The following is a 56,003-nucleotide window of genomic DNA, read 5'->3' as shown; positions in this document are numbered from 1 at the left end:
AATCCACAGAATGTGGACGAGGTCGGGGTATCAACATATCTGGCGTTGACTTTTGGCACGCTGTTGAGTTCTCAAGGAACGGACGCTTCCTTTGGCCCCGTCTCCGGGCCCTCCGGGCTTTTCCCTTCGGTCTTGCTGTCTAGCGTTTCCGACTCTATCAGAACCTTTCGGTGTCTGATTCCCAGTCAGCGGGACCGCTTTCAGTTATCCGCTTTCGCGTTTCCCTTTCGGCGAATCCGAACTTTATCAGAGATTCTGAGTCGGAATTCCCACCCGGTCCGGCACGCCGCTCCAGACACATGAGCGCCCGGGCGTTCCCATCCTGGTGGAGCCGTAAACCTACTGGAGCGGGGCCCCCGAGGCAAATCGGGGGCCCCGCTCCAGTGTTGAGGTCGGAGCCGAGGTCAGACCTCGACGACCACAGGCAGGATCATCGGGCGCCGGCGGTACGTGTCGGAGACCCACTTGCCCACCGATCGCCGCACCAGTTGCTGGAGTTGGTGAGGCTCGGCCACGCCGTCCGATGCCGACTTGCCGATCACCTCCTCGATCTTCGGGATGACGGCGGCGAACGCGGAGTCCTCGATGCCGGAGCCTCGCGCCTGGATGTGGGGGCCTCCCACGACCTTCCCGGTCGTCGAATCCACCACCAGGAATACTGAGATGATGCCCTCGTCGCCCAGGATGCGGCGGTCCTTGAGCGATGTCTCGGTCACATCGCCGACCGAGAGCCCGTCGACGTACACGTAACCCGCCTGGACCTTGCCGACGATTCTGGCCTTGCCGTCGACCAGGTCGACGACCACTCCGTCCTCGGCGATGACGATGTGGTCCTTGGGGACCCCCGTCAGTGCGCCGAGTTCGGCGTTGGCGCGCAGGTGGCGCCATTCGCCGTGAACCGGCATGAGGTTCTTCGGCTTGCAGATGTTGTAGAAGTACAGGAGCTCGCCGGCGGAGGCGTGGCCCGAGACGTGGACCTTGGCGTTGCCCTTGTGGACGACGTTCGCGCCCCAGCGGGTCAGACCGTTGATCACACGGTAGACGGCGTTCTCGTTGCCCGGAATGAGGGACGACGCCAGGATCACCGTGTCGCCGGGGACGATCCGGATCTGGTGGTCGCGGTTCGCCATGCGCGAGAGCGCCGCCATCGGCTCGCCCTGGGAGCCGGTGCACACGAGGACGACCTCGCTGTCCGGGAGGTCGTCGAGCGTCTTGACGTCGACGACGAGGCCGGCCGGGACCTTCAGGTAGCCGAGGTCTCGGGCGATGCCCATGTTTCTGACCATCGAGCGGCCGACGAACGCGACTCTGCGACCGTACTCATGGGCCGCGTCGAGGATCTGCTGGATGCGGTGGACGTGGCTGGCGAAACTCGCCACGATGATCCGCTTCTGGGCACCGGCGAAGACCTGCCGCAGGACGTTCGAGATGTCCCGCTCGGGCGGGACGAAGCCGGGCACCTCGGCGTTGGTCGAGTCGGAGAGCAGCAGATCGATGCCCTCCTCGCCGAGTTTGGCGAAGGTCGGCAGGTCGGTCAGCCGGCGGTCCAGCGGGAGCTGGTCCATCTTGAAGTCGCCGGTGTGGACCACCATTCCCGCGGGGGTGCGGATAGCGACGGCCAGCGCGTCCGGGATCGAGTGGTTCACCGCGACGAACTCGCAGTCGAACGGGCCGATGCGCTCGCGATGACCCTCGGACACTTCGAGGGTGTACGGGCGGATGCGGTGCTCCTGGAGCTTGGCCTCGATCAGGGCGAGGGTCAGCTTGGAGCCGATCAGCGGGATGTCCGGCTTCAGCCGGAGCAGGAAGGGGACGCCACCGATGTGGTCCTCGTGGCCGTGCGTGAGGACGATTCCCTCGATGTCGTCGAGGCGGTCACTGATGGTGGTGAAGTCCGGCAGGATCAGGTCGATGCCCGGCTGTTCCTCTTCGGGGAAGAGGACGCCGCAGTCGACGATCAGCAGACGGCCGTTGTATTCGAAGACCGTCATGTTGCGGCCGATTTCGCCGAGGCCGCCGAGCGGGGTGACGCGCAGGCCGCCCTTGGGCAGCTTCGGCGGGGCGCCGAGTTCGGGATGCGGATGACTCAAAAGACTCTCCTCACCACGCACGCCACGTACCGCTGAGGCACGTGGCGCGCGTGACATTCGTGCACTTGCTGTTGCACTTGCTTGTTGTCCGAGTGGGCGGAATGCCCAGCACTTTGTGTGTTCGGTTATTCAGTTGTGAAGTTCGATATTTTCGATATTCATGAAACCTGGTTCATGAATCGTGTCCGTGAAGGCAGGGCCTCGCTTACAGCTCTACCCCGCCGGCCGCGAGATCGATCTTGAGCTGCGCCGTCTCGTGCTCTGTCAGCTCGACGAGCGGGAGGCGCAGCGGTCCGGCCGGCAGCTTCTGCAGGGTGAGCGCCGCCTTGGTCGTGATGACTCCCTGTGTACGGAACATGCCCGTGAAGACGGGGAGCAGCTTCTGGTGGATCTCCGTGGCCTTCTGTACGTCACCGCTGACGTGCGCGTCGAGCATGGCGCGCAGTTCCGGTGTGACCACGTGGCCGACGACGGAGACGAAGCCGATGGCGCCGACCGCGAGGAGCGGCAGGTTGAGCATGTCGTCGCCGGAGTACCAGGGGAGGCCGCTCTGGGCGATGACCCAGCTGGCCCGGCCGAGGTCGCCCTTGGCGTCCTTGTTGGCGACGATACGCGGGTGCTGCGCGAGACGGATGAGTGTCTCGGTGTCGATGGGGACGCCGCTTCGGCCCGGAATGTCGTACAGCATCACCGGCAGCCCGGTGGCGTCGGCGATGGCCGTGAAGTGCCGGAAGAGGCCTTCCTGCGGAGGCTTGTTGTAGTAGGGGGTGACGGCGAGGAGGCCGTGTGCGCCGGTGCGTTCGGCGGTGCGGGCGAGTTCGAGGCTGTGGCGGGTGTCGTTCGTGCCGATGCCGGCGACGACGTGGGCCCGGTCGCCGACCGCCTCCAGGACGGCCCGTACGAGCTGATCTTTCTCCGCGTCGCTGGTGGTCGGGGACTCGCCGGTGGTGCCGTTGATGATCAGGCCGTCGTTGCCTGCGTCCACCAGATGCGAGGCGAGTCGCTGGGCGCCTTCGAGGTCGAGTGCGCCGTCCGCCGTGAAGGGCGTGACCATCGCGGTGAGGACCCGCCCGAAGGGGGTCTGCGGAGTGGAGATCGGAGCCATGGGTAACACGCTACTCGTTGCTCGGCTCGGCGTGTCCCCTCGGGGGCACACGGGCAGGTCGTGGACCCGCGGTGCGGATGCGGGCTCTGGGGTGGTGCGGGGCCCGAGAGCGTCCAGGTTCTGCAGAAACGTTCGCCCTGAGGTCCGGTGTACGGAGCCCGGCACTGACTGCTCGGGGGTTCAGGCAGTGCCGGGTCCGTTTGATCAGCCTAGATGAACTTCTCGAAACCCCGCAATCCGGACACCTGGCGCCAAAGTCCGTACACCAGTGCGCCACGGCAGCCCTACGGGGCCCGCCGAGGCCCTACGGCGCCACCCGGCCGTTGCCGTTGAAGGCCGCGTGCGTGAGCGGCATGAGCCGCGCCCACTGCTCCTCCATCTTCTCTCCGACCATCTCGATCTCCCGCTGCGGGAAGGACGGGACCTTGGCAGCCTCGTGCTGGGTGCGCAGCCCGAGGAAGTGCATCAGCGAGCGTGCGTTGCACGTCGCGTACATCGACGAGTAGAGGCCCACCGGCAGCACCGCGCGGGCCACCTCACGGGCGACGCCGGCCGCGAGCATTTCCTGGTACGCCTCGTAGGCCTGGCGGTACGACTCCGTCATCACGCGCTCGGTGAGGTCCTGCTGCTCCTGGGTGCCGTCGACGAAGACGTACTTTCCGGGGCGGCCCTCCTGGACGAGCTTGCGGGAGGCGTCGGGGACGTAGAAGACGGGCTGGAGCTCCCGGTAACGCCCCGATTCCTCGTTGTAGGACCAGCCCACGCGGTGCCGCATGAATTCGCGGAAGACGAAGATCGGGGCGCTGATGAAGAAGGTCATCGAATTGTGCTCGAAAGGGCTGCCGTGGCGGTCACGCATCAGGTAATTGATGAGGCCCTTGGAGCGCTCGGGGTCCTTGGAGAGCTCTTCCAGGGACTGCTCGCCCGCGGTGGAGACGCGCGCGGCCCACAGGACGTCGGAGTCGCCCGCGGTGTGCTTCACCAGCTCGACGGTCACCTCACTGCGGAAGCTGGGCTTGGTCTCGGCGGAGATCTCACTCACCGGCGGGGTCCTTCCTGTCGCGTCTGTCGGGCGGCGCCCACTCTACGACCAGGCACTGACAAGGCCCGGCCCCGCGAGGAACCGTACGGGTGGGCGTCATCGACACGCGTGCGTACTTCGTGCTGTTGTTCGCCGATTTGGCGAAATCGGGCACCAAATGACCGTCCTACGCGTCTGACTCAGTGGCGGACGGAGCCACTTCGCTCACCACCGCCCAGGCTTCCACTCGCAAGACCGTAAGGAGTTCCCGCCCATGTTCCGCCGGCGTGAGGCTGTCCCGTTCGCATTCGTCGCCGAGGCCGACAGCTTCCGCAGTAACGTCACTCCGCCCCCGCGTCAACCGGTCAGCCGGTCCGAGCTGATGAGTCGCGTGCTCGTCGGGCTCGTCGTCGCGGCCGGGCTCGCGGGCTCGCTGCTGTTCGGGCTGCCGTCGCTCGAATCGGGACAGCCGTCCGGGCAGGCCCAGCAGTCCGAGGCGGCCCGGGGCCGCTGACCCGTCCGGCCCCCCTGAGTGGTCCTGCCGGGGTGCTCCTCGATAACCTCAGCCAGCACCGCCCGATCGAGCGTGCTTGTGAGTGAGGATCAGTCGTGCCCCTGCCCTTCCTGACGGCCGACCGTGCGTTTGACGCGACCACCGATGATGTCGCGCTGCCGTTCGACGACCACGACCGCTGGCGTCGCCCCTACCGTCCGGGACCGTGGCGGGTGGGCGCGTCCGCGCTGCTCCTGCTGCTCGCCTCGTTCGTTCTGCTCGCGACGATGATCATCGCGTTCGCCGGGGCGGCGTCCGGCGCCGCCGTGTGCCTCGGCATCGCGCTGGTGATGATCGCCGTGGCGCTGCGGCTGCTGCGCGCGGGCGCGTGGGTCAGCCGGCGCGGCGTACGGCGCGTGGGGCTGCTCACGACGCGAACGGTGCCGTGGGGCGAGGCCGTGGAGGTCCGTACGGTGCAGCAGCCGGTGCGCTGGCTGGGGCTGCCGCGGACCGTACAGGGGCAGGCGCTCCTGCTCGTCCTGCGTGACGGGGAGAAGCGGCTGCTGCTCACCGATCACAACGCGGATTTCCTGTCGCGCTCCGAGGCTTTCGACCGGGCGGCGGACTCCGTCGAGGCGTGGGGCGACGAGTACCGCCGAGGCTGAACCGGCGCCCGCTAGTCCCGAGTTGACGTAATCGCGAGTGACCCCTCGTGGAGCGCGATCGCGTGCCGCATCGCCCCGCGGGCGCGGGGGGTGTCGCCGGCGTCGCGGTAGGCGACCGCGAGACGGAACCAGCAGCGCCAGTCCCCCGGAGTGTCCTCCGTCTCGGCGCGGCGGGCGGCGAAGACGGCGTCCGCCGACGCGCGGTCCACCCGGCCACCCGCAGTGCGCACCAGCTCGTCCACCGGGAGGCCGCCCTCGGCGTCCAGCTCGGCGGCGAGCCGGTTGGCCCGCTGGACGAACCGTGTGTTCTTCCAGAGGAACCAGGCGCCGATGACCGGCATGACCAGCACGGCGATCCCGAAGGTGACCGTCAGCGGCGTACCGATCCCGATGAGCGCCACCCCGCGGCCCCCGGCCAGGACGAAGTAGCCGACGAGGAGGGCCGCCATGACGAAGTACATGACCTTGGCGCGCACGGCGGTCAGTCCGACGGGTTCAGGTCGAGGAAGTGCTCCAGGCCGAAGGTGAGGCCCGGCATGCCGCCCACGCGGCGGATGCCGAGGAGGATCCCCGGCATGAAGCTGCTGTGGTGCAGGGAGTCGTGGCGGATGGTGAGCGTCTCCCCCTCGGCGCCGAGCAGCACCTCCTGGTGGGCGAGCAGTCCTCGGAGCCGTACCGAGTGCACACGCACCCCGTCGACGTCCGCGCCGCGCGCGCCGTCCAGCTCCGTGACCGTGGCGTCGGGCTGCGGCGCGCAGCCGGCCTCGGCGCGGGCGGCTGCGATCAGTTGGGCGGTGCGGGCGGCGGTGCCCGACGGGGCGTCGACCTTGTCCGGGTGGTGCAGCTCGACGACCTCGGCGGACTCGAAGTAGCGGGCCGCCGCCTGGGAGAACTTCATGGTGAGGACGGCCCCGATGGAGAAGTTGGGCGCGATGAGCACGCCCGTCTCCGGGGAGCCGGACAGCGCCGTCGCCAGCTGCGCCAGTCGGTCGTCGGTCCAGCCGGTGGTGCCGACGACCGCGTGGATGCCGTGGCGTACGAGGAAGTCCAGGTTGCCCATCACCGCGGCGGGGGTGGTCAGTTCGACGGCGACCTGGGCCCCCGTGTCGGCGAGGGTTTCCAGTTCGTCGCCCCGGCCGAGGGCCGCGACCAGTTCCATGTCGTCGGCGGCCTCGACGGCTCGTACGGCCTCGGCGCCGATACGGCCCTTGGCGCCGAGAACTGCCACCCGCAGTGTGGTGCTCATCGCTCTGCTTCCTTCTGCTTCTTCAGGAGGCCGGGGAGGGCGGCGGTCAGGCGACCGCTTCGTCGAGCCGGTCGGTCTGCTTGTCGTTGAGGGGTCCGATGACGGACAGCGAGGGGCGCTGCCCCAGTACGTCGCGTGCCACCGCGCGCACGTCGTCGGGGGTGACGGCCGCTATCCGCGCCAGCATGTCGTCCACGGACATCTGGGTGCCCCAGCACAGCTCGCTCTTGCCAATACGGTTCATCAGTGCGCCGGTGTCCTCCAGGCCGAGGACGGTGGAGCCGGAGAGCTGGCCGACGGCGCGGCCGATCTCCTCGTCGCTGAGCCCTTCGGACGCGATCTGGTCGAGCCCGTCGCGGCAGATCTTCAGCACGTCGTGGACCTGGCTGGGGCGGCAGCCCGCGTAGACGCCGAAGAGTCCGCAGTCGGCGAAGCCGGAGGTGTACGCGTACACGCTGTAGGCGAGGCCGCGCTTCTCCCGTACCTCCTGGAAGAGCCGGGAGCTCATGCCGCCGCCGAGGGCGGTGCTGAGGACCCCGAGGGCCCAGCGGCGCTCGTCGGTGCGGGAGAGGCCCGGCATGCCGAGGACGATGTGTGCCTGCTCCGTCTTGCGGTTCAGCAGGTCGACGCGGCCCGCGGTGCGCAGGTCGCGGCGGCCGGCACGCGGGGCGACGGGGACGGCGTCCGTACGGGAGAGGGCACCCGCCTTCTCGAAGGCGCTGTTCACCTGCCGTACGACGGTGTCGTGGTCGACGTTGCCGGCGGCGGCGACGACCAGGTGCGTCGGGTCGTAGTGCTTCTTGTAGAAGCGGGCGATCCGGGCGCGGTCGAGGGCGTTGACGGTGTCGACGGTGCCCAGGACGGGGCGGCCGAGGGGGGTGTCGCCGAACATCGTCCGCGAGAAGAGATCGTGCACGCAGTCGCCCGGATCGTCCTCCGTCATCGCGATCTCTTCGAGGATGACGCCCCGCTCCGCGTCAACGTCCTCGGCCTCGATGAGTGAGTCCGTGAGCATGTCGCACACGATGTCGATGGCGAGGGGGAGGTCGGTGTCGAGCACGCGCGCGTAGTAGCAGGTGTACTCCTTCGCCGTGAAGGCGTTCATCTCCCCGCCGACCGCGTCCATGGCGGAGGAGATGTCGAGGGCGCTGCGCTTCTTGGTGCCCTTGAAGAGGAGGTGTTCGAGGTAGTGCGTGGCGCCGTTGAGCGTGGGCGTCTCGTCGCGCGAGCCGACCTGTACCCAGATACCGAAGGTCGCCGACCGTACGGACGGCAGCGACTCGGTGACGACGCGCAGGCCGCCGGGGAGGGTGGTGCGGCGGACGGTGCCGACGCCGTTCTGCCCCTCCAGGAGGGTTTGGGTACGGGCGACGGCCCGTACCTCCGAGGAGGTGCGGGCCGTCGTCGTGGAACTGCGAAACGTCACTGGGAGGCTTCGTCCTTCTTGTCGTCCTGCTTGTCGTTCTTCTCTTCGTCCTCGCCCTCGATCACGGGGATCAGCGAGAGCTTGCCGCGCTGGTCGATCTCGGCGATCTCGACCTGGACCTTCTGGCCGACGCCGAGGACGTCTTCGACGTTCTCCACGCGCTTGCCGCCGGCGAGCTTGCGGATCTGCGAGATGTGCAGCAGGCCGTCCTTGCCGGGGAGCAGCGAGACGAACGCGCCGAAGGTGGTGGTCTTGACGACCGTACCCAGGTAGCGCTCGCCGACCTCCGGCATGGTCGGGTTGGCGATGCCGTTGATCGTGGCGCGGGCGGCCTCGGCGGCCGGTCCGTCGGCGGCACCGATGTAGATGGTGCCGTCGTCCTCGATCGTGATGTCGGCGCCGGTGTCCTCCTGGATCTGGTTGATCATCTTGCCCTTGGGGCCGATGACCTCACCGATCTTGTCCACCGGGATCTTGACGGTGATGATCCGCGGGGCGTTCGGGGACATCTCGTCCGGGACGTCGATGGCCTCGTTCATCACATCGAGGATGTGGAGGCGGGCGTCGCGGGCCTGCTTCAGCGCGGCGGCCAGGACCGAGGCGGGGATGCCGTCGAGCTTGGTGTCGAGCTGGAGGGCGGTGACGAACGTCTTCGTACCGGCGACCTTGAAGTCCATGTCGCCGAAGGCGTCCTCCGCACCGAGGATGTCGGTGAGGGCGACGTAGTGCGTCTTGCCGTCGATCTCCTGGGAGATCAGACCCATGGCGATACCGGCGACGGGGGCCTTGAGGGGCACACCGGCGTTCAGCAGCGACATGGTGGAGGCGCAGACCGAGCCCATGGACGTCGAGCCGTTGGAGCCCAGCGCCTCGGAGACCTGGCGGATCGCGTACGGGAACTCCTCGCGCGTCGGCAGCACCGGCATGATGGCGCGCTCGGCGAGCGCTCCGTGGCCGATCTCGCGGCGCTTCGGCGAACCGACGCGGCCGGTCTCACCGACGGAGTACGGCGGGAAGTTGTAGTTGTGCATGTAGCGCTTGCGGGTCACCGGCGAGAGGGTGTCCAACTGCTGCTCCATGCGGAGCATGTTGAGGGTGGTGACGCCCAGGATCTGGGTCTCGCCACGCTCGAACAGCGCGGAACCGTGCACGCGCGGGATGGCCTCGACCTCGGCGGCGAGCGTACGGATGTCCGTGACGCCGCGGCCGTCGATACGGACCTTGTCCTTGATGACGCGCTCGCGGACCAGGGACTTCGTCAGGGCGCGGTACGCACCGGAGATCTCCTTCTCGCGGCCTTCGAACTGCGGGAGCAGCTTCTCGGCGGCGAGCTCCTTGACGCGGTCCAGCTCGGCCTCGCGGTCCTGCTTGCCGGCGATGGTGAGCGCCTGCGACAGCTCGCTCCGTACGGCGGCGGTGAGGGCCTCCAGGACGTCGTCCTGGTAGTCGAGGAAGACCGGGAACTCGCCGGTGGGCTTGGCGGCCTTGGCGGCGAGGTCGGCCTGGGCCTTGCAGAGCGCCTTGATGAAGGGCTTCGCGGCTTCCAGACCGGCGGCGACGATCTCCTCGGTGGGAGCGTCCGCGCCGTCGGCGACGAGCTGGATGGTCTTCGTGGTGGCCTCGGCCTCGACCATCATGATCGCGACGTCGCCGTCCTCCAGGACGCGGCCGGCGACCACCATGTCGAAGACGGCGTCCTCAAGCTCGGTGTGCGTCGGGAACGCGACCCACTGGCCCTTGATCAGGGCGACACGGGTGCCGCCGATGGGGCCGGAGAAGGGCAGGCCGGCCAGCTGCGTGGAGCAGGAGGCGGCGTTGATCGCGACCACGTCGTACAGGTGGTCGGGGTTGAGCGCCATGATCGTCTCGACGATCTGGATCTCGTTGCGCAGGCCCTTCTTGAAAGAGGGGCGCAGCGGGCGGTCGATGAGGCGGCAGGTGAGGATCGCGTCCTCGGAGGGCCGGCCCTCGCGGCGGAAGAAGGAGCCGGGGATCTTGCCGGCCGCGTACTGCCGCTCCTCGACGTCCACCGTGAGGGGGAAGAAGTCGAGGTTGTCCTTGGGCTTCTTGGAAGCGGTGGTGGCCGACAGCACCATGGTGTCGTCGTCCAGATACGCGACGGCGGAGCCGGCGGCCTGCTTGGCCAGGCGGCCCGTCTCGAAGCGGATGGTGCGGGTGCCGAACGTGCCGTTGTCGATGACGGCCTCGGCGTAGTGGGTCTCGTTCTCCACCAGTGGTTCTCCGATACGTGTCGTTGTCGTCTTTCGTCCCGCGCCCGTGTGGCGGGGGACAGGCGGAGAAGCGCTCCTTGGTGCGGGCCGGTCTTCGATCGAAGCTCCCGGGGCGGCGGCGCGGGCCGCTGGCGGCGTGCGCCGCGCCGTTCCGGGGGCCACTACCGAGGACCGGCGGCGGCGGAGGGGCGCTTCCCCTCGTCAGTGGGTGGTGCCTTCTGTGGTGCTTCCCAGCGGTGTCCGGGAGCTGTGCTCCTGCGAACAGGTTACTGAGCTTCGTGCGCATACGGCGAAGGGAGCGGTTCCCGGTGTGTGGGAACCGCTCCCTTCACGGCGTACTACTTGGCGCCGCCGGCCGCACCGCGGCGGATGCCCAGGCGGTCGACCAGCGCACGGAAGCGCTGGATGTCCTTCTTCGCCAGGTACTGCAGCAGGCGGCGGCGCTGGCCGACCAGGATGAGCAGACCGCGGCGGGAGTGGTGGTCGTGCTTGTGCGTCTTGAGGTGCTCGGTCAGGTCCGAGATACGGCGCGAGAGCATCGCGACCTGGACCTCGGGGGAGCCGGTGTCGCCTTCCTTGGTGGCGAACTCCGACATGATCTGCTTCTTCGTAGCGGCGGCAAGCGGCACGCGTACTCCTCGTGGGTCTTCGTGGCCACCGAGTGCCCCAGGTCGTATTCGCTGGGGATCTTCGGTTACTCGGGTGGCGGGGTGATCGGCCGATGATGTTCGGTCGCTGATTCCGGACAGACCGGAACGCGTACACAAACGGCCGTCACACAGCGTACCAGCCGGTCAAGACGTCATCGCACGGATGGAGTGGTAGACGTCGAACACCGCCAGGCACAGCGGGACGACCGTCAGTAGTACGAAGGACTCGGCGATCTCCAGGAAGCGGCCCCAGAAGGGTGTGACGCCCTTGCGCGGCACGATCAGTCCGATGGCGATGATCAGCGCGGCGATCCCGGCGATGGCGGCGGTCAGCCAGACCGTACGGATGTCGAGGCCGGTGCCGTCACCGCGCAGGGCCTCGCGGATCAGCCCCTCCGGGGGGTTGAGGCAGAGTCCGAGCCCCAGCAGGACAAGGGCGCCGAGACCGGCGGCGAGGGCGCAGCCGACCTGCGACGTGTAACTGAAGAGGTGCGCGCGCATCAGCATGGCGACGCCGATGGCGAGGGCGAGCAGCTGGCCCCACACCCCGTTGGAGAATCCGAGTACGCCGGCGGCGCCGAGGGCCACCAGTGCGCAGCCGCCGACCAGGCCGACCAGCAGTTCGTGGCCGCGCCGGGCCTGGGCGGCGAGGCGCTCGGGGTCGATGGGGGCGGGCGGCGCGGGGTCGCTTCCGTAGTCGCCGGCGGCGGCACGGGGCGGCTCGAAGCCGATGGGGAGACGGGCGAAGCGGGTGGAGAGGCCGGGCAGGAAGGCCAGTGCTCCTACGGAGAGCGCGGCGCACACGGCGGCGGTCTCGGCGGGCGCCATGTCGGTCGTGATGGCGATGAACGTCACCAGGAGGCCGACGGTGGAGGCGAAGACGAACGCGACGAAGGGGCCGTCTCCGCCCGGGGCGACGATCACGAGGATCACCGAGGCGACCAGGACGGCGGCGCAGGCGAGCAGGAACTGGAGCCTGCCGATGCCCTGTCCGTCCGCGAAGGGCAGCAGTCCGGACCCGGCGACGGCGGCGTTGGCCATCGAGCCGACGCCGAACGCGACGGACGAGCCGCGGTCGTCGTACACGCGGGCCCGTACGCCCGCGAGGGCGAGCAGCATGACGGCGGTGACGCCGGCCAGGATGCCCGGCAGGCCGTGTGCGTCGTGCCGGGGATCGGCGTTCCACAGGACGAAGGCGAGCAGCACCAGCAGGACCGAGCCGCCGAGGAGCCCGGCGCCGCGCATGGCGCTGTCGGTCCACAGGGTGCGGTCGCGGGCGACCGCGGACGCGACGGCGTCGGAGACGTCGTCGAAGACCGCGGGGGGCAGGGATTCGGCGAAGGGCCGCAGGGACAGCAGTTCGCCGTCCAGGATGCGCTGGGAGGCCAGGGAGCGGGCACTGTCGAGGACGGTGCCGTCGCGGCGTACCAGGTGATAGCCGACCGGGGCGCCGGCCGCGGGGCTCTGGCCGGACAGCCGCAGGATCTCCGGGTGGAGGTCGGCGACGGGGATGTCCTCGGGCAGTGCCACGTCGATCCGGCCGTCCGGGGCGACAACTGTGATCCGGCAGAAGCCGGTTCCACCGCTGGACGGGGCCGGTGCGCCGGGCTGGCCGCCGCCGGTGGCCGCCGTTTGGGCCGTCATACTCACTCGTTGCATCCCCTCGTGGTTCCCATGCGCCCGATGCCCGCGTTGCGCTCCGAATGCCCCCATTTTTGCGGAAGTTCACGCGTGCGCAAACGCGTGCGGTCACCCTACCGCCGGGCGGTGGGCCCCTACGCAAGTAGGATCCATGCCCGCGGATGGAGGCCCGTCGCCACGGGGGCGCCGGTGGGAACTCTTCCGTCCGGCTAGGGAATTGGTGAGCAGTGAGTCAGATCGTCGTCAAGCGCCCGCCGCGGGCCCTACCCGCCGAGGTACCCGGCGAGCAGGTGCAGGTACAACCGCCTCCCCCACTGCCCAGAGGGCAGCAGGAGGGTGCGCTCATGCAGCTGCTGCCGATGCTGGGCATGGGCGGTTCGGTCGTCTTCTTCTTCATGACGCCGAATCCGATCATGCGGATCATGGGCATGGTGATGATCGCCTCGACGATCGCCATGGCCATCGCGATGCTGGTGCGCCACCGGCGCGGGACTCAGGGCGAACTCGCCGACCTGCGGCGTGACTACCTCAAGTACCTGACGCAGACGCGGCGTACGGTGCTGCGCACTGCGCATCTGCAACGGGACGCGCAGTACTACCTGCACCCGTCGCCCGAGCAGCTGTGGGCGCTGGTCGCCGAGGGCAGCCGGGTGTGGGAGCGCCGGGTCGCCGACGAGGACTTCGGGCAGGTACGTATCGGCCTGGGCAGTCAGCAGCTCGCCACCGCGCTCATCGAGCCCGAGACCGCGCCGGTGGACGAGCTGGAGCCGCTCACGGCGGGGGCCATGCGGCAGTTCCTCAACGCGCACAGTGTGCTCGACGGTCTGCCGATGGCCGTCTCGCTGCGCGCCTTCTACCACCTGACGGTCACCGGCGAGGCGGAGTCGGTGCGCTCCACGGCGCGCGCGATGGTCGGTTCGCTCGCCTCGCTGCACTCCCCCGAGGATCTGGTCATCGCCGTCGTCGCGGGACGGGGCGCGGCGCCGGGGTGGGAGTGGGCGAAGTGGCTGCCGCACGTCCAGGCGCAGGGCCCCGGAGACGGGGCGGGCAGCCGTCGGCTGATCACCTCCGACGTGAGGGAGTTGGAGGAGATGCTGGCGGGGCGGCTGGAGGGCCGTCCGCGCTTCCAGCCCGGCGGGCATCCGCTGCTGGACCAGCCGCACATCGTGGTCGTCCTGGACGGTCTGTCGCTGCCCCCCGTGTCGGCGCTGGCGTCGGCGGAGGGGCTGCAGGGCGTGACGGTCATCGAGGTCGTACCGGGCGAGGTCACCGGCGCGCGGGGCGGCCTCTCCGTGGTGGTGCACCCCGACTCGCTGCGGCTGGAGTCGGGGCACGGCATGGTGTACGACGGGGAGCCCGACCGGCTGAGCCTGGAGGCCGCCGAGGCGCTGTCCCGGCAGCTCGCGCCGCTGCGGGCCGCGACGGGTGGTGACGACGACGACGAGCCGCTGCTCGCCAACCTCGACTTCACCGATCTGCTGAACCTCGGGGACGCGGCGTCCGTGGACGTCACGCGCACCTGGCGGCCCCGTTCGCAGGCGGAGCGGCTGCGTGTGCCCATCGGTGTCGGCGAGGACGGCGCACCCGTCATGCTGGACCTCAAGGAGGCGGCGCAGGAGGGCATGGGGCCGCACGGCCTGTGCGTCGGAGCCACCGGCTCCGGCAAGTCCGAACTGCTGCGCACGCTGGTGCTGGGCCTCGCTGTCACGCACTCCTCGGAGACGCTGAACTTCGTCCTCGCGGACTTCAAGGGCGGCGCCACGTTCGCGGGAATGTCGCAGATGCCGCACGTCGCGGCGGTGATCACCAACCTCGCGGACGACCTCACCCTGGTCGACCGCATGGGCGACTCGATCCGCGGCGAGCTCAACCGCCGGCAGGAGATGCTGCGCGACGCGGGCAACTACGCCAACATCCACGACTACGAGAAAGCGCGCGCGGCGGGCTCGCCGTTGCAGCCCATCCCGTCGCTGGTCCTGGTCATCGACGAGTTCAGTGAACTCCTGACAGCGATGCCGGACTTCATCGAGATGTTCGTCCAGATCGGGCGCATCGGGCGTTCGCTGGGCGTCCATCTCCTGCTGGCGTCGCAGCGGTTGGAGGAGGGCCGGCTGCGCGGGCTGGAGACGTACCTCTCGTACCGCGTGGGTCTGCGTACCTTCTCGGCCGCGGAGTCGCGTGCGGCGCTGGGTGTGCCGGACGCGTACCAGCTGCCGAACGTGCCCGGTTCCGGGTATCTGAAGTACGGCACCGACGAGATGGTGCGGTTCAAGGCCGCGTACGTCTCCGGGGTGTACCGGGCGAACGCGCAGGCGGTCGCGGGCACCGGGGGGCCACTGCCGGTCGACCGGCGGCCCGTGCCGTTCACCGCGGCACCCGTGCCGGTGCACTACGTGCAGCCGGCCGCCCGGCCCGCCGTGCCGGACGCGCGCACCACGCCCGAGGACGACGCGCTGGCCGACACGGTGCTCGACGTGATCGTGCGCCGGCTCGAAGGGCGCGGCGCCGAGGCGCACCGGGTGTGGCTGCCTCCGCTGGACAACCCGCCGTCACTGGACGAGCTGCTGCCGGGGCTGTCGAACGTGGAGGGGCGCGGGCTGACCCAGCCCGGCTTCGAGGGCGCCGGGCGCCTCGTCGTACCGCTGGGCGTGGTCGACAAGCCGTACGAGCAGCGACGCGACACCCTGTACCGGGACTTCTCCGGTGCGGCGGGGCACATGCAGATCGTGGGCGGCCCGCAGTCCGGGAAGTCGACGCTGCTGCGCACGCTCATCGCGGGGTTCGCGCTGACGCACACGCCGCAGGAAGTGCAGTTCTACGGGCTGGACTTCGGCGGCGGCGGCATGTCGTCGATCGCCGGGCTGCCGCACGTCGGCGGCGTGGCGTCACGGCTCGACCCCGAGAAGGTGCGACGGACGACGGCCGAGGTGTACGGCATCCTGGCGCGCCGCGAGGAGTACTTCCGTACGGCGGGGATCGACTCCATCAACACCTTCCGCAGGATGCGGGAGCGGGGCGAGATCTCACCGGTGGACCAGCCGTGGGGCGACGTCTTCCTGGTCATCGACGGCTGGGGCAACTTCCGCAGCGACTATGAGGCGTTGGAGCCCGCCGTGCTGGACATCGCGGCGCGCGGCCTCGGTTACGGCATCCATGTGGTGCTGACGGCGTCGCGCTCGATGGAGGTGCGCGCCAACCTCAAGGACCACCTGATGAACCGGCTGGAGCTGCGCCTCGGCGACACGATGGACTCCGACCTGGACCGCAAGGCGGCGGTCAACGTCCCCACAGGGGTGCCCGGCCGGGGTCTGACGCCGGAGAAGCTGCACTTCATGGCGGCGGTGCCGCGGATCGACTCCATCAACTCCGACAGCGACCTGTCGGAGGCGACGGCCGCCATGACGCAGGAGGTCGGCCGCCACTGGACGGGGCCGGGCGCCCCGGCCGTACGGCTGCTGCCGCGCGAGCTGGAGGCGGCGACGCTGCCGACGGGCGGCGCGCAGCCGAACCGCGGCGTGGCCTTCGCGATCGACGAGAACCTGCTGGAGCCCGTCTTCGCCAACTTCGAACGCGACCCGTTCTTCCTGGTGTTCGGCGAGAGCGAGTCCGGCAAGTCGAACCTGCTGCGGCTGCTGATCAAGCAGTTGTCGGAGCGGTACGACGGGAATGCGGCCAAGTTCTTCGTCATCGACAACCGTCGCGCGCTGCTGGACGTGACGCCGCCCACGCACCTGGCGGAGTACGTGCCGATGTCCAACAACATGGACCACCACGTGGACGCGCTGTCGGACCTGATGAAGCGCCGTACGCCGGCGGCCGACGTCACGGCGCAGCAGTTGCGCGAGCGGAGCTGGTGGCGGGGGCCGACGGTGTTCGTGGTCGTCGACGACTACGACCTGGTGTCCACCTCCAGCGGCAACCCGCTCAACAAGCTGACGGAGCAGCTGCCGTTCGCGCGTGACGTGGGTGTCCGCTTCATCATCGCGCGGAGCGCGGCGGGCGCGAGCAGGGCCTCGTACGAGCCGTTCATGCAGCGGATGATGGAGCTGGGCGCGCAAGGTGTGCTGCTGTCGGGAGACCCGCAGGAGGGCGACATCCTCGGCGGCGTACGGGCGCGCCCGATGCCGGCGGGCCGGGGCATCTTCGTCTCCCGCCAGCGCGGCAACCCGCTGGTGCAGACGGGCCTCATGCCCTCGCTGGACGAGCGATGACGGGGGCGGGGGTCTTCGCGGCCTTCTTCGCGGTGCTGTTCCTGGGTCTGGCGTTCGTGGACCAGCGCAAGGCGTGGTGGCGCTTCCAGGCGCGACGCTTCGAAAACCCGGCGGCACACGAGCCGTCGGACGGGCTGATCCGGGGGCGGAAGTTCGCTCTGATCGGGCTGGCGCTGTTCCTGGGGTGGCAGGCGGTGGAGATGTTCCGGCTGGCGGGGATGGAGTGAGACGGGGGCCGGGGAGGCGTCCGTGGGCTGAACGCGGACGCGGCGTACGGCACTTGCGTGCGATCAGGGCGCCTCAATAGATTGATCTGGAATGCTGAAATCCATGAACGAGCACGGGGGAAGGAATCCCAGATGGCATGGGACGAATGGGACCAGCTGAAAGCATCGGCGGCGGATAACCAGCAGACGCAGATGCAGCTGAACAGGCTCCCGGACGAGGACCGGCCCAACGCGGGCAGTCCGACCGGTGATCTCTCGGTCGACCAGAAGGACTTGGCGGCGATCGGTGACGAGGCGTTCAAGCTGTTCAACCGGCTGTGGGAAGAAGCAAGGGTCGATACGACCTACACCGCCGGGACTGATCTCAACAGCCAGGGGTTTGCGCTCGGCGGCGCTCTGACCCATGTCTCGTTGCGCTGGGACCGGCAGCTTGGGTCGGTCATGGACGCCTGCGCACTCATCTCGAACCACATGGACTTCACAAAGAAAGCACATGAAGGCGACGAGATCTTCATCGAGCGTCACGTGAGCAGCATCTCCACCCTTGACGCCGGCTTCGACGAGTCGTGGGCCGAGCCGGGCAAGAAGAACCCCGTCTACGGCGAGGACAAGAAAGACACGAAGGACTAGAGGAACGTACTCATGGATTTCGAAGCCCTTCATTCCGCCAATTTTAAGACGCTCGATGACACCGTCGACGCCTGGACCAAAATGCTCGGCAAGCTCGCCGATTTGAAGAAGGATGCCAAGGACGGACTCCACGGCAAGGCGAGCAAGGCCAACTGGGCCGGCTACAACGCTACGGTGTCTCGTGAGTTCATCGGCAAGACGGCCGAGGAGTTCAACGACGCGTACACCCAGGCCGAGTCCATCCGCAACATCATCCGCGACACGCAGGGCGAGTTGAAGACCCAGCAGCGACTGCTCAAGGAAGCCATCGAGCGCGGGCGGGGCAATCACATGTCGGTCAAGTCGGCGGGCGCCGGCTTCACCGTCACTCCGGGGATCGACCCGAAGCCCGCGAACGGGCAGAACGATGTCGACGGTCTACAGAGGGAGCTTCAGGGCATTCTCAACACGGCGACGGAGATAGACAGTACAGCGTCCACGTCGCTCAAGGCTCTCGTCGATCTCACCGACTACGGCTTCTCCGGGCAGAAGTACGCCGACCGCGATTCGGCGGCCAACGCGATCAAGGAAGCCGAGAATCTGGCACGTATCGCGAAGAAGAACCCGGCAGACCTGACGGTCAAGGAGTTCGACGCGCTCAACGCGGGCCTGAAGAAGTACTCGGGCGACGAACTCTTCAGCGAGCGCTTCGCCGAGCAGTTGACTGCCAAGGGGACGTTGGAGTTCTGGACTGGCATCACAGATCCGCACAACAACAGCCGCTTGTACATGGAACGGCATGACCAACTGGGCGATCTGCAGAAGAACCTCAGTCTCACTCTCGCCACCGCCACTCAGGCGGACACACCTGAAATGAGTAGGTGGACGTCCGAGATGACAGATCTCGGCAGCCAGCCCGTAAACAAGAACGGCACCACCCAAGGCTTCCAGGTGATGAGCAACCTGATGCGTTGGGGCAACTTCGACGACGCGTTCCTGCGGAGTTACGGCTCCGAGCTGATGGAGACCGAGAAGGCAGCCACCAGCAACGGCCGCCACGGGGCGACGGTCTGGACGCACATGGGTATGGACCCGAATCTCAATCGCACCGGCGAGGACTCCGGTTCGGACCCCATGATCGGTTTTCTGAAGGCACTGTCGAACAGCCCCGACGCCGCGACAGATTTCTTCAACGACCCGTTCCTGTCGAAGGACGACGACCACGACTTCAAAGAAAAGAACGACGACGACAAGGAAGTCAAGGCGTCGCTCTCCAACTTCGACTATCTCTTCGAAGAGCGGGACTGGCCACAGGAGCGGGACAAGGACGGCGAGGACAGCGTCTCGGGTCGGAACAACCTGGCAGCCGCACTCGAAGCGGCCACGACGGGGCACCCGGCGGGCGAACTGCCGACTCTGGACACTCCGGCCCACAACGCTGGCCAGGCAGAGCTGGCAAAGAACCTCATGGTATCCATCTCGGAAAACCCAGAACGACTCACCAACCACAGCTATATGTCCGACAGTGTGGGTCAGATCGCCGCCGAGTACATGCCTGACATCAATCGGGGTATGTATGCCGGGAAAGAATCGGGGAACGATCTGTTTCCGGTGGTCGGTGAGGCAGCGAAGATCCCCGAGGTCGATATCACCCGGTTCCTCTACACGGTGGGACAGAACCCTGAGGGGTATGCGGCGGTCAACGCGGGACAGGCCGCCTATACAACGTCCCTGATGGAATATCACTTCACCAATCCAGGCGCTTTCGTTCAGGACGCCAACTTCAGCGACAACGACAACCTCAAGCAGGGCATCGAGGGTGTGGCGAAAGTGAGCGGCGAAGTCCAGGGAACGATCGGGGCGGGGCGTGCGTTCGCGAGCGAAGAGGATGCGGGCGTGAAGGATCAAGACTTCAATGACGCGATCCAGACCACCAGTACCTGGGTCGGCTCCGGGGTCGGCATCGGAGTCGGACTGGCGACGGCTCCGTTCATCGGCCCTGGCGGTATTGTTGCGGGTGGACTGGCTGGCACCGCGGTGGATGAGATTCTCGGCGGTCTCACAGAGGGCGCATTGAAGGACAGTTCCGGCGAAGTCATCTACCGTAACGGTCAGGAGATAGACGCGACGCGACAGTCGACTTACACCCTTGTCGAGACGGCTGCCGAAAAGGCGGGCGAAAGCGCGAAGAACCCGTCACCGGCCATTGTCGACGCTGCCGCGAACGCGGCGGAACAGGGCTTCAACAACGCCCGCACGAACCTCGCAGACTTTATCGACGGCGAAGGAACTCCCCGGCAACTCGAACCAAAAAAGTGAGCACATGATGTCCCTGTCGAAGAAGTCCCAGATCTCCCTCGTCGCATTGGCCGTGGTCGGCTTGGCGGCGGCCGCATTCTATGTGCTCGGCCTGCCCCCCTTCGAGAAACGCGGCAAAATAGAAGCGCGCATGGTCTGCGAGTCACTCGGCGACTCAACGAAAGCGGCGTCGACGCTCGAAACGGTACTGCCGAAGGAACCCAAATACTCCTTCAGAGGCAGAGTGACCGGCGAGCAGGTGACGCAGCAGAGCAACGCGTTCAGAAGCGATTGCGCGGTCTACGGTGAGGAGAAAACGCTTCTGAGTGTCGGAACACTGGTGATGGAGACGCAGTCCGCCGACAGTTGGGCGAAGTACTCGCTGGAAGACGGCGACGAGGCTCGTGAGAGCTTCGCAGCGGGGTCCGGAGGGTTCATCACGGCAGACAACACGGTCGCCATTCAGGTGCCTTGCGCCAAAGCCGGAACCTTGCCGGGCGGCGAATACAGCCTCAGAGTTGTCGTTGATCTGAGGTCGAGCGAGGCTTCGGACAAGGTGCGTCAAGGTCTGAAGGACCTAGCGGTCGAGGCGGCACGCTTCGCGCACAAGGAGACGGACTGCAACCTCCCCTCCAAGTTGCCTGAGTAGGCGGGCGATCCAGCTGCAGACCAGGCACGGTTCTCATACCTTGTCGGCCTGCGGCTGAGTGCTGCACGTGCGTAGGCACGGAGCGGTGCGTAGAGGCACGGCAAAGGGGGGCACCTCCCGCGCGTGCCCCCCCCTGTCGCCGCAACTGCCGGTTGCTTCTCAGGAGTTCTTGGAACCTTAGAAGTAGCCGGCGGACTTCTTGTCGCCCGCCTGGTAAGTCGGGCCCGCCTCGCGGACCTTGCGGGCGATGTCCTTGAGCGCGTTGTGGATCATGCGCGTCTCGTTGTCCCACTTCTTGTGGGCCGCGTCCGCCGCGGTCTTGGCCTCACCCTCGAAGGTCGCGGACACTCCGCGGATCTTCGTCTGAATGGCCTCAAGGCTCTCGTCGAGCCGGGCTGCCTGCTTCTCGATGACGCCGGCGGCCTGCTCCAGCGAGCCGTAGGTCACGACCATGGTGCCGTCGTTCTGCTGAGCCACGAGTCCTCCTGCTTCCTGTCAGTGTGGGTGGTGTGCTGTGCGGTGGTGCTGTGTCTGAGGTGTCTTGTGGTGCTGTCAGTAACCGTTGATGTTCGACGTCGCCTTCGCCGTCGCGGCGGCGTCACCGGAGAAGCCGGCGGTCACGTCGACACCGTTGAGGGCCGCGTAGACCTCGTCCTCGGTGTTGCCCGCGGTGGTACGGGTGACCTGGATCGCTTCCTGGAAGTTGAGCAGCATCTTCGCGATGCGGACCATGCCGGAGTTGATCTCGGCCTGCTTCACGTCGAAGGCGCTCGCGCCGATGCCCCTCCAGGCACCTTCCAGGCTGTCGATGACGCCCTGGAGGTTCCTCAACTGTCCCTTGACGTCCTCGAACTTGACCGTGATCTCGTCCTGGAAGTCCTTGAGACTCTGATCGCCGACCTTCTGGACTGCCATATGTCAGTCTCCTTTTCGTATGTGCTCGTTACTGCGTGGGTGCTTCGGTGAGTGGTCTGGCTGCGCGGTCACGCTGTGCGGCGCTTGCGGACGACGGCGAATGTGCCACCGGCGAGTACAGCGACGACCGCCGCTCCGCCGAGGATCAGCCCCAACTGGCTGTCGTCCCCGCTGTCTTCGGCGGCGTTGGCCGTATCAGTGTCTGTGTCCGTGTCTTTCGCGCCGTCCGCGCCGGGCTTGGGCGGGGAGGATGCCGAGTCGTCCGACGAGTCCTTGGAGGGGGCGTCGGCGTCCGACGAATCTTCGGCCGTCGTCCGCTCGTTGGTCAGAGGGCTGACGTCCGGGTCGCCGGGCTTACCGATGCCGCGGTTGATGGCGGCGTTGGGGCGGACGAGCCCGTGGCCGAGGTAGTTGCTGACGGTGCCTGGCTTCCAGTCGTCACCACGCCCCGCGGACTCGAACATGACGCGGAGGACCTGGTTCGCGGTCCAGTCGGGGTTGGCGGACCAGATGAGGGCGGCGGAGGCGGAGGCTAGGGCGGTGGCTGTACTGGTTCCGCCATCACCCACGCAGTACTTTGTGAACGTCTCATCGCACCAGAACGGCGTCTCACTACCGGGGGCCGCGATGTCGACGAAGTCGCCGTGCTGGGAGTAGTCGGCTACCTCCCCATCGGGGTCGGAAGCCGCGACGCCGACCACCTCGGGGTAGTTGGCCGGGTATTCGGGCTTGTTGCCCTTCTTGGCACTGTTGCCGACCGGGGCGAAAAACAGCTTCCCCTTCTTCTGCGCGTACTGGACCGCTTCCTTCTGCTTGGCGCTCAGAAATTGGTTACCGAGCGACATGCTGATGATCTGCGCGTCGCTGTCGGCGGCTGCTCTGATGGCATTCGTTTCGTCCCACTCGTTCACCCCGCTCCCCTGGAAATCCTCGGTCGCGACTCGCATGGGAATGATCTTGGCCCCGGGCGCCAACCCGCGCAGGCCTCCACCCTCTCCCGTTCCGGCGATCAACTCAGCCATGCTTGTTCCATGGCCGGTGTAATCGTCCGTCGCCTCGCCATCCGATTCTGTCGCGTCGACTCCCTTAAGGACCTGGCCCTTCAAAGAGGGCGTCGACGAGTTGACACCCGTGTCGATGACGGCAACCTTGATGCCCTCACCGGTAGTGGACTTCCAGATCTCCTCGGCACGCATGGCGTCCAGGTACCACTGGTTCGGTTGCCCCTCTGCGGCGACCGCAACCGGAGCGGCACCGACCGTACCGATGGCCAAGGCGCCCACCATGACCACCGCGCCTCCCAGACCGCGCCGCCAGGCGTACAGTCCGGAACGCTTCCGAACCTGGCTCATTCCTGCCGTCATCCCGACTTCCGAACCTTCCGCTGTGCCTAGTCGATGACTGGCGGTACGGCACTACGCCGCCGCCCCGCCTGTGTCTCTGCATCGTCCACCCGAGATTCCGGACCTGGCTGGCCGGGACGCTGCGGCTCTTCGTTGTGGACCTGTGGGACGTTCCGGTCACCGGACAGCCCCGAGCCGCCTGTCGTAAAACCATCGGCGCCTGATTTGGGGGGCGTACCATCGCTTCGCGGAATGCCCACGACGCCATTGTTGACGTTAGAAATGCTCAGCCCCTTGGGCCGCACTTCACCTTGCGCAGGCCCCGCCCCCACAACGCCGGACTGGCTGGGACGCACGGCCGACGACGGGCGGCCCGGTGTCGTGTTACCCGCACCACCGATGACATTCCCCCGGGGAATACGCGACCCGGAACCGCCCGTGCCACCACCGGAGGCGCGCTGTGGCGTGCCTCCTACGATGCCGTTGGAACGGCCCGTGCGGGACCCGGAGGACGAGCCCGAACCGGAACGCCCGCCCATGGACTGCCCCCCAGTACTCGGCCGACCGACCATGGGGTTCCGGGTGGCGCCCGCGCCACCACTGCGTCCCATGCCGGGCCCCATCTGGGTCGGCCTGCCGACCGGACCCCTGCCCGACTGCGAAGTTGAGTTGGTGCTGCCACTCATCGGGGTCGGGCGCCCTACGGGACCCTGACGCCCGCCGCCTCCAGTACTTGTTTTCGCGTTGGAGACCGGTCCAGGGCCTCCTCCCCTCGGCGCGAGCGGAGGGCCGGAACGTGGACCGCCGCGTACAGGAGGACCGAGATTGGGTCCCAGGGGCGGGACATGGCCGTTTCCCGAACTTGGGACGGTTGGCGCCGTGGGAGGCTGCACGGGACCAGGATCCGTCGTGGTGGGCGGCAGCGTCTTGACGCTGTCGATCTCCATCGAGATGTTCGGCAGGGGCTTTTCCGTTACCAAGCCTTCTGTACCGGTACGGCGGACGCCGTCTGTGCCATCTGCGTCGGCGCGTACAGCACTCGGCCGCTGAGGTGCCCCGTCCGGAACTCCCGACTCCGTGGTCGCCGATCCCGACTCGACAGTTCGTTGCCTGTCTCTCGGCAGGGGCACGTCTGCCGCCAGCATCTTCGGCAGCACCGGCTCCTTCGCCTCCGCCAGCGACTGCTCCGACACCGCGTAGAACGACGCCAGGCGGTTCATCTGGTTGATGGCCTCCTGGCGGTTCTCCTCCGCCTGTACGGCCTGCTTGTACTCCGGGTTGTCCTCCCGCTGTTCCGAGACCGGGAAGTCCTTGGGACGCCTGAGGTCGGCCCGGTTGTCTCGGGGCGGTTTGGCGCTACGGACCGATGTCAGACCGGTCGCCGCGACAGTCAGCTGAGTGCCGACGATGTTCGCGAACGAGCCCAAGTCCCAGGCGTACCTGGCCAGTTCGCTGCCGTAGCTCTGGAAGTTGGTGGCTGCCTCACCGTGCCAGTCCGTGGCCTTGACGAAGTCGCTGAGGTCCTGCGCGGCTTCGTTCAGGCTCTTCTTGGCCCTTTCGAGGTTCTTGCCGGCGTTCTCCAGGTCCGAGGGGTTCGCGCCGTCCAGCAGGTCGAGCATGTCGTTGAGCCCGCGCTCTTCGAAGCTCGTCCTGCCGAAGAACCCTCCGGAGTTGCCGAAGAAGAGTCCGCCCATGGCCGTCGCCATGCGCTCTGTGACGTCGACCACGCCGAACTCTGTCCGGATCTGAGCGGCTTCTTCGTTCTGCTGCTGCTCCTGGGGGGAGAGCGGCGGTTTCTTTTCGTCAGTCATGTCTCATCACCCCAAGTCCTTCGTGCCGCCGGTGGCGTCCTGGCGCGGCGCCTCGGGTGCCTCGCCCCTGTCCTGCCTCTGCTGCTTCTCCTGGGCCTCGCGCTGCTCGTCCAGTCGCGTCTGAATCGTGTGGTATCGGTACCGCAGGTCTTCCTCGACGTTGTCGTAGCCGACGTCGGCGGCGTGAACTCCGATACTCAGCAGCTCTATCTGGTCCCCGAGGGACTTGGACAGTGAGATGAGCGCCGCATGTACCCGGTCGTACTGCATCGAGAAGCCCTCGGCCTCGTCGAACTTTCCGGGGCCGCTGAACGAGGCTCGTGGCACGCGCTGAGCCTCGATCTCGCCCTTGCCACCCGCGCCGCGCTCGAACTCCGAGAGCAAGGTGTTGATCTTGCTCTGGAAATCCTTCAGCGCCCCAACGCCGCGCTCAAGATCACTCGCCATCGGAGCCCCCGCTCACGCCGCACACCGACTCAGGCACGATGCCCGTTCCTCCCCGTTTGCTTCAGCCGTCCCGCCCCGCGATTACGGCGGACCTTTCTTTCTACGCCGCCCGGTGATCGCTCGCAACCACTCTAGCTACTCGGCCGTACAACCTCTAAGTGCGTTATCCATCACGTGACTTGACTGTGGCGACCACACCCTCAATCACCACCACTTTCACCGACTCTCCGCAACTCGCCGCGCCCGGCGACGTGAGTCGCGCAGAGCGACCGAACCACCCGTGATCGCCGCCACGAGGACGGCGCCCCCGACTACGACGTAGGTCGCGAGCCGGGAGTTGCGTTCCTCGGCGGATTCGCCGAGATGGACCTCGGCCGGGGTCGGCGCTTCCGCGCGGGTCACTCCTTCGTGTGCCACCGGCTTCTCGACGGGCTTGTCGTCCTCGGTCAGCGCGCGGACCGGGTCCACCACTCCCCAGCCGACGAGGCGGTCACGGCCGGGGATCGAGCGCTCGGCCGTCTGCTGGATTTGGGCGACGATCTGCTCCTGCGTCCAGTCGTCGTGCTTGCTCTTGATCAGGGCGGCGATTCCGGCGACGTACGGGGCGGAGAAGCTGGTGCCGTCGTCGGCGCAGTGGCCGCCTCCGGGCACGGTGGTGACCATGTCGACCCCCGGCGCCGCGATGCCCACGAAGTCGCCGGGCTGGGAGAACGGGGCCCGTTCGTTGTTGCGGTCGGACGCAGCCACGGCGAGTACGCCCTCGTACGAGGCGGGGTACGTCTTCTTGTCCTTGCCGTCCAGGCCGTCGTTGCCCGCCGAGGCGACGACCACGACGTCCGCCGCGAGGGCGGCGTCCACGGCCTGCTTCAACACCGGTGCCGGCTCTACGGCGTTCGCCGTGTCCTGGGAGATGTTGATGACGTCGGCCTTCTCCTGAACCGCGTGCTCGATGGCTTGGGCGAGCGTCTCGGCGGTGCCGTTGCCGTACGCGTCGTTCTGCTGGATCGGAATGATCGTGGCGTCGGGCGCGAGACCGACGAATCCGGTCCCCTCGCCGGAGCGGGCGGCGATGATGCCGGCGACCTTGGTGCCGTGGCCGACGACATCGGTGGTGCCGTTCGCCTTGCCGCGTTCGAGCTTGTTCCCGTTGTCGTCCTTGGCGTTCGCGGGAATCAGATTGCTGCCGCTGCCGACGTCCACCGCCTTGGCCAGTTGCGGGTTCTTGACGTCGACGCCGGTGTCGATGACGGCGACCCGCACGTTCTTGCCGGTCGACTGCTTCCACAGTTCGTCCATCAGTACGCGCTGCAAGGACCACGGCCGGCCCGCGTACTTCTCCGCGGGGAAGTCGCACTGCCCCGTGTCCGCGGTCGCGGTCGGCGCCGACAGAGTCACGAGCGAGAGCGCGGTGGCGACCAAGGCTGTCGCCGAAGCGGCCAACTTGCGGTACGTGGATGAGGAGTTGGGCGTGCGCGTACCCGCGCGATCACGGGTGTGAGTGTGGACGTACGTCATGGCTGCCCCGCCCCTCACGAACCCTGCGGCTGACCCGCGGCGCTGGTCGACAGTCTCGGCCCCGTCGGCAGGAACGAGGACCAGGCCGCGGGCACCGGAGCCGCGTCCACGTTCTGGTAACCGAGCCTGTTCTGTGCCTTCTGCACCTCGGCCTGGCTGTTCTGCTTGTCCTTCTCCGAGCCGGATTCGCCGATCCCCGAGTCGTCGCCCGCGTTGTCGCCGTTGGACTGCATCGCGTACCGCAGGCCGGTGTCCGTGACGAGGAAGAGGAAGCCGGACTTGGTCGTGCCACCCGTGAACTGACGGAAGAGCTGGCCCGATCCGGGGGTGACGTACGCGCTCGTCGCCCCGGTCGCCAGCGTCGCCGGGAAGCCGGTGCCGGCCCAGGTGGTGAGCGTGGTGTCGCCGCTGTCCGGGTCCACCTCGCGCAGCACGTTGCACACGGTGTTACGGCTTCCCTCCCCCGTGCTCGCGGAGTTGACGGCGTCGGGGCTGCTCTCCGGCCAGTCCTTGTCCTGCCCGAACGGGGCGCCGGGCCGGAAGGTGGCGGCACTGACCGACTTGGCCTCACCGTTCTGGCCGACCGTGACCAGGTCAGGGCTGTCCAGCAGCAGCTTCGCGGTGAAGTCGGAGATGGGGGCGACTCGCCCCTCCAGGACGATGTAGTACTGGTCCTTCGTGCCGTCCGTCGCGGTGAGGATGGTGCCGATCTTGTCGAGCTCGGGGGCGAGGTCGCCGCCGACCCCCGCGTCAGCGGCGGGCGTTTCGTCGATTTCGGGGAAGCTGACGGGGTCGCCCTCGTGCAGCGTGTCCAGCCAAGCGGCGGAGACGCGCTGAGGCTCGCGGTCGTTGCCGACGAGCAGTTGCAGCAACACGTCATCGTCCGCGTCGACGGCGTACGCCTTGCCCGCCCGGTCCACGATGTAGCGGGTCTCGTCGGGCCCCTCCACGTACATCAGCTCGCCGCCGGTCAGCTGGTTCGCGCCGTCGGTCTTCTTCGCCTCACGCTCCGCGAAGACGAACGCCGCCTTCTCGATGGCCCGCCCGCCCTCTCCGGGGCGCTCGCAGACCGCCCAGCGTTTGGCGGCGCCGGCCTCCTTGGCGTCGGGCAGCCGGTCGGGGGCGTACGGAATACCGAGAGTGGCGCCGTGCGGGATCTTGCCGCTGTCCAGCACGGACTCGTCGACGTTGATGACCTTGCCCTTGTCCGGGTTCAGGAGGAGCTTGGCCGAGGACATGTTCAGGACCGGATGAAGCTGGATCTTGCCGGGCTTCCCGGTCTTCAACACCACATAACGGGTGGTGGACTTGCTGGCGATGATGACGTTCTCGCCAGGTGTGTCCCACTCCTTGGGCGCCACCGGCTTGAACATGCCCCAGGCGCCGAAGATCGCGAGAATGACCACGGCGACGATCATGCTGGGGAGCACCCCACGAATCGGGCGGGGCGCACCCTCCTCGGAGCCGGTCGAGTTCGGCCGTACGAACTGCGCGATCAGCCTTCGCTTCGCGAAGGTGTAGGCGTTGAGTTCGTCCCGTCGTGATGCCATCTGTCCGCTGTCCCTCTCCCCCACTACGCGGCCGGCTATCCCCTCCTTACGGAGGGGGCTGCCGTCGTTCCGGCCCCCTACTATGCATGCTGGAGATCACGCCTCACTGCTCAGGTAGGGTGATCGCCCGGTCAACCGCCCACGGGGAAATGGCCATTACGGACAGAGGGGGCAACGCGGGGATGGGTACGGCGACGCGCGCACGCGATGGGCGGACTTCCGGACAGGCCCCCGGCCCTTCCCGATCTTCCCGGCGGCAACGCCGCAATGCCCCCGGCACCGGCCCCGTGCCCCCTTCGACCTCGACAGCGTCACGTGTCCCGGCGACGACCACCCTGCGGGCGCTCTCCCGCACCAGCCACGTAGGACCCTTCCAGCTACGGCAGTTGGTGCTCGTCGAGCTGGCGCTCGCGCTCGCCGCCGTCGGTGTCGTGGTCGGCGGACTGTGGCTGGTCCCGACGGTCACCGTCGCCTCCGTGCTGGTCGTCTTCGCCGTCCTGCGTCGCCGCGGCCACGCCGTCCAGGACTGGCTCGCGAGCGTTCTCACCCTCCGTGCGCGCGAGCGGGCCGCCGGCCCCGCCCCGGCGGACACCGATCCGTCGCTGGCCCCGGTCGCGGAGAGCGTCCCGGCTCTGCGCCCGTACACGTACGTCGACCGGGACCGGCGCACGGTGGGGATGCTGGGCGACGGTGGCTTCCTCACCGCGGTCGTACGGGTCGAGGCAAGCGGTTCCGCGCTGCGCCCCGCCTTCGGCGCGCGGGCGCTGCCTCTCTCGCTCCTGGGCGGCGCCCTGGAGGTCGACGACATCCGACTGGAATCGGTCCAGTTGGTCCAGCAGGTGCGTTCGGCGCCCGCGCCGCATCTTCCTCCGCAGTCGGTGGCCCGGCTCTCGTACATCCCTCTTCAGGAGAAGACCGGCGCCCCGGCGCTGCGGCTGACGTGGGTGGCGGTGAAGCTCGATCCCCAGCTGTGCCGCGAGGCGGTGGACGCGCGCGGGGGCGGCGTCGAGGGGGCCCAGCGTTGCCTCGTACGCGTGGCGGACCACGTGGCGAGCCGGATCACCGGGGCGGGGTTCCGGGCCGTCGTGCTGGACCAGGAGGAGTTGAACTCCACCATCGCGACATCGGCCTGTGCCAGCCCCGCGCAGGCCGCCCTCGCGGGCCGCCCCGACGCCGCCCCGACGCGGCGTACGGCCGAGACGCCGCGCGTCTGGCGGTGCGACGACAGGTGGCACACGACGTACGCGGTGGGCCGCTGGCCCGAGTTGGGGCGCGGGGCCGCCCCGCTGCCCAAAGTGGTGTCGCTGCTGACCGCCACCCCGGCGTATGCGACGACCTTCAGCCTCACCCTGCGCCGCGGCGCCCACCAGGGAGCCATGACGGTGAACGGCCATGTACGGATCACCGGCGGCAGCGACACCGAACTGGTCGGCGTGCGGCGGCTGTTGGAGCAGGCCGCGCGGTCGGCCAAGGTGGGACTCGTACGCCTCGACCGTGAACAGCTGCCCGGGGCCCTGGCCACTCTTCCTTTGGGAGGCGCCCGATGAGCGGGCTGCGTACGCTGCTCGGCCCGCGGCACGCGGGTCACACCATGCCCGCCGACGAACTCGGTGCGCTCTCGCTGCCGGTCGGGGACGACGGTGTGGTGATCGGTGACGACGCGGAGGGGCACCCCCAGATGGTGGGGTTCCACCGCTCCGCGCCGTACGACGTCCTGCTGATCGGCGGCCTGTGGACGGCGCAGGTGATCGCGCTGCGCGCGGCCGGCACCGGGGCGCGTGTGGTGGTCGAGACGGGGCGCGCCCAGGCGTGGACGCTGCTGGCGCAGGCCGCCGGCGCGGGACTGGAGTGCATCACCCTGCACGACGTGGGGCGGGTGCCGCCGCAGGGAGCGACGGTGGGCAGCCCCGTGGTGGTCGTTCGGGACGCCGGCATGCGACCGCCCCGTGGCCGGGTGGTGTCGGCGCCGTGGCAGTCGGTGATGACGTTGCTGCCGTATCTGAGCCCCGTGGCGCCCCGGTTGATGCGGAACTCGACGCTGGTGGGCATTCAGCGGGTGTCCCCGCGCGAGGCCGAGCAGATCGGCCGGATTCTGGGGCTGTCGGCCGCGGAGAGTGAAGCGCTGCCGACGCTGGCTGACGGCGTCACCCTGTGGTGTGCCGGGCGTGAGCGTCACTGGGTGATGACCAGCCCCACGGATGCCGAGTCGGGACTGCTGGGCACGGCTCGCAGGATGGACTGAACCGCCCCTTACGGGGCGGGGCTCCCCGGCAGGAGTGACGGGTGGGGAATCGCCGTACCGGACGCGCCGGGCGGATCTAGGATCCGTGGGAGTGCGCGTCGGTGGGGTGTTGGCTCCGCCCGCGCGTGGTGATCGTTCAACTCAGCCGTTGTGGAAGGGAAGGTCTGACCGATGGGGACCGCACAGGAGAAGGACGAGCTGTACGCCCTCGACATCTCGGATGTCGAGTGGCTCAGCGCCCCGGGCACGAGCGAGGACGAGGAGCGGGTCGAGATCGCCCATCTGCCCGGCGGAGCGGTGGCGATGCGGTCGTCCGTGGATCCCGACACGGTGCTGCGGTACACAGAGGCGGAGTGGCGGGCGTTCGTACTGGGCGCGCGCGACGGGGAGTTCGACATCCGCTAGGCCGCTGCGGCGAAGGCCTACGCCACCTCTGTAGGAGGAGGCCCGTCGGAAACGACAGAAGCGACAGAAGCCGCAGACTCTTTCCGGTCCGGGCGCTCCGGTACACAACCGCCAGGGCCGGACCTCTTTCGGACGCCGATACCGGATTGTTGGGTCGTGCCCGGGGGTGGGGCGAACGGGCGGGCATTCATGCCCTGTTGTCGCGATTCATCCCACACTCTTCCTGACCGTCTGCCGTACCCGAATCACCCGGCGGCAACAGGTGGCGTACGGGGCGGCGGTTGACGGGCGGACGGGCCTGCCGGAGTGGCCTTGTGGACGATTAGGGTGGGTCAGGGCGCACAAGAACCCGCAGGCATGTCGGGAGCGTCCCAAAGGGGTAGAGCCGGGCTGATCGAGTCACAGCGGTCGCCCCCACCCAACACGGCACAAGGGTGCTCGACCACACCAGGAGGCAAAGTGAACGGCGATCGGGACGAGATCCGTGGAGACTGGAACACTCCCGGTGATGATCAGTCCGACGCGGAGCCCGCCGAGCTGACGGGTGAGTTCACCATCGACTACACCCCGCCGGCCTGGTACACGCAGAACGCCTCCGGGGACACGTCGGGCGACGGTGCGGGGCAGCGGAGCTCCACCCCTCCGCCGCCGCCTCCGAACGGGGCTCCGGTGGCCGTGCCGGGGCTGCCCGCGGGGAGTGGGTACGAGCCGAACTGGCCGCACCAGCAGCCTCCGCCGCCGATTCCCGCACAGAGCGCGCCCCTGTCCCCGTCCATCGATCCGGTGGTGCCCTCCACGCCCCCCGTCGCGCCTCCTGTGGCGCCCGAGCCGCCCATGACACCCTCCCCCGCCGCCGCTGCCTCTCCGGCCGGCGACGCCGCCGCGTCGGAGCCGTTCGCGCAGCCGTTCGGGGCCGGTGATCTGGAGAGCGGGGCGACCATGCGCTTCTCTCCCGCCGCGCTGAAGCGCGAGATGGCGGAGATCGACGCCGCCAAGCAGGCGGCGAAAGCTGATGACGACGACTCCGGTGCCGACGGGGCCGCTCACGGGGATGCCGATGCCGTGCGCGCCGGAGCCACGGCGGACGACGAGCGGGGTGGGGCGGGTGCCGACCCTGATCTCAGCCTTGGCCAAGACCTCGGACTCGATCTCGGTGATGACGACAACCGTGACAGGGACGGCCGGGATCGAGAGGACGAGGCCGACGAGGGCGACGGGGGTGCGGCCCGAGGCAGCGACGACGGTGCGGACGAGGACACCGGCGGGGGCTATCCGACCGCCTCTGGCGGGTCGGACGTCGACGTGCCCCTGGGAAGCCCGGTCCCGTCGACCGACTCCGACGCCGACTCCGGCTCCGGCTCCGGCTCCGACGCCGCGGACGAGGCCGCCGGCTCCGGCGTCACCGCCGTAGGCGGCACGGACTTCACGGACATCTCGAACGATGTCCAGGGCCGGCCGGGCGAGCCGAGCAACGCGGTCGACGAACCGGCCGACTCCGTTCCCGCGGACGAGCCCTCCGACGTCCCTCCCCGGCTGGACACTCCGGCGGCCCCGCCCGCGCCGGCGCCGCCGTGGTCTCCGTCGCCCGCCGCTCCGGACTCCGGACTGCCGCCGCTGCCGCCCGCCTTCCAGCCGGCCGCCCCGGCGCCCGCGCCGCAGTGGCCCACGGACCGCGCCTCGACGCCCCCGTCGCCGTCGGTGTCACAGGCCCAGCCGCAGTCGCAGCCGCCCGTGATCTCGCCCTCGCACTCCCACGCGCCCGCGCATCAGCCCCAGTTGCCTCCGGCGACTCCGGCCGCGACGGCACAGCAGAGTGGCTACGGATTCCCACAGCCGGGACAGCAGGGTCAGCCGGGCGGCCCCGCGCCTGTCAACGCCGGTCCCAACGCCCCGTACGGGCAGAGCGGTTACGGTTTCCCGCAGCCCGGCCAGCCAAGCCTGCCCGGTCAGCAGGGGCAGCCTGGGCACCAAGGCCCGCAGCAGGGTTACGGGTTCCCCCAGCCCGGACAGCCGGGGCAGTCCGCCCAGCCCGCCCCGTACGCGCCGCCGGGACAGCAGCAGCCGCAGCCGCACGCTCCCCAGACGCCGCCCGCGCAGGCGCCGCAGCAACAGTCGCCGAACCTCCCGGCACCGGCATCACCCGCGCCCACGCCCACGCCCAATCTGCCGGCCCAGCAGCAACAGCCGTACCAGCAGCACCCGCAGGGAGCCGCACCCGGCGGCGTACCCGGTGCCGCGCCGGGGTCCACACCGGAGTCCGCGCCCGGCGCGCCTCCCATGGACCCGCGGTCCGCCGGAGGCTGGCCGACGGCGATGGCGCACGACCAGCGCGAGCGTTCGGTGCCGGGCGCGCCGCTCGGCTACACCGCAGCCGTCGAGTTGTCCTCCGACCGCCTCCTGCGCAACAACAAGCCGAAGGCCAAGAGCAGCCGCACCCCCTCCGGTGCCTCCCGCTTCAAGATCGGGGCGAAGAAGGAGGAGGCGGAGCGGCAGCGCAAGCTCGAACTGATCCGTACGCCGGTGCTCTCCTGCTACCGCATCGCGGTCATCAGCCTCAAGGGCGGCGTCGGCAAGACGACCACCACCACCGCCCTGGGCTCCACGCTGGCCACGGAGCGGCAGGACAAGATCCTGGCGATCGACGCCAACCCCGACGCCGGTACGCTCGGCCGCCGCGTCCGCCGCGAGACCGGGGCGACCATCCGGGATCTGGTGCAGGCGATCCCGTACCTCAACTCGTACATGGACATCCGCCGGTTCACCTCGCAGGCACCGTCCGGGCTGGAGATCATCGCCAACGACGTCGATCCGGCGGTCTCCACGACGTTCAACGACGAGGACTACCGGCGGGCGATCGAGGTCCTCGGCAAGCAGTACCCGATCATCCTGACCGACTCGGGCACCGGCCTCCTCTACAGCGCGATGCGTGGAGTGCTGGACCTGGCCGACCAGTTGATCATCATCTCGACCCCGTCGGTCGACGGGGCGAGCAGTGCGTCGACGACGCTGGACTGGCTGTCGGCGCACGGGTACGCGGACCTGGTGCAGCGTTCCATCACCGTCATCTCCGGTGTGCGTGAGACCGGAAAGATGATCAAGGTGGACGACATCGTGCAGCACTTCCAGACGCGCTGCCGCGGCGTCGTCGTCGTGCCCTTCGACGAACACCTGTCGGCGGGCGCCGAGGTCGACCTCGACATGATGCGGCCGAAGACCCGTGAGGCGTACTTCAACCTGTCCGCGCTGATCGCCGAGGACTTCGCACGCGCCCAGCACCAGCAGGGGCTGTGGACGGCGGACGGCAACCCGCCGCCGCACCTCGCGCCGCCGATGCCGGGGCACCAGGGCCAGCAGCAGGGGCAACCGCAGGGACAGCAGCCGTACGGGCAGCCCGGCCAGCAGGCGCCGGGGCAACCGCCGTACGGGCAGCCGCAGATGCCGGGACAGTACGGGCACGGCCAGCCTCCCGGACAGGCGCCGGGTGGAGTGCCGGGCCAACCGGGGGCTCCGGGCCAGCAGCCCCCCGGCCCCGGCGGCCAGCAGTACTACCCGCAGCAGCCCTATCCGCAGCAGCAGGGCTGGCAGCAGTCGTTGCCCTCCCAGGCGCAGTCGGGCCGGCACCCCGGCGCTCAGCCGCTTCCCCAGCAACAGCCGCCCCAGTCGCCCCAGCCTTCGCAGCCCGGCCAACCGGGCCAGCCAGGGCAGCCCGGCCAGCCGGAGTTGCAGGGTCCGGTTCCACCCGCCGGCTGGCCGCAACAGGAGCCTCCGCAGGCTCCGTCAGCGCCTCAGCAGTAAGGCGACAGAGGTCGATACCAATGAGGGTCCGCACCATCGTCACCGTGCGGACCCTCATCGCATTCCCGCAGCCCACACGGGGTTTCGACGCCCGTTGACGCGGCCCGACCAGCGCTGATAAACCTTCGCTTCACCAGTCGGTGAGCTGGCGTCAACCCAGCTGCCACCGCCAGACGACGCGAGCAACCGATTCACGCCGCCGCTCCGAGCCACCGCTTGGACCAGCTGCGGACCCGACCATCCGCCCTCCTCCACCCCGCTTCTCTCTTCTCCCCGCGTTGCCTGGCTGCCTGTTGCTCTCTGTTTCGCCGTCTTCTCAGTTCTCAGGCTCTGTATCTGCTTTTCTGTTTCTCTGTTTTTCCGTGCGAGTGATGACGCGAGGTCACGACCCATGGTCACAAGGATTCCACCGCGTACGACGCGGCAGCCCACCCGGCAACGCTTCCGATTCCGTCTCTTCCTGGCCTCCGGCGCCGCTGCCAGTGCGATGGTGGCCGGTTCCGTGATCCCGCTGAGTCCGCTGCTGCCCACGGCGCCACAGGCCCAGGCGGCACCGAAGGCGGCGCCGAACGCCGCCCCGGCGGCGGCCGACGGCAAGAAGGTCCTCACGGTCGCCGTCGACCAGAGCATCGACTCGCTGAGCCCGTTCCTGGCGCAGACCCTCGTCGCCACCAGCGTCCACCGGCTGACGTACGAGTACCTGACCAACTACGACCCCAAGGACGCCAGCACCGTCCCGGCCTTCGCCACCAAGTGGGCCTCATCGGCGGACAAGTTGACGTGGACCTTCACCATCCGCGGCGACTCCAAATGGTCCGACGGCAGGCAGGCGACCGCCGAGGACGCGGCCTGGACCTTCAACAAGATGATGACGGACCCGAACGCGGCCACGGCGAACGGCAGCTTCACGTCGAACTTCAAGAAGGTCACCGCCCCCGACCCCACGAAGCTCGTCATCGAGCTCAAGAAGCCACAGGCGACGATGACGGCGCTCGACGTGCCGATCGTGCCCAAGCACATATGGGAGAAGGTCGACGACTTCTCCAAGTTCAACAACGACAAGACGTTCCCGATCGTGGGCAACGGCCCCTACGTCATTGAGGACTTCAAGGTCGACCAGTACATCCGGCTGAAGCCCAACAAGGACTTCTGGCGCGGCGCCCCGAAGTTCGACGAGCTGGTCTTCAGGTACTACAAGGACAAGGACGCCGCGGTCGCCGCCCTCCAGAAGGGCGAGGTCTCGTTCGTCTCCGGCCTGACGCCGGCTCAGGCCGCAGCGCTGAGCAGCGCCGACAACATCAAGGTCAACGACGCCCCCGGACGCCGCTTCTTCGCGCTCGCCACCAACCCGGGCGCGAAGGCGAAGGACGGCAAGGCCTTCGGCAACGGCCACAAGGCGCTGCTCGACCCGGACGTCCGCAAGGCGCTGTTCCACGCCGTCGACCGCAAGACGATCGTCGACAAGGTCTTCCAGGGCCACGCGGTGGAGGGGCAGGGCTACATCCCGCCGCGCTTCGAGTCGTACTTCTGGCAGCCCTCGGGCGCCCAGACGATCGACTACGACCCGGCGAAGGCCGCGACGCTCCTCGACGAGGCGGGCTACAAGAAGAACAGCAGCGGTAAGCGCGTCGGCAAGGACGGCAAGCCGCTCGACTTCCGTATCCTCTGCCACGCCACCGACCCGAACGACAAGGCCGTCGGCAAGTACCTCCAGGAGTGGTGGGGCGACCTCGGCATCGGCCTCAAGGTCGAGTGCCTGGACAGCGTGTCCGACCCGTGGCTCGCCGGCAACTACGACCTCGCCTTCGACGGCTGGTCGGTCAACCCGGACCCGGACTTCGTCCTGTCGATCCACACCTGCGCCGCCCTCCCCGCCACGGCCGACGGCACCGGCGCGACGGACAACTTCATCTGCGACAAGAAGTACGACGACCTGTACGCCAAGCAGGCGGTCGAGTACGACACCGCCAAGCGCACCGACCTCGTCAAGCAGATCCAGTCGCGGCTGTACGACACCGGATACATGAACGTCATGGCCTACCCGAACGCCGTCGAGGCGTACCGCACGGACCAGATCAAGTCCATCACCACCATGCCCGAGGCCGCGGGCAACATCTGGGGCCAGGACGGTTACTGGAGCTGGTGGTCCGCCGTACCGGCCGACGCGACCGGCGAGGAGAGCTCGGAAAGCGGCTCCTCGACCGGCACGATGATCGGGATCGGCGCGGCCGTGGTGGTCGTGGCGGCACTCGGGCTGTTCTTCATGATGCGGCGCCGCTCCACCGCCGAGGACCGTGAGTAGGGCTGTGGGTACGACGGCGAACAGGGGGTCCGGGAGGCTTCCCCGGAAAGACACCGTATGAGCACAGCAAGCACCTCCGGTGGGGTGCGGGACGCCGTCGACGACCCGGTGAAGTCCGGGCCGTCCGGCGGCTCCCGCACCCGCGCCAGGGGCCACAGGACCGACTATCTGCTGTACGTCGCGGGCAAGCTGGGCGGCGCCGCCGTCTCGCTGTTCGCCGTCCTGGTCACCAGCTTCTTCCTCTTCCGGATCATCCCCGGCGACCCGGTGAAGGCCATGACCCATGGCAAGCCGACGTCGCTGGAGCAGATGGCCACCCTGCGCAAGCAGTTCGGCCTCGATCTGCCGCTGTGGCAGCAGTTCACCGAGTACTGCGCGAAGGCGTTGACGGGTGATCTGGGGACCTCGTACCAGTTCCACGCCCCGGTCGGCGAGCTGATCACCGAGAAGCTGCCCGCGACGCTGCTGCTGACGGGTGTCGCCGTGCTGATCTACTCGACGCTCGGGCTGTGGCTCGGTACGCGCTCCGCCTGGCGGCACGGGGGACTCGGCGACCGGGTCAACACCGGTGTGGCGCTGACGCTCTGGTCCGTGCCGTCGTTCTGGCTGGGGCTGCTGCTGATCATCGTGTTCTCGGTGGGCATCGGCCCGATCCCCGGAATGTTCCCGAGCGGCGGGATGGAGTCGGGCGACGAGACCGGTTTCGCGTACGTCCTCGACGTGGCGCACCACATGGTGCTGCCGGTGGTGACGCTGGTGGCGGTCGGCTACGCGCAGACGCTGCTGGTGATGCGGTCCTCGCTGCTGGACGAGATGGGCAGCGACTATCTGACGACGGCGCGTGCGAAGGGGCTGCGGGACGATCTCGTACGGCGCCGGCACGCCGTGCCGAACGCGATGCTGCCGACGGTCACGATGGTTTTCATCAACTTGGGCCACGTTGCCGCCGGTTCGATCCTCGTCGAGACGGTCTTCTCGTGGCCGGGGCTCGGCGGGCTCTTCTACCAGGCGCTCAGCGTGCCTGATCTGCCGGTCGTGCAGGGGCTGTTCGTGGTCTTCGCGGGCGCGATGATCCTGATGAACCTTCTGGCCGATCTGCTCTATCCGCTCCTCGATCCCCGGGTGGGCCGATGACTGCCGACAAAACGCCGCCGAATCCCTCGCCGGAGACACCGGAGACACCGGAGACACCGGAGACGACCGATGCGGCGCCGCCTGCCGGGTCGGCGGCGGCGACGTCCGCCTCGTCGCTCGCGTGGGCGCGGCGTCGCGGCTCCGTGTCCCGCTTCTGGCGCCAGTACCGTACGCACCGCGCCGGCCTCATCGGTCTCGCCGGCCTCGCGGTCATCGCCCTGATCGCGCTGACGTCGCCGCTGTTCATCGGCGGCGACGTGCAGAGCGTCACCGACGCACCGGGAACGGCGCTGGAGAGCCCGAGCGGTGAATTCCCGCTCGGTACCGACCAGTTCGGCCGGTCGTTGCTCGGCCTGCTGATCTGGGGCGCCCGGATCTCCCTCGTCGTCGGGCTGCTCGCCGCCGCGCTGTCGGTGGCGATCGGCACGCTCGTCGGCATCGTCGCCGGGCACTTCGGCGGCTGGTTCGCGACGGTGGTCATGCGGATCACCGACTGGTTCCTGGTGATGCCCGCGCTCGTGCTGGCGATCGTGCTGGCGACGGTGATGTCGCGCAGCATCTGGACGGTCATCCTGGCGATCGGGGTGACCTCGTGGCCGACGACGGCGCGCCTGGTGCGCGCGCAGACCATCGCCGTCGAGTCGCGTCCGTACATCGAACGGGCCCGGGCGCTCGGCGGCGGGCACGGTCACGTCATGACGCGCCACGTGCTGCCCAACGTGATGCCGCTGGTCCTCGCCCAGACGACGCTCGGGATCTCCACGGCGATCCTGACGGAGGCGACGCTCGCGTTCCTGGGGCTCGGCGATCCGTCGGTGGTCTCCTGGGGCGGCATGCTCCAGGACGCCAGGGAGGCGGGTGCCGTCTCGTCGGGGCACTGGTGGTATCTGGCGCCGCCCGGTATCGCGATCGCGCTCGTCGCGCTCGCCTTCACGCTCTGCGGCCGTGCGATCGAGGCCGTGCTCAACCCGAAGCTTGGGGTGTCGCGTTGACCGAAACACCGAAGGCAGAGAGCCCGAAGGCGGGGGCGGGGGCCGAATCAGGGCCGGGGCCGGCGTCGAGCCTGCTGGAGATCAGGGATCTGCGGGTCACCTACGGTACGGGGCCCTCCGCCGTCCCCGCCGTACGGGGCGTCGATCTCCTCCTCGAATCGGGCCGCAAGCTCGGCATCGCCGGCGAGTCCGGCTGCGGCAAGTCCACTCTGGCGCTGGCCCTGCTGCGGCTGCTGCCGGCCTCCGCGAGGCTGACAGGCCAGGTGCTGCTCGACGGTGAGGACGTGCTCACCATGAAGTGGGGCAGGTTGCGCGCCGTGCGCTGGGCCGGGGCCTCGATCGTGTTCCAGGGCGCCATGCACTCGCTCAACGCGGTGCACCGTATCGGCGACCAGATCGCCGAACCGGTGCTGCTGCACCGGGGCGCGACGCCCGCCGCCGCGCGCAGGCGCACCGTGGAACTCCTGGAGCAGGTCGGGCTGCCGGCCTCCCGCGCCGACGCCTATCCGCATGAGCTGTCCGGCGGGCAGCGGCAGCGGGTGATGATCGCGATGGCGCTGGCCTGCGATCCCCGGCTCATCGTCGCGGACGAGCCGACGACAGCGCTCGACGTGATGATCCAGGCCCAAATCCTGCGACTTATCGAGCAGTTGGTCGCCGAGCAGGACATCAGCCTGCTGATGATCAGCCATGACCTTGCGGTGCTCTCCGAGACATGCGACCGGCTCGCCGTGATGTACGCGGGCCGGATCGTCGAGGAGGGACCGGCGAAGGCGGTGTACGACGCCGCCGAGCACCCGTACAGCCGCGCGCTCTCGGCGGCGTTCCCCCGGATCGGGGACCTCGCCTCGCGGCGGGCCCCGCGCGGTCTGCCGGGCGACCCGCCGGATCCCTCGGCGCTGCCGTCGGGCTGTACGTTCCATCCGCGCTGCCCCGTCGCGGTGGACGAGTGCGCGGGGGAGGACCAGCCGCTGCGGGACGCGGGACCGGGCCGACTCGCGGCGTGCGTACACGTCGGCGCGACGGTACCGGCGCAGCAGTCGGCGACGCCCGAGGAGCAGAGCCCATGACGTCCGCACGCCCCGACGGGGCGGCGCCCGGCGCCCGCAGAGGGCAGGGCCGACGCCGGAGTCGGCACCGTACCCCGCACCGTCTCGCTCGTACGGCCGCCGGACGGCCACGCCTCAGGAGCCAGTCATGACCACCACGCCCACGCCTCTGCTCTCGGCCACGGGGCTGCATGTCACGTTTCCCGGGCGGCGCGGCGCCCCGGCGGCGCGGGCCGTCGACGGTGTCGATCTGGACATCGGCGGCGGCGAGATCGTCGCCCTGGTCGGCGAATCGGGCTGCGGCAAGACCACGCTCGCGCGGACGCTGCTCGGCCTGGTGCCGCCGACGAGCGGCGGCGTCAACTTCGGCGGCGTTCCTCTTAGTTACCAGTCCGCCGCCCTCAAGGCGTACCGTAAACGCGTCCAACTGGTGCTCCAGGACCCGAGCGGTTCACTGAACCCACGTCACACCGTGTACGACGCGGTCGCCGAGGGCCTGCGCATCCACCGGTACAAGGGCGACGAACGTGAGGCCGTCGCCGAGGCACTCTCGCGCGCCGGCCTCCGGCCGCCGGAGCGGTTCTTCCTGCGCTATCCGCACGAACTGTCGGGCGGCCAGCGTCAGCGCGTCGTCATCGCCGGCGCGCTGGTCCTGAAGCCCGAACTGATCGTCGCCGACGAGCCCGTGGCATCCCTGGACGCCTCCGTACGGGGCGAGATCCTGGCGCTGCTGCTCTCACTCCGCGACGAACTCGGCCTTTCCGCCCTGGTCGTGACGCACGACCTCGGGCTCGCCTGGAACATCGCCGACCGGGTGGCCGTGATGTATCTGGGCCGGATCGTCGAGACGGGGCCGGTGGAGCAGGTACTGACGTCGCCCCAACACCCATACACGCAGGCACTGTTGTCCGTGCTGCCGGAGTCCGGAGCCGAACCGGTCGTCCTTGCGGGCGAGCCGCCGGACCCGTCGCGTATTCCGGCCGGCTGCCGCTTCCACGCGAGGTGTCAGATCCTCGCCTCCGGCGGGGCGGAACGCTCCGGTGTCGCCACCAAGTGCCGCACGGAGGCCCTGCCGATACTGACGGGCGGCGACACCACCCAGGTCGCCTGCCACTGGGCCACGGCCGCCACGGCTGTCGCCGAGGGTGAAAAAGTGCTCTGAGCCGCGCACCCCCACATCCCCAACTCGAACACACGGTGCCCTTGTTGGGGCTTCGCGCGCTCTTGTCGGCGCGGGTCTCGTCAGCGCGCGTCGTACGCGGCGACGAGATCACGCGAGCGCTTCACGTCGTCCGCGATGGCTTCGAGAAGGGACTCGATGGAGTCGAACGTCCGTTGGGGCCGTACGTAGGACAGGAAGTCCACGGCGACGTGGAGCCCGTACAGGTCGAGCCCCACACGGTCGATGGCGTACGCCTCCACGGTCCGCTCCGTACCGTTGAACTGTGGGTTCGTACCGACCGAGATCGCCGCCGGCATCCGCTCGCCGTCAGCGGTCAGCCAGCCCGCGTAGACGCCGTCCTCCGGGATGGCCGTGTGCGGCAGGGTCTCCACATTGGCCGTCGGGTAGCCGAGCTCACGCCCGCGCTGCGCGCCGCGCACCACCACTCCCTCGACCCGGTGCGGCCTGCCCAGAATCTCGGCCGCGCCGTCGACGTCGCCCTCGGCGATCAGCCGCCGGGTCAGGGTGGACGAGAAGGGCTCTCCACCGCCCGCCGCTCCGGTCACGTACAGGTCGATGACCTCGACCTCGTAGTCGTACGTCGCGCCCAGCTCGGCCAGGAAGGCGACGTTGCCGGCCGCCCGGTGGCCGAAGCGGAAGTTCGGCCCCTCGATGACGGCGCTCGCGTGCAACTTGTCGACCAGCACCTTCACGATGAATTCGGCGGGCGACAGCTCAGAGAACTCGGCCGTGAACGGCAGGACGAGCACCGCGTCCACGCCCAGTTCCGCCATCAGCTCTCCCCGCCGGTGGTGCGGCGCGAGCAGCGGCGGATGGGTGCCCGGCCTGACGACCTCGCTCGGGTGCGGGTCGAACGTCACGACGACCGAGGGAACTCCCAGCTCCCGCGCCCGTTCCACGGTGCGCCCGACGATCAGCTGGTGTCCGCGGTGCACGCCGTCGTAGGAGCCGATGGTGACGACGCTGCGTCCCCAGTCCTGGGGGATGTCCTCCAAGCCGCGCCAGCGCTGCACTGTGACCGCTCTCCTCGCCCGAACCCGTGTACGTGAATGCCTCTTACGCTGGTCTAAGACTGCCATGCCGGTGGCTTTTGACCCGCATCGGCATCGGAGTACCGAGAGACATGACGGACTTGCGGGCACTCGGCACGATCACCGGCGCCCACAGCCGCGGGTCCTCGGTCAGCCATGCGCCGACGAGCGCCGTACGCACCTCGACGGCGCGGTGCGGAATCAGCCCCGTCACGAAAGACAGAAGCGGTGCTCTGCCGGCCTTCGGGTGACACGTTCGCTGACAAGTGCCACGGCGTGGTGGGTGAGTTGGGGCGCGCGGGGCCCGCCCGCCGGATCGCAGAACCGCACCGGCCTCGCCCGGTCCCGGCCACCCACGGCCCCGACGGTAGGCGGATGTTGACCGGCCGGAGCCCGCATCCGGTCAGCCGAAGACCGCCAGACTCTTCGCCTTGCCGCCCTGCTCCTCCACCAGTGCCAGGAACCGCCCGTCCGGGCCGAACGCGGCCACGGGGCCGGAGCCGGTCCCGCCCCTGCGCGCGGGCATGTCCAGCCGTACGCCGTTGAGCAGCAGCCTGGCGCGCTTCTCGTCGACGTCCCAGCGCGGAAAAGCCGTCGCGGCGGCGTCGGCGACCGGCATGACCGTCAGCCGCTCCTGGTGCTGGTCGAGCGTCCTGGCCTCGTCGAGACCGTACGGCCCGACCCGCGTCCTGCGGAGCGCCGTGAGATGCCCCCCGACGCCGAGCCCCGCACCGAGGTCACGGGCGAGGGCGCGGATGTATGTACCGGAGGAGCAGACGACCGAAACGACCAGGTCGACCACGGGCGTACCGTCCTCGGCGACGTCCGCGCGGACGTCGTACACCTGGAACGACGAGACCGTCACCGGCCGGGCCGGGATCTCGAAGTCCTCACCGCCCCGTACGCGCGCGTACGACCGCTTCCCGTCGATCTTGATGGCGCTGACCTTGGACGGCACCTGCATGATCGCGCCGGTGAGGGCGGCCACCCCGGCGTCGATGCCCTCACGGGTGACGCCGGACGCGTCGGTGGTCGAGGTGATCTCGCCCTCGGCGTCGTCGGTGACGGTGTCCTGCCCCAGCCTGATGGTGCCCAGGTACTCCTTCTCGGTCAGGGCGAGGTGCCCCAGCAGCTTGGTGGCCCGCTCCACGCCGAGGACCAGAACACCCGTCGCCATGGGGTCGAGCGTGCCGGCGTGGCCGACGCGGCGGGTCTTGGCGATCCCGCGCATCTTGGCCACGACGTCGTGCGAAGTGAAGCCCGACGGCTTGTCCACGATGACAAGGCCGTCGGGCGTGGGGAGTTGCTGTGTCATGGAGCGGCGGCACCGTCCGTGTCGTCGTCGCCGCTACGCGCCCCACCGGCGGCAGCGGCCGAAGACCCGCCGCCCGAAGACTCGTCGGCCGAAGACCCGCCGGCCTCGTGCGCGGCCTCCGCCTCGCCCTCGCCGTCGTCCTCGTAGCCTTCGTCACCGGGCTTGCGGTAAGGGTCTGCCTCGCCCGCGTAGGTCTTACCGGTCGACACCTCACGCACCTCGGCGTCCTTGGCACGCGCCCTGTCGAGAAGGTCCTCGATGGTGCGGGCATTGTCCGGCAGGGCGTCCGGCACGAACGCCAGCGTCGGCGTGAACCGGACGCCGGTCTGACGCCCCACCTCGGAGCGCAGCACGCCCTTGGCGCTCTCCAGGGCGGCGGCGGACGCCGCGCGCTCCTCGTCGTCGCCGTAGACCGTGTAGAAGACCGTGGCCTCCCTCAGGTCGCCGGTGACCCGGGCGTCCGTGATGGTCACGAACCCCAGCCGCGGATCCTTGATACGCCGGTCCAGGGTCTCCGCGACCACGACCTGGATGCGGTCGGCCAGCTTGCGCGCCCGCGCGTTGTCGGTCACCGGTCCGTCACTCTTCCTTCTGGGTTTCTTGTCTGCTGCTCTTGCTGCCGCGACCGGGGCCACCTGCCGGGGCCGGGCGGTTCAGTCGTCGTCTCCGTGCAGCCGCCGTCGTACGGACAGCAGCTCCACCTCCGGGCGGCCGGCGACCATGCGCTCGCACCGGTCCAGAACGTCCCTCAGATGCCCCGTGTCCCCGGACACCACCGCCAGACCGATCTCGGCCCTGCGATGAACATCCTGGTCGCCGGTCTCCGCCACACTCACCGCGAACTTCCGGTGGAGTTCGGCGACGATCGGCCGGACGATCGAGCGTTTCTCCTTCAACGACCGTACGTCGCCGAGGAGCAGGTCGAAGGAGAGTGTCCCCACATACATGTGTATCCGGATGTCCCGCCGGTACGGGGTCGGGCCCGCCAGCGCTTGGCAGGGGCACATAAACCGTACACGGAACGGCCGGAGCCGATCGACGGAATAAACAACCGTCGACCGGCCCCGGAACGCACCATCAGCCGTGCATCAGCCGCGCGGCTTCTCGCGCATCTCGTACGTCGCGATGACGTCGTCGATCTTGATGTCGTTGAAGTTTCCGAGGTTGATACCGCCCTCGAAGCCCTCGCGGATCTCGGTGACATCGTCCTTGAAGCGGCGCAGACCCTGGATGTTGAGGTCCTCCGCGATGACCTTGCCATCGCGGACGAGCCGGGCCTTGGTGTTGCGCTTGACCTCGCCGGACCGGATGAGAACACCCGCGATGTTGCCGAGCTTGGACGAGCGGAAGACCTCGCGGATCTCCGCCGTACCGAGCTCGATCTCCTCGTACTCCGGCTTGAGCATGCCCTTGAGGGCCGCTTCGATCTCCTCGATGGCCTGGTAGATCACCGAGTAGTAGCGGACGTCGACGCCCTCGCGGTCGGCCATCTGCGAGGCACGCCCCGCGGCGCGCACGTTGAAGCCGATGACGATGGCGTCGGAGCCCATCGCCAGGTCGATGTCGGACTCCGTGACCGCACCGACGCCGCGGTGCAGGACCCGGATGTCGACCTCTTCACCGACGTCGAGCTGGAGCAGCGAGGACTCGAGAGCCTCCACCGAACCGGACGCGTCGCCCTTGATGATGAGGTTGAGTTCCTGCACCAGGCCGGCCTTGAGTGCCTCGTCCAGGTTCTCCAGGGAGAACCGGACGCCCTTGCGGGCGAACGCCGCGTTCCGCTCACGAGCGGCACGCTTCTCGGCGATCTGCCGCGCGGTGCGGTCCTCGTCGACGACCAGGAAGTTGTCGCCGGCGCCGGGGACGTTGGTGAGTCCCAGGACCAGGACGGGAGTCGCGGGACCCGCTTCCTCGACGTTGTTGCCGTTGTCGTCGAGCATCGCCCGGACACGGCCGTACGCGTCACCGGCGACCATCGTGTCGCCGACGCGCAGCGTGCCGCGCTGGACGAGCACGGTGGCGACGGCGCCGCGACCGCGGTCCAGGTGCGCCTCGATGGCGATACCCTGCGCGTCCTGCTCCGGGTTGGCCCGCAGGTCGAGCGAGGCGTCCGCCGTGAGGACCACGGCCTCCAGCAGGCTGTCGATGTGCAGACCCTGCTTGGCGGAGATGTCGACGAACATGGTGTCGCCGCCGTACTCCTCGGCCACGAGGCCGTACTCGGTCAGCTGACCGCGCACCTTGGTCGGGTCCGCGCCCTCGACGTCGATCTTGTTGACCGCGACCACGATCGGCACGTCGGCCGCCTTGGCGTGGTTCAGCGCCTCGATCGTCTGGGGCATCACACCGTCGTTCGCCGCCACCACGAGGATCGCGATGTCGGTGGACTTGGCACCACGGGCACGCATGGCGGTGAACGCCTCGTGGCCCGGGGTGTCGATGAAGGTGATGCGGCGCTCTTCGTCGTTGACCTCGGTGGCGACCTGGTACGCGCCGATGTGCTGCGTGATACCGCCGGCCTCGCCCGCGACGACGTTCGTCTTACGGATGGCGTCGAGGAGCCGGGTCTTACCGTGGTCGACGTGACCCATGACGGTCACGACCGGCGGACGCGCGACGAGGAACTCCTCGCCGCCCTCGTCCTCGCCGAACTCGATGTCGAAGGACTCGAGAAGCTCGCGGTCCTCCTCCTCCGGGCTGACGATCTCGACGACGTAGTTCATCTCGCCGGCGAGCACGTGCAGGGTGTCGTCGGAGACGGACTGCGTGGCCGTGACCATCTCGCCGAGGTTCATCATCACGGCGACGAGCGACGCCGGGTTGGCGTTGATCTTCTCCGCGAAGTCGGTGAGAGACGCACCGCGCGACAGCCGGACGGTCTGTCCCTGGCCGCGCGGCAGCATCACGCCGCCTACCGACGGGGCCTGCATGGCCTCGTACTCCTGGCGCCTCTGCCGCTTCGACTTACGGCCACGACGGGCCGGTCCACCGGGGCGGCCGAACGCGCCCTGTGTGCCACCACGGCCGCCGGGACCACCCGGACGTCCGCCGAAGCCGGGACGGCCACCGCCGCCACCGAAACCGCCACCACCGGGACGGCCCGGAGCACCGCCGCCACCACCGGGACGACCGGCGAAGCCACCGCCGCCACCGCCACCGCCGGGGCGACCGGCGAAACCGCCGCCACCACCGGGACGACCGCCGCCGCCACCACCGGCGGGCCTACCGGCACCACCGGGGCCACGGCCTCCGCCGGGACCACCACCGGGACGCGGGCCGGCAGCGGGACGCTGCGGCATCATGCCCGGGTTCGGACGGTTCCCGGACGGGGCGCCGCCGGGACGCGGGGACTGCGGACGCGGCATACCACCGGGGGTGGGGCGACCGCCCTGGCCACCGGCACCGGCCTGCGGACGGGGACCGCCCTGACCGGCGCCCTGCGGACGCGGACCGCCGGGCGCACCGGCGCCGCCGGGACGCGGGGCGCCACCCGGACGGGGCGCCTGCGGGCGCGCCATTCCGGTGGAACCACCCGAGGTGAAGGGGTTGTTGCCCGGACGGGGACCCGCCGGACGAGCGCCCGGACGGGCGCCCTGACCCGCGGGACGCGCAGGACGATCGCCGCCGCGGCCACCGTCGCGCTGACCGCCGGACGGAGCCGGACGGGCGGCCGGACCACCGCTGGGACGGGGCCCCGGCGTGGCCGAACCGGAACGCGGAGGGGTCGGCGCCTGGGGCGCCTGCGGCGCCGCCGGAGCCGGGGCCGAGAACTCGGCCGCGGGCACCGGAGCCGGCGCGGGCTTCGACGCCGGGGGCTTCGGACCGGGACGCGGGCCGGAGGCGGGCGTCGCGGCCGGAGCCGGAGAGGAGGGGGTGCTCTGCGGGGCCTCGGCGGCGGCCGGCTTGGGGGCCGGGGCACCGGGCTTGGGAGCAGCCGGACGTGCCGCCTGCGCCGGGGAGGGCGCGGCGGGCTTGGCGGGGGTCGCCTTACGCGGCGCCCCGGGCTTCGCGGCGGGCTTGGCGGCGTTGCCGCCGGGGCCCTGCAAAGCATCAGTCAATTTACGTACAACCGGCGCCTCGATCGTCGACGACGCCGAACGGACGAATTCACCGAGTTCTTGGAGCTTGGCCATGACGACCTTGCTCTCCACACCGAACTCCTTGGCGAGTTCGTATACCCGGACCTTAGCCACTTCGCTCCTTTTAGGTCCGGGTTACCGCCGGACCGTCGCTACTTCATGGGCGTACTCATCGCGTACTCATCGAGTGCTCATCGCAATCTCGACCTACTTCCAACTCGCGAGGTACCTGAACCGCACGGGGTTCCGTGCCGTACGTCTTCGTGCGTTGCTACCTGCTCGACATATCCCAGCAGTTCCGTGCTGTCGAGCGGTCCCTTGACCCTGAAGGCCCGTGGAAACGCCCGGCGGCGGACCGCCTGATCGAGACAGAACGAGGCGGGGTGTACATACGCGCCCCGGCCGGGCAGCGTACCGCGTGGATCAGGGAGGCAAGCACCCTCGACCACCACGATGCGCAGCAGATCGCTCTTGGCCGCTCGCTCCCGGCATCCCACGCAGGTTCGCTCAGGGCAGGCGCGGGCGTGCGTCCGGCCAGACATGCTCAAGTCTACCTCCCCGCGCCGTCCGCACCCCTTTGGGGCAATGGTCGAACGCTTGCTGGCCAAAAAGACTCGGTTGATCTCCGCGCGGTCCGTCGTCAAACGTTGCCGCACGTCGCGGGCCCCGAGCGGAGCTGATCGGCGGCGGTCGGTCGCGTCCGCCGGTGGCCGACGGGTGACGGCCGATGGCCGGATACGGACCGGCCGACGGACCGGCCGGCGGCGGCGACGGTGCACGGTCGCCGACTGGCTGGTAGCGGGTACGGGGCGACCGTGGTGATCGCTATGGTCACCGCCGCGCCTTACGCCGCGGTCTCCCGCCCCGTACGCCGCCGGGCCCGCCTCGTGCGTACCGCGGGTCAGCCTCGGTCGCCGCGTGGCGACCGGCCACCCGCCGCCCCGTCGTCCCGCGCGTCGTCCGCCCCGCCGGTCTGCTCCGTCTGCTCCGTGTCGGGCCGGATGTCGATGCGCCAACCGGTCAGGCGGGCCGCGAGGCGGGCGTTCTGCCCTTCCTTGCCGATCGCCAGCGACAGCTGGTAGTCCGGCACCGTCACCCGCGCGGAGCGGGCGCCGAGGTCGACGACCTCCACCTTGCTGACACGGGCCGGCGACAGGGCGTTGGCGACCATCTCGGCCGGGTCGTCCGACCAGTCGACGATGTCGATCTTCTCGCCGTGCAGCTCCGCCATCACGTTGCGCACCCGCGCCCCCATGGGGCCGATGCAGGCGCCCTTGGGGTTGAGACCGGAGCGGGTGGACCGTACGGCGATCTTCGTGCGGTGCCCCGCCTCACGGGCGATCGCGCAGATCTCCACGGAGCCGTCCGCGATCTCCGGGACCTCCAGCTCGAAGAGCTTCTTCACGAGGTTGGGGTGCGTACGCGACAGGGTCACCGACGGGCCCCGTACGCCCTTCGCGACGCGGACCACGAACGTACGCAGCCGCAGACCGTGCGTGTACTCCTCACCCGGCACCTGCTCCTGCACCGGGAGGATGGCCTCCAGCTTGTCGTCCAGCCGCACCAGGACGTTCCTGGGGTCCTTGCCCTGCTGCACCTGCCCGGCGACGACGTCGCCCTCACGGCGCGCGTACTCACCGAACGTGACGTCGTTCTCGGCGTCCCGCAGCCGCTGCTGGATGACCTGCCGCGCCGTGGTGGCGGCGATACGGCCGAAGTCCGACGGAGTGTCGTCGAACTCCTTCGGCTCCTGCCCCTCCTCCAGCTCCGACGGGTCCTCCTTGGCCCACACCGTCACATGACCGTTGTCGCGGCTCAGGACGACGCGGGCGAGACGGCGGCTTCCCTCGGTGCGGTGGTAGGCGATGAGGAGGGCGGATTCGATCGCCTCGACCAACAGGTCGAAGGGGATCTCCTTCTCTTGTGCCAAGCCCTTCAGGAGCTTCACGTCGATGTCCATGGCTACGCCTCCTCTGCTTCCTTCTTGTCCTTGCGGTTGAATTCCAGCTCCACGCGCGCCTTGGCGATCGACGCGAACTCGACCCGGCGGGCGGTCGGCTTGCGCCCCTTCACGCCCGGTACTTCGAGGTCGAGCCCTTCCTCGTCCACCGCGAGGACACGTGCCACGAACTCGTCGCCCTCATGAAGCTGGATCTTCACCAGACGGCCGACGGCGCGTACGTAGTGACGGCGCTCGGTCAGCGGGCGGTCGGCTCCTGGGGAGGTCACTTCGAGCTGGTACTCGTCCTCGCCCATCACGTCCGTCTCGTCGAGAGTCGTGGAGATGGTGCGGCTCAGCTCGGCACACGCGTCCAGGTCCACGCCGTCGTCGGAGTCGACCACGATCCTCAGCACACGACGCCGGCCCGCCCGGGACACCTCGATCTCTTCGAGATCCAGGCCCTTCGCGCTGACGAGCGGTTCCAGCAGTCCGCGCAGCCTCTCGCTGTGGGTGGTGCTCATCCGGGTGACTCCTCGGCCGCGTGTGTGCTGTTGTGGGATCGTCGCGTGTCAGGCAAAGGGTATCCGGTCGCGGGGGGTGTTGCCGTCCACCTGCGGCTGACCCGCAGGTACGCTCGCCTGCGGTGATCACTGCGAGGCCCGAGGGAGACACGCGTGGGGCGCACGGGGACGACACGGAGAGGTGCGCTCTTGGCCGCAGGGGCCGCGGCGGGGGTTGCGGCGGGGGGTCTGCTGACCGCCTGCTCCGGTGCGGACGACGAGGGCGGATCGGGTGCCGCGGCGCGGGCGGCGGCCGTCCGGGCCGCGAAGGCGCTGCGGGCGAAGTCCGCCCGGACCAGCCGTGAGCTTCTGCGGCAGTACGACGCGGTGCTTGAGCGGCATCCGGATCAGGCGACGCGGCTGACGCCGCTGCGGGCCGCCGTCGCACGGCACGTGACCGCTCTGGCGCCGCCTCCTCAGCCTCCTAAGAAGGGCGAGTCGGCGAAGCCGTCCGCATCTGCGTCCGCGTCGGCTTCCTCCGCCCCGTCGTCGGATCCGTCGCTCGGGACGGCCGTCGGGGATGCCCGGGACACCGGGACCGCGCCGTCCGTCCCCGCCGACCCCCGCGCCGCGCTCCGGGAGCTGGCCGCGGCCGAGCGCCGTACCGCCGAGGCGCACGGTGAGGCACTGGTCCACGCCCCGCCCGAGTTCGCCCGGCTGCTGGCTTCCCTCGCGGCGGCCGGCGCCGCCCACGCGTTCCTGCTGACGGAAGGATCCCCCTCGTGAGCACCGACCGTGCGATGGACGCCGCCCAGGCCGCCCTCGCCGCGGAGCACGCCGCGGTGTACGGATACGGCGTCGTGGGCGGCCGGGTGGGCGACGAACGCCGCGGAGAGGCGACGAACGCGTACGACGCGCACCGTGCCCGGCGCGACAGCCTCGCGCGTACGGTGCGCGATCTCGGCGGGAAGCCGGTCGCGGCAGCCGCCGCGTACAACCTGCCCTTCGAGGTGCCCGACTCGGCCGCCGCCGTACGGCTCGCCGCCGACCTGGAGGACCGGATCGCGGGGGTCTACTCCGACCTCGTACGTGCCGCTGAGGGGCCGCTGCGCCAGGACGCCGCGGGGGCCCTGCGGGAGGCGGCGGTGCGGGCGGTGCGCTGGCGGGGCAGCGGCGTAGCCTTTCCTGGGCTCGCCGAGCGTCTGTGAGCCCGCTCGCTCCGAAAGGGATCTAGGCAGGTATGGCTTTCGAACCGCCGCAGCGGCTGGTGCGCACCCTGAGCGAGACGTACGGGGAGTCCGTCGCCGGAGAGTGGCTCGGGCAGCTGCCAGGGATCGCCCAGGAGGCGGTGGAGCGGCGGGAGTTGACCGTCGAGCGGGTGGTGGCGCCGGGCGGCGGGAGCAGCCTCGTGGTGCTCGTACGGCGCCCCGACGGCGCCCCGGCCGCGCTCAAGGTGGTCCCGCCGTTCGCGGCGCCGGAGGCGGAGCGGGCGGCGCTGACGCACTGGAAGGGCTGGGGCTCGGTGGAGCTCATCTCCGGCTCCGACGGTGCGCTGCTTCTTGAACGCCTCCATACGGAGACGTCGCTGCGCTCCCTGCCCGAAGCCAAGTCACTGCTCGAAGCGGCGGGAACGGTGCGGAAGTTGTGGGTCGAGCCGGTCGCCGACCATGGCTTTGAAACGGTCGCCGAGCGGACGGCCGGGCAGGCGGAGACATTGCTGGCCGCGGCGGACCCGCAGGTCGTTCCGCTCGTGACGGCGGCGCTCGACGCGCGCGAGGAACTGCTGGGGGCCGGGCCGGCGGAGCTGATGCTGCTCCACGGCGCGTTCCGGCAGGGCAAGGTGCTCTCGGGCGACCGCACTCCGTGGCTCGCGGTCGGCCCCGTGCCCTTGGTGGGTGAGCGCGCGTACGACCTGGCGACGCTGGTACGCGACCGGGTGGAGGACCTTGTCGCGGCGGCGTCGGGCGCGTCCGCGACGCGGCGCCGTGTGAACAAGCTGGCCGACTCGCTGGACATCGACGGCGAGAGGCTGCGCGGCTGGACGCTCTTCCGCGCGGTGGAGTCGGGCGTCCGCGCGCTGGAGGCCGGACGCCGCCAAGACGCGGAACTGTTGCTGGAGTTCGCAGGCTGGATGTAGCTCAGAGGGGCCCGTCACGGGGCGGCCGGAGCGGCTGTGGAGCGAGCGTGCGGCCCATCACCCCGACCAGCCCCACCCGCCCCCGCCCCCTCCGTACACCCCCGTCGTATGCGTCCGTACACCCCCGTCGTATGCGTCCTCACCCCGTCGCGCCCGTCCGCCCGTCGCCCCGCCCCCGAAGGGCCGCGCCGACCGTCAGAGGGTGGCCGTCAGACGCGCGATCGCCTCGGCGACGGTGAGCTCCTCCCGCTCCCCGGTGCGGCGGTCCTTCAGCTCCACCACCCCGTCGCCCGCGCGGCGCCCCGCGACCAGGATCTTCGGAACGCCGATCAGCTCCGCGTCGGTGAACTTCACACCGGGCGAGACACCGGGCCGCTCGTCGACCAGCACCCGCAGCCCCGCCGCGCCCAGCTTCTCCGCGACGTCGACCGCCAGCTCCGTCTGGAGTGCCTTGCCCGCCGCCACGACGTGCACGTCCGCCGGGGCGATCTCACGGGGCCAGCACAGCCCCTGCTCGTCGGCGGTCTGCTCCGCGAGCGCGGCGACGGCGCGGGAGACGCCGATGCCGTACGAGCCCATGGTCACCCGCACCGGCTTGCCCTGCTGCCCGAGCACGTCGAGCTGGAAGGTGTCGGCGTACTTGCGGCCCAGCTGGAAGATGTGACCGATCTCGATGGCGCGCCCCAGCTTCAGCCCGGCGCCGCACACGGGGCAGGGGTCGCCCTCTTCGACGACCACGACGTCGAGGTAGTCGTCGACCTCGAAGTCGCGTCCGCAGACGACGTTGCGCGCGTGGGTGTCGGCCTTGTTGGCGCCGGTCACCCAGGCGGTGCCGGGCGCTACGCGGGGGTCGGCGATGTAGCGGATCTTCAGTCCCTGGGGGCCGACGTAGCCGCGTACCAGCTCGGGGCGGCCTTCGAAGTCCTCGGCCGTCACCAGCTCCACGACGGCGGGCGCCAGGTGCTCACCGAGCTTGCCCAGGTCCACCTCGCGGTCACCGGGGACGCCGACGGCGGTGATCTCGCCGTCGACTTTCACCAGCAGGTTCTTCAGCGTCGCCGAGGCCGGCACGCCCAGGAACTCGGCCAGCGTCTCGATGGTCGGGGTGTCGGGGGTGTCCAGCTCCTCCAGAGCCCCGTGCGCCGCCCCGTCGACGGCGGCGAGGGTGAAGGTGACCGCCTCCGTGTTGGCGGCGTAGTCGCCGTTGGGGCAGTCCACGAAGGTGTCCTCGCCCGCGGCGGCCGGGGCCAGGAACTCCTCGGACGCGGAGCCGCCCATCGCGCCGGAGACGGCGGAGACGATGCGGTAGTCGAGCCCGAGGCGCGCGAAGATCTTCTGGTACGCCGCGCGGTGGAGCGCGTACGACTCGGCCAGTCCCTCGTCCGTGGTGTCGAAGGAGTAGGAGTCCTTCATCTGGAACTCACGGCCGCGCAGCACGCCGGAGCGGGGGCGGGCCTCGTCCCGGTACTTCGTCTGGATCTGGTAGAGCATCACCGGCAGGTCCTTGTAGGACGTGCACTGGTCCTTGACGACCAGGGTGAAGATCTCCTCGTGCGTCGGCCCGAGCAGGTACTCGCCGCCCTTGCGGTCCTTGAGACGGAAGAGGAGGTCTCCGTACTCGTCCCAGCGACCGCTCGCCTCGTAGGGCTCCTTGGGAAGCAGCGCCGGCAGCAGTACTTCCTGCGCTCCGATGGCGTCCATCTCCTCGCGCACGACGCGGGCGATGTTGTCGAGGACCTTCTTACCCAGGGGCAGCCAGCTCCAGAGGCCGGCGGAGGTGCGGCGTACGTACCCGGCGCGGACCAGAAGCTTGTGGCTGAGGGTCTCCGCGTCCGCCGGGTCGTCGCGCAGTGTCTTGGCCATCAAACGGGACATGCGCTGGACCTGGGACATGGGGAGCACTCCTGCGTTTCTTCTCGGGTGTTGGCAGGAGGTTAGCCGGGGCACACCGGCGGGCGGAAATCAGTAATGCCGCGCCCGACTGCGTTCAGCGGCGCCGCAGCGGGAGCGGGGCGCCCATCACGGCGTACGGCTTGGCGGCGCTGGGGAAGTGGACCTGGCGCGCCAGGTCCTGGTAGCCGAGGGTGCGGTAGAGACCGCGGGCGGGGCTCTCGGTGTCGATCGCGGAGAGGATCGAGCGGGGCTGCAGGGCGACGTCGGTGATGGTCGTGATCAGGGTGCGCCCGATGCCACGGCCCTGGAACACCGGGTGGACGTGCAGTTCGGTGATCACGAAGGAGTCGTCGAGCCAGCCGTCGCAGCCCTCGGCGCGCAGGTACGGCTCGACGACCGTCGACCACCAGTGGGAGCGCTCGTTCGGCATGCCGTAGACGAACCCCGCGAGCCGCCCCTCCCCGGTGACCGCCCCGTACGCGCGCGCACCGGGCGCCAGGAGATGTCGCAGCACGATCTGGCGCCGTACGCCGATCTCACCCTCGCTGAGCCCGAAGGCGAGCGCCTGCACGGCCAGCGCCTCGTCCACGCGCGCGGCGAGGTCGATCGGCCCGACGTGCACGTCGGGGATCTGGGAGTCGCTCCCGGAAGAGCTCGGCACGCTCGGCATGGCCGAACCTTACTTTCAGAAGAGGACGCTCATGAAAGCGCCCACCTCGCGGAAGCCGACCCGTCGGTAGGAGGCTCTGGCAGGGATGTTGTAGTCGTTCACGTAGAGGCTGACGACGGGGGCGACGTCGGCGAGGGCGTACCGTACGACGGCCGCCATGCCGCTCTCCGAGAGGCCCTGACCGCGGAACTCGGGGGCGACCCAGACGCCCTGGATCTGGCAGGCGTGCGACGTGGCCGCGCCGATCTCGGCCTTGAAGATCACCTTGCCGTCGTCGATACGGGCGAACGACCGCCCCGCACCGACGAGTTCGGCCACCCGCGCCTGGTAGAGGAGCCCGCCGTCGCCGGCCAGCGGCGAGACGCCGACCTCCTCGGTGAACATCGCCACGCACGCCGGCATGATCGTCTCCAGCTCCTCCTTACGGATGCGGCGTACGAGGGGGTCCGGCCGCACCGTGTCGGGGACTTGCTCGGTGACCATGAGCGGCTGGTTCGCGCGGACCTCGCGGGCGGGGCCCCAGTTGGGCTCCAGGAGCCGCCAGAGGAGGGCTGTGGGGTCGGCGGGGCCGACGATCGACGAGCAGCGGCGCCCCGTCCGGCGGGCGCGGTCCGCGAAGGCCCGTACGGCCTCGGGGGGAGCGCAGATGGGCACCAGGTTGGCACCGGAGTAGCACAGTGAGCGCAGTCGCCCGTCCGCGTACCAGCCCCACATCTCGCCGCCGAGGCGCCAGGGGTCGAGGCCGGCCGCTTGGACACGCGAGGCCACGAAGGCGTTGGCGACGGGCTCACTCTCAAGAATGGCGAGCGCGGCGCCGAGTTCGCCTGGGTCGAGGACCCGAGTGGTGGTCTGCGTCAACACGAGAGGGGCCTCACCATACGTCTGCTGATTCTTCGCACTGTACCCGCCACTTCTGTGGCTTGCCGCGCGCACGAGAAGGGCCCCGCTCCCCCGACGCCCTGAGGCGTGGGGTGCGGAGCCCGTAAGGAGCGAGGCCGCGGACGGCGCGGAAGGCAGTCGGCGTACGGCTACGAAGCACGCTCCGGAGCCTTCGGCCGATCACCGGCCGGCCGACCCTCAGCTGATGGAGACCTCGGGCTCGCCCGACGGGACCCCGTCCTTCTCCATCTGTTCGGCGATCTTCATCGCTTCCTCGATGAGGGTCTCGACGATCTTCGACTCGGGCACCGT

The 56,003-nt window shown here is 69.4% G+C and carries 46 protein-coding genes; 19 read left to right on the top strand and 27 right to left on the bottom strand.

What is annotated here, in order from left to right; translation table 11 throughout:
* Positions 1-404: 404 nt before the first annotated feature.
* The 3 genes from ACIBLA_RS34360 to thyX form a co-directional block, all read right to left on the bottom strand.
* A complete protein-coding gene (locus tag ACIBLA_RS34360) occupies positions 405-2,090 on the bottom strand; it encodes a ribonuclease J (RefSeq protein WP_363245378.1) in 1,686 nt (561 codons plus the stop codon).
* A 205-nt stretch (positions 2,091-2,295) separates the two neighbouring features.
* The gene (dapA, locus tag ACIBLA_RS34355; protein WP_363245379.1) at positions 2,296-3,195 is read right to left on the bottom strand and encodes a 4-hydroxy-tetrahydrodipicolinate synthase; all 900 of its coding nucleotides are present in this window, start codon (positions 3,193-3,195) and stop codon (positions 2,296-2,298) included.
* A gap of 304 nt (positions 3,196-3,499) precedes the next feature.
* Positions 3,500-4,237 (bottom strand): FAD-dependent thymidylate synthase, encoded by a 738-nt coding sequence (gene thyX / locus ACIBLA_RS34350; RefSeq protein ID WP_363245380.1) that lies wholly within the window; start codon positions 4,235-4,237, stop codon positions 3,500-3,502.
* A gap of 253 nt (positions 4,238-4,490) precedes the next feature.
* Here thyX and ACIBLA_RS34345 point away from each other — a divergent pair, with 253 nt between their 5' ends.
* Together ACIBLA_RS34345 and ACIBLA_RS34340 are read left to right on the top strand one after the other, a co-directional pair.
* On the top strand, positions 4,491-4,730 hold the full coding sequence (locus ACIBLA_RS34345) for a hypothetical protein (RefSeq protein WP_363245382.1): 240 nt from the start codon (positions 4,491-4,493) through the stop codon (positions 4,728-4,730).
* Between the two features lie 95 nt (positions 4,731-4,825).
* The gene (locus ACIBLA_RS34340; RefSeq protein ID WP_363245383.1) at positions 4,826-5,374 is read left to right on the top strand and encodes a hypothetical protein; all 549 of its coding nucleotides are present in this window, start codon (positions 4,826-4,828) and stop codon (positions 5,372-5,374) included.
* An 11-nt stretch (positions 5,375-5,385) separates the two neighbouring features.
* Here ACIBLA_RS34340 and ACIBLA_RS34335 read toward each other — a convergent pair whose 3' ends face one another.
* From ACIBLA_RS34335 to eccD, 6 genes are all read right to left on the bottom strand, one after another.
* Entirely contained in the window at positions 5,386-5,850 is a 465-nt protein-coding gene (locus ACIBLA_RS34335; protein ID WP_399200870.1) for a hypothetical protein, read from the bottom strand.
* Between the two features lie 5 nt (positions 5,851-5,855).
* A complete protein-coding gene (gene dapB, locus ACIBLA_RS34330) occupies positions 5,856-6,620 on the bottom strand; it encodes a 4-hydroxy-tetrahydrodipicolinate reductase (protein ID WP_363245385.1) in 765 nt (254 codons plus the stop codon).
* A 46-nt stretch (positions 6,621-6,666) separates the two neighbouring features.
* On the bottom strand, positions 6,667-8,046 hold the full coding sequence (locus ACIBLA_RS34325; RefSeq protein WP_399200869.1) for a M16 family metallopeptidase: 1,380 nt from the start codon (positions 8,044-8,046) through the stop codon (positions 6,667-6,669).
* On the bottom strand, positions 8,043-10,277 hold the full coding sequence (locus tag ACIBLA_RS34320) for a polyribonucleotide nucleotidyltransferase (protein WP_363245387.1): 2,235 nt from the start codon (positions 10,275-10,277) through the stop codon (positions 8,043-8,045). Before ACIBLA_RS34320 ends, ACIBLA_RS34325 begins: the two co-directional genes overlap by 4 nt.
* 338 nt (positions 10,278-10,615) lie before the next feature.
* Positions 10,616-10,906 carry a 30S ribosomal protein S15 gene (gene rpsO / locus ACIBLA_RS34315; RefSeq protein ID WP_023538273.1) on the bottom strand — a complete coding sequence of 97 codons (291 nt, stop codon included), beginning with the start codon at positions 10,904-10,906 and terminating at the stop codon, positions 10,616-10,618.
* Positions 10,907-11,071: 165 nt separating this feature from the next.
* On the bottom strand, positions 11,072-12,571 hold the full coding sequence (gene eccD / locus ACIBLA_RS34310) for a type VII secretion integral membrane protein EccD (protein WP_363245388.1): 1,500 nt from the start codon (positions 12,569-12,571) through the stop codon (positions 11,072-11,074).
* A 224-nt stretch (positions 12,572-12,795) separates the two neighbouring features.
* Between eccD and eccCa the strand changes: the two genes are divergently transcribed.
* The 5 genes from eccCa (at position 12,796) to ACIBLA_RS34285 (ending at position 20,562) form a co-directional block, all read left to right on the top strand.
* Positions 12,796-16,779, top strand: a complete 3,984-nt coding sequence (gene eccCa, locus ACIBLA_RS34305; RefSeq protein WP_363245389.1) for a type VII secretion protein EccCa — start codon at positions 12,796-12,798, stop codon at positions 16,777-16,779.
* Entirely contained in the window at positions 16,776-17,006 is a 231-nt protein-coding gene (locus ACIBLA_RS34300; protein WP_363245390.1) for a hypothetical protein, read from the top strand. The genes eccCa and ACIBLA_RS34300 overlap by 4 nt, the downstream gene beginning before the upstream one ends.
* Before the next feature lie 132 nt (positions 17,007-17,138).
* The gene (locus ACIBLA_RS34295) at positions 17,139-17,636 is read left to right on the top strand and encodes a hypothetical protein (RefSeq protein WP_399200868.1); all 498 of its coding nucleotides are present in this window, start codon (positions 17,139-17,141) and stop codon (positions 17,634-17,636) included.
* 12 nt (positions 17,637-17,648) lie between these two features.
* Positions 17,649-19,934 (top strand): hypothetical protein, encoded by a 2,286-nt coding sequence (locus tag ACIBLA_RS34290; RefSeq protein ID WP_399200867.1) that lies wholly within the window; start codon positions 17,649-17,651, stop codon positions 19,932-19,934.
* Between the two features lie 4 nt (positions 19,935-19,938).
* Complete coding sequence (locus ACIBLA_RS34285) at positions 19,939-20,562, top strand: hypothetical protein (protein ID WP_399200866.1); 624 nt, start codon at positions 19,939-19,941, stop codon at positions 20,560-20,562.
* A gap of 177 nt (positions 20,563-20,739) precedes the next feature.
* Here ACIBLA_RS34285 and ACIBLA_RS34280 read toward each other — a convergent pair whose 3' ends face one another.
* The 7 genes from ACIBLA_RS34280 to eccB form a co-directional block, all read right to left on the bottom strand.
* Complete coding sequence (locus tag ACIBLA_RS34280) at positions 20,740-21,039, bottom strand: WXG100 family type VII secretion target (RefSeq protein WP_381793613.1); 300 nt, start codon at positions 21,037-21,039, stop codon at positions 20,740-20,742.
* A gap of 75 nt (positions 21,040-21,114) precedes the next feature.
* Positions 21,115-21,477 (bottom strand): WXG100 family type VII secretion target, encoded by a 363-nt coding sequence (locus tag ACIBLA_RS34275; RefSeq protein WP_363245400.1) that lies wholly within the window; start codon positions 21,475-21,477, stop codon positions 21,115-21,117.
* Between the two features lie 68 nt (positions 21,478-21,545).
* Complete coding sequence (locus ACIBLA_RS34270) at positions 21,546-22,841, bottom strand: S8 family serine peptidase (RefSeq protein ID WP_399200865.1); 1,296 nt, start codon at positions 22,839-22,841, stop codon at positions 21,546-21,548.
* A gap of 26 nt (positions 22,842-22,867) precedes the next feature.
* A complete protein-coding gene (locus ACIBLA_RS34265) occupies positions 22,868-24,631 on the bottom strand; it encodes a WXG100 family type VII secretion target (protein WP_399200864.1) in 1,764 nt (587 codons plus the stop codon).
* 6 nt (positions 24,632-24,637) lie between these two features.
* The gene (locus ACIBLA_RS34260) at positions 24,638-25,078 is read right to left on the bottom strand and encodes a hypothetical protein (protein WP_363245403.1); all 441 of its coding nucleotides are present in this window, start codon (positions 25,076-25,078) and stop codon (positions 24,638-24,640) included.
* Between the two features lie 216 nt (positions 25,079-25,294).
* The gene (gene mycP, locus ACIBLA_RS34255; RefSeq protein ID WP_363245404.1) at positions 25,295-26,593 is read right to left on the bottom strand and encodes a type VII secretion-associated serine protease mycosin; all 1,299 of its coding nucleotides are present in this window, start codon (positions 26,591-26,593) and stop codon (positions 25,295-25,297) included.
* 14 nt (positions 26,594-26,607) lie between these two features.
* A complete protein-coding gene (gene eccB / locus ACIBLA_RS34250; RefSeq protein ID WP_399200863.1) occupies positions 26,608-28,143 on the bottom strand; it encodes a type VII secretion protein EccB in 1,536 nt (511 codons plus the stop codon).
* A gap of 182 nt (positions 28,144-28,325) precedes the next feature.
* Here eccB and eccE point away from each other — a divergent pair, with 182 nt between their 5' ends.
* From eccE to ACIBLA_RS34205, 9 genes are all read left to right on the top strand, one after another.
* The gene (gene eccE, locus ACIBLA_RS34245) at positions 28,326-29,690 is read left to right on the top strand and encodes a type VII secretion protein EccE (RefSeq protein WP_399200862.1); all 1,365 of its coding nucleotides are present in this window, start codon (positions 28,326-28,328) and stop codon (positions 29,688-29,690) included.
* A complete protein-coding gene (locus ACIBLA_RS34240) occupies positions 29,687-30,385 on the top strand; it encodes a hypothetical protein (protein WP_363245407.1) in 699 nt (232 codons plus the stop codon). The genes eccE and ACIBLA_RS34240 overlap by 4 nt, the downstream gene beginning before the upstream one ends.
* Positions 30,386-30,556: 171 nt before the next feature.
* Complete coding sequence (locus ACIBLA_RS34235; RefSeq protein WP_023538288.1) at positions 30,557-30,790, top strand: DUF397 domain-containing protein; 234 nt, start codon at positions 30,557-30,559, stop codon at positions 30,788-30,790.
* A gap of 459 nt (positions 30,791-31,249) precedes the next feature.
* Positions 31,250-34,585, top strand: a complete 3,336-nt coding sequence (locus tag ACIBLA_RS34230; RefSeq protein ID WP_399200861.1) for an SCO5717 family growth-regulating ATPase — start codon at positions 31,250-31,252, stop codon at positions 34,583-34,585.
* 391 nt (positions 34,586-34,976) lie between these two features.
* Entirely contained in the window at positions 34,977-36,887 is a 1,911-nt protein-coding gene (locus tag ACIBLA_RS34225) for an ABC transporter substrate-binding protein (protein ID WP_399200860.1), read from the top strand.
* Between the two features lie 57 nt (positions 36,888-36,944).
* Positions 36,945-38,021 carry an ABC transporter permease gene (locus ACIBLA_RS34220; protein ID WP_363245410.1) on the top strand — a complete coding sequence of 359 codons (1,077 nt, stop codon included), beginning with the start codon at positions 36,945-36,947 and terminating at the stop codon, positions 38,019-38,021.
* Entirely contained in the window at positions 38,018-39,013 is a 996-nt protein-coding gene (locus ACIBLA_RS34215) for an ABC transporter permease (protein WP_399200859.1), read from the top strand. Before ACIBLA_RS34220 ends, ACIBLA_RS34215 begins: the two co-directional genes overlap by 4 nt.
* Positions 39,014-39,084: 71 nt before the next feature.
* Positions 39,085-40,083, top strand: a complete 999-nt coding sequence (locus ACIBLA_RS34210; protein ID WP_399200872.1) for an ABC transporter ATP-binding protein — start codon at positions 39,085-39,087, stop codon at positions 40,081-40,083.
* 127 nt (positions 40,084-40,210) lie between these two features.
* On the top strand, positions 40,211-41,224 hold the full coding sequence (locus ACIBLA_RS34205) for an oligopeptide/dipeptide ABC transporter ATP-binding protein (RefSeq protein WP_399200858.1): 1,014 nt from the start codon (positions 40,211-40,213) through the stop codon (positions 41,222-41,224).
* Positions 41,225-41,304: 80 nt separating this feature from the next.
* Here the strand turns inward: ACIBLA_RS34205 and ACIBLA_RS34200 are convergent, their stop codons facing one another.
* From ACIBLA_RS34200 to rimP, 8 genes are all read right to left on the bottom strand, one after another.
* Positions 41,305-42,258, bottom strand: a complete 954-nt coding sequence (locus ACIBLA_RS34200) for a bifunctional riboflavin kinase/FAD synthetase (RefSeq protein WP_399200857.1) — start codon at positions 42,256-42,258, stop codon at positions 41,305-41,307.
* Between the two features lie 421 nt (positions 42,259-42,679).
* A complete protein-coding gene (gene truB, locus ACIBLA_RS34195) occupies positions 42,680-43,591 on the bottom strand; it encodes a tRNA pseudouridine(55) synthase TruB (RefSeq protein WP_363245414.1) in 912 nt (303 codons plus the stop codon).
* Positions 43,588-44,163: a 30S ribosome-binding factor RbfA gene (rbfA, locus tag ACIBLA_RS34190; protein ID WP_399200856.1), complete on the bottom strand. Its 576-nt coding sequence runs from the start codon at positions 44,161-44,163 to the stop codon at positions 43,588-43,590. The genes truB and rbfA overlap by 4 nt, the downstream gene beginning before the upstream one ends.
* An 81-nt stretch (positions 44,164-44,244) precedes the next feature.
* Positions 44,245-44,538 (bottom strand): DUF503 domain-containing protein, encoded by a 294-nt coding sequence (locus tag ACIBLA_RS34185; RefSeq protein ID WP_363245417.1) that lies wholly within the window; start codon positions 44,536-44,538, stop codon positions 44,245-44,247.
* 141 nt (positions 44,539-44,679) lie between these two features.
* Positions 44,680-47,784 carry a translation initiation factor IF-2 gene (gene infB, locus ACIBLA_RS34180; protein WP_363245419.1) on the bottom strand — a complete coding sequence of 1,035 codons (3,105 nt, stop codon included), beginning with the start codon at positions 47,782-47,784 and terminating at the stop codon, positions 44,680-44,682.
* Between the two features lie 77 nt (positions 47,785-47,861).
* A complete protein-coding gene (locus ACIBLA_RS34175; protein ID WP_363245420.1) occupies positions 47,862-48,212 on the bottom strand; it encodes a YlxR family protein in 351 nt (116 codons plus the stop codon).
* A 359-nt stretch (positions 48,213-48,571) separates the two neighbouring features.
* Complete coding sequence (gene nusA, locus ACIBLA_RS34170) at positions 48,572-49,630, bottom strand: transcription termination factor NusA (RefSeq protein WP_363245421.1); 1,059 nt, start codon at positions 49,628-49,630, stop codon at positions 48,572-48,574.
* Between the two features lie 2 nt (positions 49,631-49,632).
* A complete protein-coding gene (gene rimP / locus ACIBLA_RS34165) occupies positions 49,633-50,133 on the bottom strand; it encodes a ribosome maturation factor RimP (RefSeq protein ID WP_363245422.1) in 501 nt (166 codons plus the stop codon).
* Positions 50,134-50,286: 153 nt separating this feature from the next.
* Here rimP and ACIBLA_RS34160 point away from each other — a divergent pair, with 153 nt between their 5' ends.
* From ACIBLA_RS34160 to ACIBLA_RS34150, 3 genes are read left to right on the top strand one after another with little or no spacing between them, the layout of a single operon-like run.
* Complete coding sequence (locus tag ACIBLA_RS34160; RefSeq protein WP_363245423.1) at positions 50,287-50,898, top strand: hypothetical protein; 612 nt, start codon at positions 50,287-50,289, stop codon at positions 50,896-50,898.
* A gap of 14 nt (positions 50,899-50,912) precedes the next feature.
* Positions 50,913-51,320 carry a ferritin-like domain-containing protein gene (locus ACIBLA_RS34155; RefSeq protein ID WP_399200871.1) on the top strand — a complete coding sequence of 136 codons (408 nt, stop codon included), beginning with the start codon at positions 50,913-50,915 and terminating at the stop codon, positions 51,318-51,320.
* 32 nt (positions 51,321-51,352) lie between these two features.
* A complete protein-coding gene (locus ACIBLA_RS34150; RefSeq protein WP_399200855.1) occupies positions 51,353-52,249 on the top strand; it encodes an aminoglycoside phosphotransferase family protein in 897 nt (298 codons plus the stop codon).
* A 195-nt stretch (positions 52,250-52,444) separates the two neighbouring features.
* On the opposite strand, the gene ACIBLA_RS34145 is transcribed toward ACIBLA_RS34150, so the two are convergent.
* The 3 genes from ACIBLA_RS34145 to ACIBLA_RS34135 all read right to left on the bottom strand — a co-directional run bounded on the left by ACIBLA_RS34145 (position 52,445) and on the right by ACIBLA_RS34135 (position 55,670).
* On the bottom strand, positions 52,445-54,142 hold the full coding sequence (locus ACIBLA_RS34145) for a proline--tRNA ligase (protein WP_363245425.1): 1,698 nt from the start codon (positions 54,140-54,142) through the stop codon (positions 52,445-52,447).
* 94 nt (positions 54,143-54,236) lie between these two features.
* On the bottom strand, positions 54,237-54,812 hold the full coding sequence (locus tag ACIBLA_RS34140) for a GNAT family N-acetyltransferase (protein WP_399200854.1): 576 nt from the start codon (positions 54,810-54,812) through the stop codon (positions 54,237-54,239).
* A 15-nt stretch (positions 54,813-54,827) separates the two neighbouring features.
* On the bottom strand, positions 54,828-55,670 hold the full coding sequence (locus ACIBLA_RS34135) for a GNAT family N-acetyltransferase (RefSeq protein WP_363245429.1): 843 nt from the start codon (positions 55,668-55,670) through the stop codon (positions 54,828-54,830).
* Positions 55,671-56,003 lie beyond the last annotated feature (333 nt).

Origin of the sequence: Streptomyces sp. NPDC050433 (assembly GCF_044458565.1) — a bacterium.
Lineage (GTDB): Bacteria > Actinomycetota > Actinomycetes > Streptomycetales > Streptomycetaceae > Streptomyces.
Note: the sequence above shows the minus strand (reverse complement) of the source record. Positions and strands in the feature narration are given on the sequence as shown.

What these genes read in the sequence shown, in the direction of transcription:
- dapA (WP_363245379.1), bottom strand. Translation starts at nt 3,195, where the DNA reads ATGGCTCCGATCTCCACTCCGCAGACCCCCTTCGGGCGGGTCCTCACC.
- ACIBLA_RS34345 (WP_363245382.1), top strand. Translation starts at nt 4,491, where the DNA reads ATGTTCCGCCGGCGTGAGGCTGTCCCGTTCGCATTCGTCGCCGAGGCC.
- dapB (WP_363245385.1), bottom strand. Translation starts at nt 6,620, where the DNA reads ATGAGCACCACACTGCGGGTGGCAGTTCTCGGCGCCAAGGGCCGTATC.
- eccD (WP_363245388.1), bottom strand. Translation starts at nt 12,571, where the DNA reads ATGACGGCCCAAACGGCGGCCACCGGCGGCGGCCAGCCCGGCGCACCG.
- ACIBLA_RS34300 (WP_363245390.1), top strand. Translation starts at nt 16,776, where the DNA reads ATGACGGGGGCGGGGGTCTTCGCGGCCTTCTTCGCGGTGCTGTTCCTG.
- ACIBLA_RS34295 (WP_399200868.1), top strand. Translation starts at nt 17,139, where the DNA reads ATGGCATGGGACGAATGGGACCAGCTGAAAGCATCGGCGGCGGATAAC.
- ACIBLA_RS34290 (WP_399200867.1), top strand. Translation starts at nt 17,649, where the DNA reads ATGGATTTCGAAGCCCTTCATTCCGCCAATTTTAAGACGCTCGATGAC.
- ACIBLA_RS34285 (WP_399200866.1), top strand. Translation starts at nt 19,939, where the DNA reads ATGATGTCCCTGTCGAAGAAGTCCCAGATCTCCCTCGTCGCATTGGCC.
- ACIBLA_RS34275 (WP_363245400.1), bottom strand. Translation starts at nt 21,477, where the DNA reads ATGGCAGTCCAGAAGGTCGGCGATCAGAGTCTCAAGGACTTCCAGGAC.
- ACIBLA_RS34270 (WP_399200865.1), bottom strand. Translation starts at nt 22,841, where the DNA reads ATGACGGCAGGAATGAGCCAGGTTCGGAAGCGTTCCGGACTGTACGCC.
- ACIBLA_RS34265 (WP_399200864.1), bottom strand. Translation starts at nt 24,631, where the DNA reads ATGACTGACGAAAAGAAACCGCCGCTCTCCCCCCAGGAGCAGCAGCAG.
- ACIBLA_RS34260 (WP_363245403.1), bottom strand. Translation starts at nt 25,078, where the DNA reads ATGGCGAGTGATCTTGAGCGCGGCGTTGGGGCGCTGAAGGATTTCCAG.
- mycP (WP_363245404.1), bottom strand. Translation starts at nt 26,593, where the DNA reads ATGACGTACGTCCACACTCACACCCGTGATCGCGCGGGTACGCGCACG.
- eccB (WP_399200863.1), bottom strand. Translation starts at nt 28,143, where the DNA reads ATGGCATCACGACGGGACGAACTCAACGCCTACACCTTCGCGAAGCGA.
- eccE (WP_399200862.1), top strand. Translation starts at nt 28,326, where the DNA reads ATGGGTACGGCGACGCGCGCACGCGATGGGCGGACTTCCGGACAGGCC.
- ACIBLA_RS34240 (WP_363245407.1), top strand. Translation starts at nt 29,687, where the DNA reads ATGAGCGGGCTGCGTACGCTGCTCGGCCCGCGGCACGCGGGTCACACC.
- ACIBLA_RS34235 (WP_023538288.1), top strand. Translation starts at nt 30,557, where the DNA reads ATGGGGACCGCACAGGAGAAGGACGAGCTGTACGCCCTCGACATCTCG.
- ACIBLA_RS34225 (WP_399200860.1), top strand. Translation starts at nt 34,977, where the DNA reads ATGGTCACAAGGATTCCACCGCGTACGACGCGGCAGCCCACCCGGCAA.
- ACIBLA_RS34220 (WP_363245410.1), top strand. Translation starts at nt 36,945, where the DNA reads ATGAGCACAGCAAGCACCTCCGGTGGGGTGCGGGACGCCGTCGACGAC.
- ACIBLA_RS34215 (WP_399200859.1), top strand. Translation starts at nt 38,018, where the DNA reads ATGACTGCCGACAAAACGCCGCCGAATCCCTCGCCGGAGACACCGGAG.
- ACIBLA_RS34205 (WP_399200858.1), top strand. Translation starts at nt 40,211, where the DNA reads ATGACCACCACGCCCACGCCTCTGCTCTCGGCCACGGGGCTGCATGTC.
- truB (WP_363245414.1), bottom strand. Translation starts at nt 43,591, where the DNA reads ATGACACAGCAACTCCCCACGCCCGACGGCCTTGTCATCGTGGACAAG.
- ACIBLA_RS34185 (WP_363245417.1), bottom strand. Translation starts at nt 44,538, where the DNA reads ATGTATGTGGGGACACTCTCCTTCGACCTGCTCCTCGGCGACGTACGG.
- ACIBLA_RS34175 (WP_363245420.1), bottom strand. Translation starts at nt 48,212, where the DNA reads ATGTCTGGCCGGACGCACGCCCGCGCCTGCCCTGAGCGAACCTGCGTG.
- nusA (WP_363245421.1), bottom strand. Translation starts at nt 49,630, where the DNA reads ATGGACATCGACGTGAAGCTCCTGAAGGGCTTGGCACAAGAGAAGGAG.
- rimP (WP_363245422.1), bottom strand. Translation starts at nt 50,133, where the DNA reads ATGAGCACCACCCACAGCGAGAGGCTGCGCGGACTGCTGGAACCGCTC.
- ACIBLA_RS34155 (WP_399200871.1), top strand. Translation starts at nt 50,913, where the DNA reads ATGGACGCCGCCCAGGCCGCCCTCGCCGCGGAGCACGCCGCGGTGTAC.
- ACIBLA_RS34150 (WP_399200855.1), top strand. Translation starts at nt 51,353, where the DNA reads ATGGCTTTCGAACCGCCGCAGCGGCTGGTGCGCACCCTGAGCGAGACG.
- ACIBLA_RS34145 (WP_363245425.1), bottom strand. Translation starts at nt 54,142, where the DNA reads ATGTCCCAGGTCCAGCGCATGTCCCGTTTGATGGCCAAGACACTGCGC.
- ACIBLA_RS34140 (WP_399200854.1), bottom strand. Translation starts at nt 54,812, where the DNA reads ATGCCGAGCGTGCCGAGCTCTTCCGGGAGCGACTCCCAGATCCCCGAC.